This window comes from Litorimonas haliclonae (genome assembly GCF_965138505.1).
Taxonomy (GTDB): domain Bacteria; phylum Pseudomonadota; class Alphaproteobacteria; order Caulobacterales; family Maricaulaceae; genus Litorimonas; species Litorimonas haliclonae.
On record NZ_CBCSCO010000008.1, the window covers coordinates 1 to 57671 of the forward strand.

Below are 57671 nucleotides of genomic sequence, written 5' to 3' on the forward strand. Positions count from 1 at the left end.
CCTCCTCCGCCTCCGCCTCCACCGCCAGCGGGCACAGCTCCGCAGCAAGCGGGCGCCGGGTTTGCAGCGGCCTTTAATCAAGGGCCATTCGACGAGGCTGTTGAGCCAATGCAAGGCGATATTATCCCATTGGATAAAACAGCCGAGCCCATTGTTATAGATAATAGCTGAGGTTCAGGCTAAACCTTAAACCCGAAAGCCGCCCTGATGGGGCGGCTTTTTTATGGCCTGAGTAGGCGGAGGAGGAAGCCTTTAACTACTTCGGGGCCGAGGCATCCGTCTCAACAATCGAGAGCGCGTTGATCCTCCAGCCTCCTCCTTCATTCGTATATATAAGGTCAAAGCGAACAGACTTTAGACGATAGTCAAACCCGCCCCGCAAGCGCAGGCTTCCGTCTGACAGAATGGCGGGAGGGATATAGTAGGTCGGGGGTGATAAAATAGTTCGGCCTAAATCAACCCGGTTCTGACGTAAGGATGAGAAATTTTGCATTAATTGTGCGGGAGGGTTTCTTTGTTTAAACCTGAGAGAGCCAAGCGAATAAAGGACGGAATAGTTTTCTGTCCTATTGGCATTGTCCAGGGCAATCATGGTCGACCAAACGAGCCGAGACAAAGTATTTTCGTCCGGCACTGATGCAGGTGACCTGACAGATGAAGGTTGTGGAGTTGATTGCGCGAGAGCCTCGCCAGGGGAAACTGACGCGAGCAGCGTCGAGAAAGCGAGAGCCGGAACTAATAATTTCAACATGCCGTCTTTCTCCTTATTTGTAACATTTGTTTCTTTACTCCCCCATTTAAAATGCTTGGGCGTGAAAACCCTATTCGAAATGCGGCCCATTAAAAAGGCAAACCGACATGAAAAAGCCCCAGCAAACTGCCGAGGCTTTAACTTTATAATGAACGCTCCCGGAGAGGCGCGCTCTATTGGTAAGACTACCAGCTGGCTTGAAAACCAGCGCGGGCGCCTGTTGATCCATTATCTACACCTGTCGTGACGGCACCGCTGAACTGGAAGTTCTGGTTCATACGGTAAGCGACACTCCCGGCGAAAGCTGTCTCGTCGTCATAATAGCCAAAACCGCCTGAAACAGCATAGGTCTGTGTCAGAGGTACATAAGCATTGTCGAGCGCAAGAGCGGCCGCAATACCTGCCCGGTTATCTAGGATGCTATCAATGTTCCGGCTAATTTGTGCGGAGTTTGAATCGATAGCTGCTGTATTCAAAGCCACGGCGGCGTTAGTCGACGCCAGAACAGCATTGGTTGAATCAATGGCTGCCGCGTTCGAATTAATCGCCATGGAGTTTGTCGTAATACCAGCGGCGTTGTTTTGAATGGCGACGCTATTGGCAGCTTGTCCACTTTGCAGCGAGAAGTCAGCGGCAATATTGCCGTCCCGGTCAGTTGTGACAAGTCCTATGTCGCCTGTTTGCGCAGCCGTACTCGTCGCGGATGTTAGGCCGGCAAACGTATAAGTGTTGACGGCGGTCCCGACAGCAACTTGGTTGTTGCGCGTTGTTGTCGCGCCGTTGCCGATAGCGGTTGAGTTACCGAAACTGGCATTGGCGCCATTACCGATTGCAGTTGCCGTATCGGCACCTGCGACGGCGCCTTCACCGACGGCTAGAGATCGAACCCCAGTGGCTTGAGCCAAGTGTCCGAAGGCATGAGCCCGCTCAGCCGTTGCCGTAGCTTGCCAACCAATAGCTGTCGCGGCCAGTCCGTCTGCATTACTTTCTCCGCCAATTGCGGTTGTAGAGTTCCCATTGGCATTTGCCATGGTACCAAATGAAGTTGCGTCAACCCCTGTTGCAGAGGAGGCATTACCAACCGCTGTGGCTTCCTGGCCAACGGCGTTCGAGGCTTCGCCGACGGCGAGTGTGAAATCGCCTTCTGCGTTAGCAATATGGCCTAGGGCGTGAGCGCGTTCCCCAACGGCATTTGACTGCCACCCAAAGGCTGTTGCCGCTAGGCCATCTGCATTGGCTTGCCCGCCGACCGCTGTCGTAGAGTTACCATTGGCATTTGATCTTGATCCTATTGCGTTAGCTTCAACTCCAACGGCATTTGCCGCTTCGCCGACGGCGAGTGTGAAATCGCCTTCCGCGTTCGCAATGTGTCCGAGGGCGTGAGCGCGTTCTCCAACGGCATTTGACTGCCACCCAAAGGCTGTTGCCGCTAGGCCGTCTGCATTGGCTTGTCCGCCGACTGCTGTGGTAGAGTTACCATTCGCATTTGATCTTGATCCTAGGGCGTTGGCTTCAACACCGACGGCGTTTGCTTCCTCGCCGACGGCGAGTGTGAAGTCACCTTCAGCATTGGCGATGTGGCCAATAGCGTGAGCGCGCTCGCCTACGGCGTTTGCTTGCCAACCAAAGGCTGTCGCCGCTAGGCCGTCCGCATTGCTTTCTCCGCCGACCGCTGTCGTAGAGTTACCATTGGCATTGGCCATAGTACCGAATGAAGTTGCATCAACACCCGTTGCCGAGGCTTGGTTACCGACTGCTGTGGCCTCTGTTCCTACGGCATTAGCATCTTCGCCAACGGCCAAAGTTCTTACGCCTTGCGCATTTGCAAGGTGTCCAATGGCATGAGCGCGTTCGCCCTCGGCATTAGCCTGCCAACCTACGGCGGTGGCGGCTGTTCCGTCAGCATTACTTTCGCCGCCAATAGCTGTCGTTGAAGTGCCAACTGAACTGGCTTCATCCCCGATAGCCAAAGCATCAGCCCCGTTTGCGACGCTGAGATTGCCGATCGCCGTGGAGTTAGCAGTTTGGGCTTGTGAATCCTCACCAATAGCGAGAGACAGATCGCCTGTTGCTGTGGCCTGGTGACCAAAGGCTTGCGCTTGGGCTCCCGTTGCAGATGCTTGCCAACCAATTGCGGTTGCGCCAGCCCCTACAGCGTTACTTTCCCCGCCAACGGCGCTGGTGGAATTGCCTTCGGCGTTGGAATCAGTCCCGACAGCAAGAGCGTCAATGCCGTCAGCATTTGAATCAACACCACACTCAAGTGAGGTAGCGTCCATGTCGCCTGCATTACAGTCAGGGGTTCCGTCGGCAAAAGCCGGGGCCGCCCCCATCAGAGATATAGCGAGTGCGCCTGCCGATATAGTTCCCGTTAGAAATCTTCTCATTATTTTGTCCTCTCAGTGATAATGCAATTAGAACTTGCCTAAAAGATACGAAGAGGTTTTGAGTTTGGGTGCGCCTTTACTAAAATTTATTAATTATTCTTTGCGAACCGACCGGAGAGGTGCGGGTTGGGCCTTACGCTGCGATAAGACGGTCCACCTCGGCCACTAATTGCCGTAAGTGGACGGGTTTGGACAAAACTGTGGTCTCTGAGGCTTTTGCATCACTCATGGCGACAGCGGCAAAACCTGTGATGAACATAATTTTTATTCCGGGAGAGAGGACTTCTGCCTGTTTAGCCAGTTCAATACCGTCCAGACCGGGCATCATAATGTCGGTCAAGAGCATATCGAACGCCCCGTCTGCAAATTTGAGCGCGCGTAATGCCCGCTCTCCGTCAGAGCAGGAAATCACTTGGTGGCCAGCTTTTTCCAACGCTTTTTCGAAAAACTTGCGCATCGCATCATCGTCTTCGGCATATAAAATGGTCGCCATAAATTTTCCTGTTGCGTTAAATGTCTTATTTTAGGTCTTTAATGGGTGCCTGACTGAATTTCTATGCAGGATTTCGGCCACTTGTCCCAAAATATCCATAATTAAGGTGCTAAGTGGGTTATCTTAAGACTTTCTATAACGCCTGCGTGATTTTTGCGGTATAAGGAGTATATGATGAAGTCGGCTTATGAGCTTGAGCAAGACAGTCTGGAGGTTTTAACTCCGGCTTGTGAGCTCCTGCGTCCGTCTCAATGGCGGGCAGGTGTTGTGTTTGCCTCTCCTCATTCCGGTAATATCTATCCGCAGAGCTTTATTGAACGCTCTATGCTCAGTATCGCCCAACTCCGTAAAAACGAAGATATCTTCGTGGATAAATTGTTCGGGCCCTGTGTGGCCGCAGGAGCGCCCTTACTCTCGGCCCGGTTTCCGCGATGTTTTGTCGACGTGAATCGCAGCGAAGATGAGGTGCCGCCCGGCTGGTGCGACAAGCCAAAAAAATGCAGCGTCAGGGCTCAGGCCGGGCTTGGAGTCATTCCGACGCATATTAATGAGACGAGCTCGATTTATCGACGTGCCCCTGACGCAGATATTATGCCCCTCAGGCTCAATAAGCTGTATCGCCCCTATCATAACGCCTTGCAGGGTTTGATAGAGGAGTGCGTTAAAAGGTTTGGCCAGGCCCTTTTGATTGATTGTCATTCTATGCCGGGGTTTTCTCCGATGGGAGCCAGACGACCGGATATTATCCTTGGCGACCGCTTCGGAAAGTCTTGCCATCCGGATACGCTTGCCCGTGTTCAGGGAATTTTTCGCGCAGCAGGCTATTCGGTTTCAACAAATTATCCCTATGCGGGAGGTTATGTAACGTCGCATTATGGACGTCCCGAAAACGGTGTCGAGGCGGTTCAAATCGAAATAAACCGCGATTTATACCTCAATCCTGTCACTTTGGCGCCGAAAAAAGGCTATGACAACTTGGCAGAGGATCTCGCACAGATCACGCGGAGTCTTATACAGGCCTTTATTCCGAACAGTCGCGCGGCCCAATAACCACGGCTGAAGATTTCAAAATGTCCCAATATGAGACAGGCTCCGGTGATAATTCAAACAGGACGAGAAAAATGTGTCAGCCTTTCGGCCATGTGTGAGGAGAAAAGGGAAAAACTCCCCCTTTTTTAAGGCGAACAACCGGCAGGGGAATTTTAAAAGGTAGATTTCACCACTTTGGCACAGCGTTTGCTCTGGTAAGGGCGTAACAAAAACAGGGTGAACTGAATGACCAATGATATTGACCTCCACGTGGGCAAACGCCTCCGCCGCCGCCGCCGCCTTTTGGGACTGACGCAACAAAGTCTGGCTGAGCAGGTCGGCATACGGTTTCAGCAAATTCAAAAATATGAATGCGGAGCAAATCGAGTGTCTGCTGCTCGTCTATTTGAACTTTCAGAAGCGCTTTCCGTGCCGATTCAGTATTTTTATGAAGGCCTCTCTTCGAATGATCCCCTATATAATGCGCCTGACCCGGATGTAATTGCGCCTGATGTCTTGTCGAAAAAAGAGACGATGGACTTGGTTCGGGCTTATTACTCTATGGGCGAGACGCCGCGGAAACATTTATTGGACTTGGCAAAATCTCTCGAAGCTACAACTAAGCCCAATCTTAGATTAGTCGCGCAATAAGCTTTCGGCAATTAAACGGGTTGTTCCGTTGGGCGGTCATGCTAGCCTGTGTGCATGACCGTAAAAGCTAAAATTGATACCCGACTCGCCTTTCTTCCTGAACTGGCAGAGGCGGCTCGTGCCATTACCTTACCACTGTTTTTAAACCCAGAGGGGATAGAAAATAAGGCTAAGGGAACGGATTACGATCCCGTGACAAAAGCGGATAAGGACGCGGAAAAGGTTCTACGCGACCTTATTTTAAAAGCCTTCCCGGATGACAGTGTTGAAGGGGAAGAGTTTGCTGACCACACCGGCACAAATGAATTTTCCTGGACGCTTGATCCTATTGATGGAACGCGCGGATTCATTGCCGGAGTTCCGGTCTGGAGCACACTTATTGCTCTGTCCTATGAAGATGAACCAATTCTGGGGCTGATAGATGTTGCGGCGCTGGACAAGCAATATTTCGGACGACTTTACAATAATAAAAAAGAAGCCTGGCTTCTTGAAAAAGGGGTGTCCACTCCATTGAAAGTGGCAGATTGCGCGGTACTTCAGGATGCCGTTTTGGGATGTACAGAACCTTTAGCCATGTTCAAGCCCGGAGAACTCGCAGCCTATAATATCATCCGCCGCGGCGTAAGGTTTTCGCGCCTCGGGTTAGACGCTCTGGGGTACGGACTTCTCTCCGAAGGGCGTATGAATATTATCATTGAGGCCCTGATGAAACCGTGTGACGTCCGCGCTCTCATGCCAATTGTTGAAGGGGCCGGAGGTCGCTTGACTAATTGGGAGGGCGGATCTGCGGTGAATGGCGGTCGTGTGGTGGCCGTCAGTGATCCGGCATTACTGCCCGAGCTTTATACTTATTTAGGCCGGGCTATGGACCCGTCCTGAAAAAGTAGGATATTTAATCTATAGTCCCTGTTCGTCCAGAAAATCATCAATCATTGTAAAAAATTTTGTTCTGTATAAGTCGCGCTCCAGAAAGAGCTCATGTAGTGCGCCGGGAATAACATCGTAATTAATTTCGGCGTTCTTGGCGAATTCCTCTATAGAACTAGGGTCCACTATGGGGTCGGCTCCGGCCGCTACGATTAATCCCGGCACTCTAAGGTTCTCTGCATTGCGGTTTACATAGGACATGGAAGATAGCGCCGCACTGATCCAGCCAAATGTGGGTTGGCCCACGCGAAGGCGCGGAACACTTTGGAAGTAGCTGGCCCAGATTTTGTAACGCTCTTTATCTGTTGTAAGTTTATTGGCGCTGAAAGAGACGGGCATCCCGTTGCGTTGCGTCTGGAAGGGAAGGTTTTTCTCCGCCAGTCCAAGTTTTGATAAAGCCGAAATCGTCCACCGCATAAATGTTGTCTCAAGGTCGAACAGGCCGAGCATGGGGGCACTACAAATAACGGCTGAAGGGGAGAGAGCGCCGCTTAGTATAGCGTGCAGCACCACGGTGCCGCCCATGGAGTGTCCCATAGCAATGTGCGGGCGCGGTAGAGCCGAGTCAAATTGAGCCGTGATTTCTGCAAGGTCGTCAGCATAGGTCTGGAAGCTATCGATATAACTTCTTAGTTTATCCGGTAGAATGCGATCCGATAGGCCTTGACCGCGGGGATCCATCATAAGGACGCAAAACCCCCGCGAGGTAAGATCCGAAACGCTTTCCCAGTACTTTTCGATGAATTCTGTGCGGCCGGGGCAAAAAAGAATTGTGCCGCGAGGCGCATGGGTTTCGGGTAAAGCGAGAAGGACGCGAAGTCTGATGCCATCCTTTCCTTTCGCGAAATAAGTTTTCGCGCGTGTTTCCAATCCGGGCGGCAAAGCGCGGCCGCCCGGCTGAATAATCTCGGCAGTTTCAAATGGCAGAGAGTCGTGTCGCATAAAAAGCCCAGGCCTCGGACGAGACCTAGTGAGACATAATTACATATTCGAGAATATGCTTTGTAAGCCCATGGCAACAGACATGTCGCCAGTGACTTTTAATTTACCGGACATAAACGCCATCATCGGATCCATTTCGCCTTTGGCCAATGAGATGAAATCGGATTTGTCCACGCTAATGACGCAATCGGCGTCTTTATCGGACACTTCCGCCGATGTGCCTTGTGCCCAAACGGCGCCATCGCCTTCAAAGTCAAACTTAACAGATTTGTCGATGCCGCCCGCCTTTTCCAGCGCGTCGGTCATCTTTGTGGCGATTTCAGAATTTTCCATAATATCATCCTCCCGGGGTCATGTGTGTGTGTCTAGTTATGCGCAAATAAAAGGGCGGCGCGAGTCCTTTTTGCCCTTAGATTTGCATGGTGACTATAAAGGTTTGCGGAATTTGAGAGTGGCGCGATCACTTTCGCCGATGTTTTTGTAAAGCTCCGCATCGAAATCGACAGCTTCTTCAGAGCCTTCTTCCGGCAAGCGGGAGCTCGGTTGAAGTGTCCAAACGCCCATTGGGTGATCTGCCGTATCTTTAGGGTTAGCATTGACTTCGCTTGCGGCGACAAATTCAAAACCGGCGCGCGCAGCCATATCCTTGATATAGCTTTCCTGAACATAGCCACTGCTACCGCGAGGGTCTTGAGACGCGGTTTCGGGCAGGCGGTGTTCTACCACGCCTAACAGTCCGCCGGGTTTGAGAGCCGCGTAGAATTCTTCAAATGCCTGATCCGCATATCCGCCGCCCATCCAGTTGTGAACATTACGGAATGTCAAAATTGTATCGACTGACTCAGCCGGTAAAATCGGCCCGGAATCTTTCATAAAGGCACCATATTCGATGTCTCCGTAAACAGACGCATCCGAATAAGTATCCTTATAGGCCTGCACTCTGGCATCCAGACGCTCATTTACGCCGGTCGGGTATTGCACCGCAATATAAGTTCCGTCATTGGCCGCCAGATAAGGGGCGAGAACATTTGTATACCAACCCGGCCAAATTTCGGCGACGCGTTGGTTTGGCCCAACTTCAAAAAACTCAAGTGTTTCTTGCGGGTTACGAAACTGGTCGCGGGCGCTTTCCTCTGCCCGTCGAGGGTCCGCGATAACTTCTGAAAGGCTTAACGAGGCTTCCGCTGTCTCTGGGGTTTCAACCGTCTCGGTTTCCGCTGCTCCGGTTTCGGTTGTCGTAGGATTGGCAGGCTCGTCATTGCCGCCGCAGGCCACAAGCGCCAAGCCTGCCGCAGAAAGAAGTGCCCATTTAGTAACTTTGAGTGTCATCATTGTATTGTCCCTATCGAAATCTCACATTGAACGTCCGTAGCATTTCACTGGCCTAAATTAAATGTCAGCACAATGATAATTTTTGCAGTTGGTAAACTTGCGAGCCCAAAATCCGTCCCCATTTTTAGTGATGCAAGCCGCCATAATGGGGTTTGTAAATTGAATCAGGACGGCCCGCAAAGGGCGTCCAAATTAACATTGCTTTAAAAAAGGATGATACCATGAGAACTTATGATTTCTCCCCCCTCTACCGCAACTTTGTCGGATTTGACCGCATGGCAAACTTGATTGATGCGGCTTCTCAAGCCAGCGCCAATACTGCAAGTTACCCCCCCTACAATGTCGCGCGTCTAAGCGAAGACAGCTACCGTATCGAATTGGCCGTCGCAGGCTTTTCCGAAGACACGCTTGAGCTTGAAACTCATGAAAATGTGCTGACGATTTCTGGATCGAATGCGACTGAAACTGCGAATGATGATGTAGAATATTTGCATCGCGGAATTGCCGAACGCGGTTTTGAACGTCGTTTCCAACTGGCTGACCATGTTAAAGTGACGGCAGCCGAATTGAGAAACGGTCTGTTGACAATCTCGCTGAAACGCGATGTGCCAGAAGCCTTGAAACCGCGTAAAATCGCGATTGAAAATTCTGACCAAAAGTTAATTACACCTCAGCCTAGCGGTAAGGAAAAAGCTGCTTAAATAGAGGTAACGCGATTGCGACAGTTTCTTCCCCTGAAAACTGGTTCGTAGCGTGACAGTTGCGGCGCCATGCGATACCCCCCCCTCCCAATTCGCATGGCGTCGCTATTTTTTCACAAGCTTTAGTATTTCCGTCCCTGAAAGTTTCGGAGACATGCCTTTTTCAAAGGCTGTGTTTATAGCGTCCAAAACATTTGAATTGGCGTAGGTCTCAACCCCTAAAATTTTGCCCTGACGGACAATTTCTCCTTGCAAATACTCTATTTCAGACTTCCGGCCGATCTCCAAATCATCGAGCATCGAAGATCGGGCTTTGGCATCTATCTTCACAATGTGATCCATAAGGATGCGATACAAAACATTTGGAAGTTTGAGCAGTTTAATGACTGCTTTCGGAGAGTGGCCGTTAAACCGTCCTACCTCAATGTCCTTCGTCTTGGCGACATCTAATCCCTCTTGAATAACGCATGCGAAAGCGCGCCTATAGTCTTTTTGAGAGAAACTTTCCCTCAGAGTGCCGCCGCTTAGCGTATTTAATGCATTGTTTAAATTCACCAAAAGTTTAGCCCACTGGTCGCCTTCAAAATTACCGCCATATTGAGTGGCCTGACCGGCTTTGTTGAACGCCAGACAGACATCATCCGGCAGGTTATGCTCAAAATGTAGCGTCCCTCCGGTTCCGCAGTGGTACGACGCGGATCCATTTGGCGTCACATTAAAAGGGACGATTGCTCCCGAAACTTTGAAGGCAGTGCCTAGCTCTTCTTTCAGAACGGCTACATTTCGTATGCCGTTCTGACAGCTTATTACATGCGCGCCTGGTTTGGCATGCTTTAAGATGTCTTGCGCCGCGAGGGCCGTGTCTTGGGATTTTGTGCAGAGTAGAATCAGATCGCAGTCGCTTAGGGCCGAAGACGAAGTTTTAATAGTCACTTTTTCGGCACCAAGATGAATGGGAGCGTTCTGAAAATGGGTTAGCGTAAGGCCATTTTGTTTAACCGCGTGTTGCAATCGGCTGCGACCAATAAAGACAAGGTCTGCGTCTTGTGACTTTAACAATCCACCCAAATAACACCCAATAGACCCAGCGCCAAAAACAGCGATTTTCGTTGTAGGACTATTCATGAAAGACTCTGGTTTTCTTTGGTATGATTTGTGAGAGTCTAGTCTGTAGATTTTCCTAAAGATAGTGAGCGAAAAGGAAAGATTGGCTATGTCAGATTTCGGATTCAAAGATATTGCAGACGCAATGACGCAAACAGCTGAGGGGCTGCAAGCTCAAATTTCTGAAAATTGGCGACAGGGGCGAACTGCTTATGGGGGAGTGAGCGCCGCTCTGGCTCTTGCGGCCGTCAATAAATCTCATCTGGACTTGCCGCCGCTTCGCTCAGCAAATGTCAACTTTATCGGCCCCGTCCCCGAAGTCCCTGTTTTCCGGACAGAGGTTTTGCGTCAGGGGCGCAATGTAACTGTTGTTGAAGCAAAAGGATATGACGGCGAAGCGCCAGTGGTAAGTGTCACCTTTTGTTTTGGAGCGAGCCGCGACTCTGATTTAAGCGTTGGCTTTCCTGCGCCCGACGCCCCTTCACCTGAAAAGTGTGAACCCTATACCCCAAAAGAATACGAGGCCTTTGTGCCTGTTTTTTTTCATAAGTTTGATACACGTTTCATCGAAGGAGGACGTCCGGTCACGGCGCAAGATGAAGGCTACATTCGGGTATGGAGCCGCCATCAACATGAAGGCTCTCGCGATGGAACCGAGAGTCTCTTTTGTATTGGAGATGTTTTGCCTCCAGGGGCTCTGCCCATGTTGAAACGTCCCGGGCCTGTCAGCTCCATGACTTGGATATTTAATATTTTGTCTGATAACCCCTCAACCGAAGACGGGTGGTGGCAGATTGAAACGCGATTAACGGCGGCTCATGGGGGCTATTCTTCTCAGGTCATGCGTGTCTGGAACAGCTCAGGTGAGCTAATTGCTGAGGGAATGCAAAGCGTTGCGATTTTTGTCTAGTTCTATAACGAATGAGCTTAAATAAAGTGGCGGATTATAAATTCCCTACTTCTATTTCGGATCCAATTTCATTGTTTACGACTGTCTCGCCTTCCACCCACGCGTAAAGATCTTCATAACCCATCGTTTGCGCTGTTTCGGCCCAAGCCTCGGCTTCATTCGTTTGAATGGGGGTGAGCGTGTTGACGCCGACGACACCGAGAATGACGGCCATTGCAGCAAGGCCAGCCCAGCGTTTCCAACGATTGTCATTTGCGGCTTTAAAGCTCTCGATATTAATTGCCGTTTTGGACGAACGCTGCGCTTTCGCCTGCTGCAAAATACGGGCTTTTAATAAATCGCTCGGTTCGGGCGATTTCACCTGATCAAGTAAATTATTTAAATTGCTCATATTGTCTCTCTTTCAACCCACGGACTTAATGCCGCTTTTAGGTTTTTTCGGGCCCGTGACAGCAGGCTCTCATAGGCTTTTACGCTTTGCCCTAATATTGCGGCTCCCTCTTTCTGTGAGAGATGCTGATAATAGGACAGGGTGATGGCGGCTCTTTGGGTGTCAGGAAGATTAGAAAGGGCGCGTCTGACCGCGTCAATTGTGTCATTTTTTTCTAGCTCCTCCAGAGCTGTTTCAGTCGTATCCGCCTGATCCGGAACCTGGTCGGAATAAATCGGCCCTTTTTTTCTCAATCGATCCAGACAATCATTCGTCGCGACCCGGCGCATCCAAGTCAGTATCGTGGCGCGGCCAGGCTCCCATTTTGGAGCTACTTGCCAGAATTTAAGGAACGTCGTCTGCGCCACATCCTCGGCCAAAGAGGCATCACCCAACATGTAATAGCCAATGGCGGTTACAGTTTTCAAATGCCTGTCCATAAGATGGCCTAGAGCGGATTCTTCTCCTTCCCGAAGACCGGGAAGGAGATCAATATCGGGGTCGGTTTTAGCCATTAGCCGCGATGTTTACGCGAATGTCGTTTGCCTTTGCGGTGTTTCCCTTCGCCTTTCGTCAGAACGCCGTCTCCATTGGCATCCATTCGAGCGAAAAGAGCGTCCGCGCGTGACATGTACTCAGCCTGGCTGATGCGGCCGTCTTGGTCTGTATCCAAACGGGCTTTATGTCCGCGTTTACCTTTATGATCACCCTTTTTGGCTTTCATCATCTCTTTGGCAGCCTGTTTCTCTACCTCTGAAACCGTACCGTCATTATTCGTGTCAAAACGGGCTTTCATTTCGTCGCGGCGTTCTTGACGCTTTGAAGCGCGGGCCGTGTCAGCGGCTTTCATTTCTGCTTCGGTCACGGCGCCGTCACCATTGGCGTCCATTTTATCAAATTTGCGAGACAAATGAGCGTCGCGGCGGTTTTCGCGAAGGGCGGTTTGTTCTGATTTATCTAGATAGCCATCAGAATTTAAATCCGCACTTTGAAACTTTGCCAGAGATTCAGCTGAAAACTCTGCCTGTGTGACTTGTCCGTCTTGATTAGTATCTGCTTTAGGGCCTTGAGCCAAGGCAGGCGACGATGCAAGCGCGATAGCGGCAGCGCTCAGAAGTGTAAGTTTTTTAAAGTGACGCATGAGAGTCTCCTTTTCGTTGCGTTCATAGACACAAACGGTGCAGACTCACAAATCCTTCGTTGAAAAACATTAATTAAATGTCATGCTTTTAAAAACAAAACGATACCTTTCAATTAGGCTGCTGTACTGGCAAGAGTTTTCCGTAATTGACCCAATAGTCGAGTTTCCAAATTTTCATCCATTACGTGCCCGGCATAGGGCGGAGGGGCGCCTAAATAATCGCGTACGCAATCGGATAGCATCAGAGCCGTTTCCACAGCTTCCCCCATATCGCCGCAAGACAATATATAAGGATCAAATTTCGGGGCGCGCCGCCTGATGGCTTCAATCATCCAATAAGCCCGCATGAAATCATCCCGTTTTGTATCATACCCCAATAGGCAAATGTCACCTGCCGCCGCAAGGCGGGTATGGGCGCTAGTGCACCCGGGCTTTGCGACAACAAAAACCCAGTCAAACTCTAGCGAAAGGGCGGCGAGGCTACCCAAAGCTTTATCTAAAGGAATATCGCCTAGCGCAACGGTGTTATAGTGTTCATTGGCTGTGACATAGAGGGCGTCGCGTAATTGCGCCTCTCCAGAGAGTACATCCGCCAAGGTTTTCTGATATATAACTCCGGCCCGGTTCAGGGTTTGCCCCCCATTACAGTCTAGTATGAGGACAGTTTCCCCATAACTGGCGGCTTTCCGCCCTAGCGCAAGGGCTGTATCTATAAGATCAAAATCCACAGGATTGGCGGATAGAACCGGAACGAGGCGTCCGGCAGGCTGATAGGCTGTAACAGAATCTATGGTCTGGGGCTTGAGGGGCGGCATGTTAAACTCCGTATTTTCACCTGACGGCCGTGTTTTCCGGCTCTTTCACTGCCTTCTATCTATCAGGCAGGAGTTTCCGCTTCGCAAAGAGGCGTGGTAAATTTTGATTAAGAGTCCGGGGGGGGGGCGGAAGCTAAATTTTATAAAAATTGCTCCAGCTGGTCTGTAACGGCGCGGCAATAGCAACCCGGCGGCATTAACCGCTTATTAGATGAATAGTGGTATCTGGCTCGAAACGACGAGGTGAATACTAATGAAAAAGTTTGCTCTTATTTCTTCTGCTACTATTTTTTTGCTGGGCCATGCGGGATTTTCTTATGCTGCTGACGCGGGTCCCCAAAGTTCGGCTACTATGGGCGTTACTGTTATTATTCCCCCGTTAGGCGAAGCCGTGAAAGCCCAAAAACAAGGGGCAACGGGTCTTTGGTCTCTAGTAAATGGAAAGCGCGGTTTAATGATAAATGCGCCGATCCAAGCGCCAGGAGCAAAGTCAGCTGAAATTAGTCTATTCGCTCAGAATGCAAATGCCCTTGATGTTTATACGAGCTACGGCTTCGCTCAGACTCAATTAAAATCTAGTGGGAAAGGCCAGAATGGGCTGAAAGAAATTTCGTTTGACCTTTCTCTGGAGGATGCGCAGTCTATTCCCGGCCAGCGTTTTAAAACTTTCACCGTGGCTCCAAAATAAATAAAAACACAGTTAGTTCTCTCCTAGCCGTTGCAGAGTGTTGACTCCAATTTATGGAGTCAGCTAATTTGATGTGGCTGGAATGCCATCAGCTTTTTGGCGATGCGGTTTCAGTTCAATGGGGTGATTTTATGCGTAAACTTTTTTTGACTTCGGCGTTGACGCTGGCGGCTACCATGATGGCCATGGTGCCGACGTCGTCCCATGCGAACTTGTCGATTGATAAGTTATGGGTTGATTTTGAAGCTGGCGAGAGCGGCCGAAGTGATATTGTTATTCGAAATGACAGTGACGATAGATATTATATATCTGTAACTGTTTCTGAGATTTTAAATCCCGGTACTGAAGATGAGGAAAGGGTTCAAGAAGTTGACCCGGAAAAAATTGGCCTATTAGTGACGCCGAACAGAATTGTTCTGGACCCTGGGTCTATTCGTTCCATACGTCTTGTGTCTTTAAATCAGGCTTTGCCGAAAGATCGAGTGTACCGTGTTCTTATATCGCCACAGGTAGGTGCAATCAAAGCTAAGGCAAATGCGGAAGATGAACAGGCTATAGCGATTAAGCTCCTCGCGGCTTATGACGTGTTAGTTGTCGCTCGTCCAAATGGCAGTGCCCCGGAAATTGAATCTGAACGAAGCGCAGAACGCGTCACGTTGAAAAATGTGGGAAATACGAATGTCCTTGTATTGGACGGGTTTGTTTGCCCTGAGGAGGCTGGGGATGAGCCATCGGTAGATACCTGTACCGTATTCCCCACGAAACGTTTATTCTCCGGAGGGGAGATGGAAATTGATCTTAACTCTCCAAGCGACCGGGTCATTCTTCGGACCAAATCGGCTGCCACAAGTTCGGCTAAGTTGAGAAACTTTTAAGGTTTCCACTCGACTTCCGCTTGGGGCTATTGGACCTGTTCTCTCAGAGCAGGGCTGAGCGATGCGGGGGCCATTTTTGCTCCCGCCTATCTCGTGACAATCCTATTTTATAGGGTGGAGACCGCTTTTTAGGGATATGTCTTATCAAATCCGATTGGTGCGAAAACGATAGGCTTCAATATATCTAAAAGAGCTGATTATCTAAGAAGGCTTTGTTCAGCTGAATGGGCCATGATTAATCTCCATGCATATGCCTAATTTTTTATAACATAAGTTAATCTTAACAAACAATATTTCGATTATTAGTTGAAATTTTCCGCTCATTTTTGCGTTTCAAAAGGTGTAACGCAGGTCTGATTTGCTCCTGAAACACTCCTCGAAATTAACCATATCATACCTAGGAATATGCGTAACCCATTGTTTTTATTTAAGTATTCGGCGCAATTTTTTTCGGGCGATTCTCTCTTCAAGGGTAACTGAAAATTTGATTCTCTTAAACAAGAAAGGCGTTTGACTTGGAAATAGGAAGACCTTAATAAAATGTTAAGGAACGGCAATTCCGCGGTTCTGAAAACATGGGGTGTTTCAAATGAAGAAACTTATTACTTTGGCTGTCGCTACGGCAGCTCTTACAGCTGGTATGGCCAATGCGGCTACAGATGGTGCTCTTGACGGCGCCGCCAGTTCCGGGACTCTTGACGTGAACGTAACTGTTGCGCCAATGGTTAAAATCAGTGGTCTGGACGATATCACATTGAATATCGATGCCGCTACAATCAATTCTAACTTCGGTTCTACTCGCGGATTGTCACAATTTTGCGTATTCTCTAACGTAGACGCGCTTGGTTCATACAATGTTGACGTCACAAGCCCGGTTTTCGGCGCAAACGGCAACCCATTCGCTTTGGCTGGTGCAACATCAGGTACAAATTTGAACGTATTTGCTAGCTACTACGACAATGCGGCTCACAACTCTGTTGCGGCAACCTTCCAACAAAATGGCGGAGCTTTAGACGCTATGGAAAATACGCGTGGCGGCCAAGCACGTGCAACAACACTGGATTGTAACGGATCAGACAACTCATCATTGCAAGTTGGCGTTCGTAACTCTGAAGCGCTTGCTGCGCTTGCTGACACTTACTCCAGCACATTGACTGTTACAGTTTCTGTACCATAAGTTTTTGTTAAGGGCGGAGTTTACTCTCCGCCCTTTCTCTATTTTGCATAATGAAAAATTCACGAGGGGCGCGCGATGACGATCAAAGCATTTAAAAACTTGGCAGTATGCGGCTTGGTTGGATTGGCTGGACTGATTTCCGCAGACGCTTATTCCGATAATCAAGGTCAGCTTGCAACTTTGGCCTCAGTAAAAATTTTAACCTCAAACACTACAGATATGCGGTGGCACGGTGTTGGAGAACTGGAGCAAACTACCCTCCTTTGCGTTTCAAGCACAACCGGTCGGTACAGACTCGAAGTCGTTCCTGCTGGGTCTAGCTCCGATACGAAAAACAAGCCGAACTACACTTTAGAATTCCAATCCCAAGAAGGTTTAATAGAGCGCCTTGGGGCAAGCCAGAATAACCTACATATTTTCCAGGCAGAGACGAGCAATTTGGACAACTGTACTGGCGGGTCAAATGCAAAGCTTGTGATCCGATATTCACAACAGGATTTGCTCTCTGCTGTCGCCGGAAGCTATCAAGAGCAGTTTCGAATCAACGCGTTCCCCGGGTAAGATCGCTCGGATACCGGTCTCGTGGCTCGCAAACTCAATTTGTCTTCTTGGTTGCTAAGCGCAGCCTTAGCTGCCCTTGCGGTGAACGCGCCCGCAAATGCTCAAGATGAAAACCCGATAGGCAATGACGATACAGGCGTTGTTACTGAATTCCCCGTTGATGATGGCGGGCCCGAAACGGTTTTTGGCAATGGGGAAACTCTCGAAACGGAAGCGCCGCCCGGGTTTGAAAATCTCGCCGAACCTTTAGATACATTTTTCGACACAATTTACCTAGGCCGGCGGCTAGGCTCTTTTAGGGCTCGAATTAGAGATGGCAAACTCATTTATTCCAACCCCGAGCTTGTGATCGAAGCTTTGAACGGGCAGATCAATGAGGAGGCCGCAAGAGATTTGTTATCTGTGCCTCTCGACACGAATGAACAATATCGATGTTTCAGCGGGCAAACGACGAATTGCGGCGTATTGCCCCCAGGTCAAGCCGGGGCAATTGTAAATGGCGACAGGTTTTCTGTCGAATTATTCTTTCGACCTGAAGATATAATCCTTACGGAAACCGATTATCTAACGCTTGGCGACGCTAGCACAGGTCCGTCTTTAATTCAGGGCGCCCAATTCTCTGTTGCGCATTCCGGAAATTCCAACGGCATTCGTTACGGGGCCACTTTCGATACGGCCGCAAGTGTGGGCCGGACGGCTTTCTTAGCGCAAACGATTTTGGACTCAGATCGCGGTGCCCAGTTACGGGAAGTGACAGGCCAACATGTGTGGGACCAACGTATTGCCCGCGCTGGATTGTTTGAGGACTTCGACACACGCCTTCTGACCTCTTATAGAATGGTCGGTGCAGAGTTGGCGAGCTTCTATCCAACTAAAGCTTACGAATCGAGTATCGCGACCCCTATTCAAATCGTTCTTCCAAGAGGTGCGGATGTCGAATTAAGACGGCAGGGCACATTATTGGCTACGCGGTATTACCCGGCTGGCCTACAGGTAATTGATACGTCAAGATTACCGACTGGTTCATACGAATTGGAAATTACAGCGCGGGCCGAAGGGACCGTCATTTATGAAGAGCAGCGGGCCTTTACACGTGCTCGTGGACTCCCGATAAAAGGGAAAACAGAATTTAATATTCGAGCGGGGTTGCTTGCAGAGAATAATTTCGAATTTAGCACCGACGCCGACAACCAACCCTTTTTCCCTACGGTCGGAAGTGCCCCTGTTTTTAGTGCTGGACTGTCCCGTCGCCTAGGCGGAGCATCAGCCGGCAATATCAACCTTCTCTACATAGACGAGGAATTTTATGGAGAAGTCTCAGCAACAGCGGTTAGCAGGAATCTCCAAGGGTTTCTTTCCGCCGCGGTGGGGGACGATGGATCTTATGGCGCACTTATTTCTGGAACGCTTGATGTCGAGCCAGTGGCCTTTTCACTTACAGCCCGGACAACCGAGTCTAAGCGAGACGATTTGGGATTTATAACAAATTCATCGACGCCCGAATATCGGCCTTTTGTAAGATCAGAAAACAGCATTTTCGGAACCGTGAGTTTTCCCGTTATGGATGGCTCTTTAAGCGTCTCTGGGGGGTACCGTGATCTGGAGGACATCCGAGACGAATATAGTGCGGATTTGCGGTATACAAAACCGGTTTCCATCGCCGGAAACAACACTCTATTCACCTTGTTTGGCCGTTATTCCACACGGGACACACGGATTGGCTTTACTCTGAGCTATCTATTTGGCCTTAACTCTCAAACAACCGCCTCCCTGAGGGCCGGCGCAGAATATGTAGACAAATCCACAAACGCTAACCGCGAAGGCCTTTGGCCCTTACTTGATGCCAATATCTCAAGGCGTTTTGACGCTGGAAGCTCAGACATTCTGGCGCAGGCTGGTGTCTCGACAAGTTCAGATAACGATCGCGCTTATGTTAGCGCCGAGACGCGCACTTCCTACGGAATTTTCGATAGTACGGCCCAATATCAGAAGAGTCGGGGGGGCGGCGACTTCTCCTCGATTTTTGCAAATGGTCGAACTGGTTTTGCTATCGGCGGCGGCAAGATGAAATTCGGCCTCGCAGAACCGGGGCAAGCTGTCATCATGTCAGATATTAATATTGATGAGACCAAATACGAAATAGATTCGTCCGCGGCCGATAGCGGATATCGTATCCGAGTGAATTCGCAGCCATTTGATAAAATTCGTCCAGGGCGAATTTCCGCGGTGGGGGTACAACCTTATCAAGACTATGAAATTGACTTAGAACCCGAAGGGGCGCCGCCTTTTGAAGTCGATACGGCTATTCAAAAAGTAACGCTTTATCCAGGGAATGTTGCCTACTTCCAATATGACGCCACGCAAAGCCTCGCGCTCTTCGGCCAAATGGTGGATGAGTTTGGAGCCCCGATTGCAAATGCACGGGTTCAGGCTGAAAGCGATATTACCTCGACGGATGCACAGGGGTATTTCCTTATAACGGTAACGCCTGAATCGTCATTGACTATGAGAAATACAGAGGGCCTTACCTGCGCTCCAATCGAGGTTGATGCTCTAATTTCCGGTAAAGTGTCAGGTGAATTCTTTAGGGCCGGCGAAGTAACGTGCGAAGTCGACCCGGCAGAGGCGGCCGAATATGAAAACAATAAGACGATTAACGTCACAAGAAACATGCCGCTAAGACCAATCCTGACGCAGGCTCAGATCGCGCCGACCAATGTGACAAGCTTTGGAAGCCCTGATTCTGAAACAAGATCTGATTACCCCTCGACCATATCTGCAAACGAACCATAGGCCTGGGCCGAAGCTCTGGAAAACGCTGGACATCTGCGCTTGTAAATGGGTCTTACTCTAACCGGGCTTACAGAGCTGCCCGGGTCTTTAAATTGCGGTGCAGCTATAAACGGTTCGCCGACTGTGACGAGAGTCTGAAATGTTGTTGTAGTAGGCTATAATCCCAAATTAGGCCTAAATCATGTTTTCGAAAAAATGTGTTCTAGCTTACCAAGTTAAACATTGAAGCTTGGTTGTGCCGAGCATTTGTCGTGGAGGTCGGTTAGTTCGCAAATATCTAACATAGAGAACGGCTCTTTGACCGTTTCCAATTCTCAAAACATAATACACCAAGCAATTTTGGCTTGCTTTAATTCACTGAATTAATTGAAAAAAATGGTGCCCCCACACGGGGCGACTATCGTCCTGAATAACTAATTATTACAATGTTTTAGTTGTCGGCGCAAGATCTTTGTGAGGCAAGAAGTGCGCAATTTGTGAGGCAAGCTTTTTCAATTTGACTCAAATGTCTAGCGCACCAAGGAAGCGTGAATATGTTTATAAAAACACAATATAAAAATATGCTAAATCACAAATATAGAGGTTTTGTTACACAGTTAGTTTCACATTTTGTTTTACGAAGGATATTAACTGTCGTCGTATAACTTAAATGACACAGTTTTATGCGAAACCTTTTTTGCATAGATACCAAAGGATTGCACAGACAGCTTAAAAATCCACAGGATGATTGAACTCTCAATTAGATTGCATAGTTCTCGACTTATTTCTTTAAGTTTTACTTGTTCGGCAGTTGACAAATGTGAATTATTTTCCCCTTTTAAGAGAGTTAATGGGAGATATATGATCAAAGTAGTTGGCGCACTTCTAAGCAATTTTACTTCTATTAAAACTCGGACTCGCCCAAATAAAGGGCCTGGAGAAAAGGCCCGAGTGGGACTTCATTTGCTGATGATGGTGTGTTTACTTACCTTGGTGCCACAAGCGACACAGGCTCAATTTGGGGGTGGTGGAATTGGCGGCGGAAATGATCCAGAGCCGATATTCCCCCATGGCGATATTCAATCTCGATATAATTCCCTTAATCTAGATATTCTGGATGATAAGCTCGTCGGTGATCAAATTGATATAGATACGGGTTCACTATCACTCTCTCAAATGGATGTCTCAATTCCGGGTAACTCGGCCTTGCCTGTACAGTTCGGACGTAAGCTCAGCCGCTCTACGCTTCGCACAGGCATGATTGGGAACTGGGCCCCTGAAATTCCTCACATGAGCCGAAACTATACGACTATTCCGAGCGGTACTCTCGGAAAGAATTCTAATCGATGTTCGGGCCCTCTCTATCCGCCGACTGAAGAAGTTTATATTGGGGGGCAGATTACCTACCTCCGTGCGGAAGCCTATTTTAATGGGTATGAAATTAGTGTGCCCGGACAAAACCCCGGAAAGCTGATACAGGCGCGCGGTAGCAATAATGTTATCTATTCACCGGAATTTTCAACAACGGGGGCGCGTCTCGTAACAACGGAGAATTGGTACGTTGATTGTATATCTTCTATCCCATCTGGCGGGGAGGGGTATCGTGCGCATGCTCCAAATGGAGATGTTTATGAGTTCACGCATGAAGTGAACACACTTGTTAGGCTATTTGACTTCGGGAGTGAAAGCTATCCTGTCACGGCGGAAACACTTTATGCAACAAAGATCACTGACGTACACGGCAATTGGATCCGTTTTCAGTATTCAGGAAAAAATCTAACTCGCATTTGGGCCAATGATGGCCGGGAAATCACATTCACTTACTCTGGTAATAAACTGCGGACTGTCAATGCGAATGGCCGAACGTGGACTTATACATATTCGGGTTCCACGCTTACACGCGTTGATTTGCCGGACGGACGTTATTGGTCCTTCACAGGATTTAATGCGCCATTCTTTGCGTTAGATCCTTATGTCAGCAAAGATCTTTGTGTGCAGCCACCCTTGCCGGATATTTCCATTCGCCACCCGAGCGGCACCGTTGCACAGTTTGAATTCGAGGCAATTCGAAACGGCCGGAAAGACGTTATATTTAGGCAGGAAGTCTATCAGTGGATTAATATGTCACTTAATAGTGGACCGGACTCTGCGCCGCCCTTAACGATATTTGATTGTATTGGGGACGGTGATCGCCGCTCCAAATTACCGTCGTCATTCTGGTCAGCCGCCGTTGTTGAAAAGCGCCTTGTCCTGCCCAACGGCCCGACGCACACTTGGCAAAGAGACTATCAAGAAGATCAAGGCTCTTATGACTATCCAAGCTTTGTCACACCATGGTCTCCTTATGATGCTAACCTAACAGATTATAAAACCCGCACCGTAACAGACCCTGAAGGTCACAAGACCATTATCTATGTAAACCGGACCTTTGGACGACAAGAGGGTCAGATTATGAAGGTTGAGATAGTCCCTTCAGGTCAATCGACACCTATACGCACAACTGAAAATGAATACATAAACGGTAATTATGTAGGGCTCTCCTTAGGTGCGCGAGATCACGGGTATACAGGCGCCGACAGCACGCGTGTTTATAAAGTAGAATCTGTTACAACACAGCACGGTGACACATTCACAACCGAAAGCGTTTTTGAGACCAATCCGGCGAGCGTAAACTTTGCCTATAACAGTCCTTCAACCACGCGGTCGTTTTCAAATGTCTCAACAACACCGCGTGAGACCGTAACAACCTATGAGCATAACAAGCCGAAATGGATATTAAGTCTGCCGAAAACGATAACGCAAAACGGACGTCTGATGTCCGAATATGTCTATAATAGTGATGGCCAGAAAATAGAATATGATCGTTATGGCGCGCTCTATGCAAAATACGGTTATAATAGCAATGGTACGCTGGCTTGGGCGGAAGATGCATTATCACCGCCGCGACGGACGCAAGCTCTGAATTGGCATCGCGGGACGCCACAACGCGTTATTCGTCCAGACGGCTCTGATTATGAACAGACGGTCGATAATAATGGGTGGATAACGTCCATGACCGATCCCATGAACCGCGTTGATAATTACACGCTTGATAATATGGGCCGGGTTACATTGGTTGACCCCCATGGCTCTTGGGCCAATACTTCGGTCAGCTATAGCTTCCCAAGTAGTGGCGGGGCGGTGCAGACTATCACGACAGGACAAGGACGACAGACGATTATTTATGATGGTCTTTACAGGCCCGTCCTAGAACGCTCTCAGGCCCTAGATACGGGTTGGTCATCCTATGTGAATACGAATTATGACGGGCTTGGGCGCGTAAGCTTTAAGTCTCAACCTTCCACCTCCTCAGTCCATAGCCAAGGTACAAACTACACCTATGACGCTTTAGGCCGAATTAAGACAGAAACAGAAACAGCGATTAATGCGGTCACGACCCATAATTATTATAGCAGTCACCGCCACCGCGTGATTGATCCGACAGGGGCTTGGACACAATATTATTCGTATGGCTATGACGGGCCGGACAATACAGATTATCGGGCCATCTATAAATATGGAAACGGCACGTATCAGCAAAAAACGAATATTTATAAGAATGTGCACGGCCAAATGACGCGCCTACGCCAAAGCGGCAACACGAATGGCTTTAACGTCGATAAATCTCATTATTTTTACTATGACTCGCAACAGCGCCTTTGCCGTTATTATACACCCGAAGGCGGCGCCACGAAATATGAGTATAATAATGCAGGAGAGATGATCCGCTATGCCAAGGGGCAGAGTAATTCTGGTTGTACGGTGCCCAATAATAATAGCCGTGTGTCACAAAGCTATGATCTGTTGGGTCGTCCGACGGTCACCAACTTCTCCCATAGCGGTACACCCGATATCACGAGGACCTATGATGATAATGGTAATGTCTTAACCGTTAATCGCGGCAGTGGCGGTAATGCGGTGAACTGGGCTTACAGCTATAACGATGCCGACCTTCTCACCCATGAAACATTGACATTGGACGGACGGACGTTCCCGCTTTCCTATAGCTATAATAGCTCAAAGCATATGACGCGCCGAAATTATCCTAATAGCTTTTATACAGACCTCTCACCTGATGGGTTGGGCCGGGCCCGTATCGCCAAATATGGTTCTACCTATTATGCGAATAATGCGACTTTTCACGCAAACGGATCCGTGGCCACCTTCGCTTATGGGAATGGTCAGAGCTTTACGCAGACCCTGAACAACCGCCTCCTGCCGCAACGCCTCTTGGCGGTGAATGGCGGGACGAAAGCGCTTGATCTGACCTATAGCTATGACAGCCGGGCCAAAGTCACCTCGATCATTGATGGGGCGATGAGCGGGAATAATCGCAGCTATGGCTATGATGCTATGGGGCGTCTCACCTCCGCTTCTGGCCCTTGGGGCAGTGGCAGTGTGGTCTATGACGCGATTGACAACATCCGCTCGCGGACATTGGGCTCTCGGTCAATCACGCTGAATTATGACACCTCAAAGAACCGGGTGAGCCAGAGCATCGATACGGGTGCAACAGGCACACGCACGGTCGCCTATGATGCACGCGGCAATGTCACGACCCTCGGCACACTAGGGATGGTCTATGACTATAGCGATCAGCCCACGGCTGTCTCCGGCACCGCCAATGGTGTAGGCACCGCCAATGGCACTTATCGTTATGACGGTAATCTCAAGCGTGTGAAGTCTGTGGTTAATGGGCGCACGATCTATAACGTCTATGATGCCTCCGGCGCTTTGGCGCATGTACATGAGTTAGCCGCCAGTGGTCAGCCCGAAAAGCGCACGGATTACGTTAAGCTCAATGGCATGGCCATCGCACGCGTGGAGAATAAGACCACGCCAATTTATAGTTTCTCTGATCATCTGGGCTCGCCTGTCGCGGTGTGGAAACAAGGCGGCTCTATTGAGCGCGAGCGCTATATGCCCTTTGGTATTGCGATGGACAATCCCGCCTCACTCAAAGACCAAGCGGGCTTCACGGGGCACATCAAGGACAGCGCCACAGGGCTCAATTACATGCAGGCCCGCTCTTATGATCCGGTATTGGGACGGTTCCTGAGCATTGATCCCGTAACGTTCTTGGATACGGAGGAGCCCGACTACTTCAATCGTTATAGTTACACCGCCAACGACCCAATCAACTATTTTGACCCAAATGGTGAAAAAAAAGTTGGCGTTAGGCTCGGAGGAGAAGGTGCATTTGTAGGAGGTTTAGGCTTAGGCGTGCAGGTCACATATGATACCGACACGGGTCAATTTCAGACGAAAACTAATTTCAAAGTTTTAGGAGGGTTTTCGGGAGGATTTGATGCTCCACTGATTTATTCCGATAGTGATAAATCGCCTGTTGCATCTGGCGTGTCGCGGGTCTCTACTGTAGATGCGAATGCCACTGTTGCATTTATTGCGACAGCAAACGTAAACAAAACATTCGCTACAACCACGGTTGATACGCAAGGAAATGTAAGTCGTGAAGGTGCACAGCCGACTACAGTCTCCGTCTCACAAGGGGTTGTAGATTTTGATAATGGCAGTGATAACAGCTCTAAAGGAAAATCCAAAATACTTGGCGCTTCTCTATCAGCAGGTGTAAATGTTGAACACACACACACTAGTGAAGTAAAGCCTAGAGTAAAAGAATTTGTTGATAAGGTGATTGATGTTTTCGATTAAACCAGCAAATAAAAAATGGTGTTAAAAATGTCACTTTGCGTTCAAGAATTTATCACTTTGGTTCAATTGACTATTTCAATTTTGCTATGCTCAATTTTTCTTAAACTGGGCACAATCGCATATGTCTTCGTGATGATTATATGTCTCATTTATATTTTTTACAGACTCATAAAATGTGGTCAAACAGTATCAGGTATAGAAGAATCTGAAATCAATATTGTTGAGTTATTTAGGCTAATATTTATTGAGAAACGTATTTCTATGATTCTAATGCCGCTTCTTGGATTGCTATTGTTGTTTAGAATAGAGTCCACTAACGTAGCATGCATACTACTCACGATAATTACACTACTGTTATCACTAAGTTATTGGCTGCACATTATTCGATATAGAAAAGCTTTCACGGGCAAAAATATACTTATCTTTTTTATTACTATTGCCCTCTTGCAATACGTTTGCATATTGACAGGTGAAGAGTTTCTTATTTCTCAAGGAATCAATGTAGGATAATTCGAAAAGGGTCAGAAAGTGTGTAGAGCAAGATAAAGCGAAGCGCCCTTTACGGGCCACTTCGACGCTAAAGCTCTGTTTTTACGACTTATTTTATGGCCATAATGCCCGACCCAAAGCCTGCCTCATTTGACATTATCGCTGTGCCGCCTAACGTCGTTTCATGTCCGCCGCGCTTGATATCTCTCACCTTCCGCCTCCTGCGGCGAATGATAATGCGGTTCTGCCCGCTCGCTCGCGCTTGCGGCGCTGCGCTGCAATCGTCACGCTGTGTCGATTACGACCGCTCCGTGCCCATGACGGAAATCTGAAACGGGTTCGGTCTGTCGTTAACGGGAGGACGATTTATAATGTTTACAATATGGCAGGTCAGTTAGTCCATGTTGATGAACGCCCCTATACCGACGCGCAAGCGCAATCCGTCCCCGAAAAGCGCACGGATTACGTTAAGCTCAATGGCATGGCCATCGCACGCGTGGAGAATAAGACCACGCCAATTTATAGCTTCTCTGATCATCTGGGCTCGCCTGTCGCGGTGTGGAAACAAGGCGGCTCTATTGAGCGCGAGCGCTATATGCCCTTTGGTATTGCGATGGACAATCCCGCCTCACTCAAAGACCAAGCGGGCTTCACGGGGCACATCAAGGACAGCGCCACAGGGCTCAATTACATGCAGGCCCGCTCTTATGATCCGGTATTGGGACGGTTCCTGAGCATTGACCCCATGAGCTTTTTGCAAAGTGGGAATCCTGCTCAATTCAATCGATACACGTACGGTAATAATGACCCAGTAAACTTGATTGATCCAGATGGTGCACAAGCCGTTAGGCCGCCAATTCGTCCAACTCCCCGTGGACATAATGGTGGCCCGCCAATGCTCCAGTATTCAACGCCAATTACTCCAATAAGGAATATTAACCCAGATTTTCGCCCTGCCCAAATGGGGTTTGTGCGAGATAACAACTCAATCCCTGATTGGAACAACTATATAAACGATATTGGTCATCAGTATAATATCTTAGGTACGGGGAATTTGGATGGTTCCAGAACTTCAACTATAAATGATACTGGAGGTATGACAGGTGCAAGCATTCAAAATGTCTTGGCTAATTCCACCCTCGATAAAACCCTCAAAGGGAACGGTTTCCAGTTCCAAGGAAGTGGTGGACTTTCTGGGGCAGCAGATGCGTTTAAAAGCATAACGGGCCAAAGTTTAGCCAATGGGAATAATGCAAAAGTCTCTATTGGAGCTACGGACGTAAATGTTAACTTCCATCATTCGAAGACGTCGGGAGCAGCTACAGTTCAAATAAATCTGAGCACCAGTCGACCCGGCTCTAGAATTAAGGCTAGGACAACTGTTAAGATTAGATTTGAAGAACAGAATAAGTGATGGAATATATTATACACCCTCACATTGGAAAAGCTATTGCGCTTAGGAGCGACACCTACAGTTTTAGCTTTTTCCACTCATTGGACTTGATACTTCCGGGAGCCACAGAAGAAATTAATCATGACTGCATTATCCCCGTAAAACTAGAAGTTCTTTGGAACGGCTTTATTGAGGAGAATGGTGAGGTTGTTCCGCAACTAACCTCTTATGATTTTGACGCGTCTCTAAGGCTCTGGAATATGGAGCTTATAGACGGAAAAGACGACATCGAAAAACTCGAATGTGGTGCTGACTATCTACTTCGCGATACAAAATCACGATTTTTTATTTACAAAGATAGAGAGGGCTTGGGGACACTTTTTTATAAAAAAGATTTTTCTAATTATATCAACTTAGCTGCTCTGAAGACGATGCACTCAGAGGCAATGGAAGATTATCATGAGCTTTTTGAAACGCCCTATTATGAGTATAGCGACAAGCTGTTTGAAATAAGAATGGTGTTGGATGAAGAGCAAAAAGGGCCAAAAAGTTGTAGAGCAAGATAAAGCGAAGCACCCTTTACGGCCCACTTCGACGCTAAAGCTCTGTTTTTACGACTTATTTTATGGCCATAATGCCCGACCCAAAGCCTGCCTCATTTGACATTATCGCTGTGCCGCCTAACGTCGTTTCATGTCCGCCGCGCTTGATATCTCTCACCTTCCGCCTCCCGCGGCGAATGATAATGCGGTTCTGCCCGCTCGCTCGCGCTTGCGGCGCTGCGCTGCAATCGTCACGCTGTGTCGATTACGACCGCTCCGTGCCCATGACGGAAATCTGAAACGGGTTCGGTCTGTCGTTAACGGGAGGACGATTTATAATGTTTACAATATGGCAGGTCAGCTAGTCCATGTTGATGAACGCCCCTATACCGACGCGCAAGCGCAATCCGTCCCCGAAAAGCGCACGGATTACGTTAAGCTCAATGGCATGGCCATCGCACGCGTGGAGAATAAGACCACGCCAATTTATAGCTTCTCTGATATCTGGGCTCGCCTGTCGCGGTGTGGAAACAAGGCGGCTCTATTGAGCGCGAGCGCTATATGCCCTTTGGTATTGCGATGGACAATCCCGCCTCACTCAAAGACCAAGCGGGCTTCACGGGGCACATCAAGGACAGCGCCACAGGGCTCAATTACATGCAGGCCCGCTCTTATGATCCGGTATTGGGACGGTTCCTGAGTGTGGATCCGGTGACTTTCTTGGACCAACCGTACCCCGGTCAGTTCAATCGTTACGCTTACACTTGGAATGACCCGATTAACGCAACCGACCCCAATGGTGAGTTCCTTAAACTTGTCAAATCCGTCTATAATGTCGGCAAGCGCACTTATAAAAATGGCGGAAACCTGAAGGGAGCGTTGCAAGACGAAGCGCTAAGTTATGTTGAAAATGGCGCAACTCTTTTAGACTCAAACGCATCATTGGGTGACAAAGCTTTCGCGCTCTTTGACCTCGCGACTGGGTTTGGAGATGAGGCCAAGGGCGCGAAAAAATTGCTGGGCGGTTGCTGTTTCGTTGAAGGAACACTGGTAGAAACCGAAGATGGTCTTCGTCCAATTGAAGATATAAAAGTGGGGGATTTAGTCCTCTCCCGAAACCCCGCAACTGGGGAAACAGCTTACAAAGAGGTTACGGCGTTCATTCCACGACATGACCGCATTATCTGGACGGTCAGCCTGTCAGGAGCGAATGATTCTTCCGAAAGTTTTGAAACTACCGATGAACATCCTTGGTGGGTTATTAGTGAAGCTGGTGTCGGCAGTTGGAAACGGACAGACGAGCTAACCGCAGGAATGGTTGTCACGACTGCTGATAATCAGACCATGACGATAACATCCGCTCTAGAGACCGAACGTTTAGACGGGACATATAATATCACTGTTGCTGATTTTGAGACTTACTTCGTTGGTGAGAATAGGGTTCTAGTACATAATTGTGGACGAACTGGCAAACAAGCTAGGTTAAAGGAATTAGGCGACGACCCCAAACTAGGAAAAGCTGATAGAGGTTGGATTAAGCAAGAACGCAATTCAATAGCGAGAGGACAAAGAAAGAATATTCGGGTACCTCCTGGAAAAGAGATGGCTCATGAACGTGGACGTGAAGCTGCAAAAGGATACGATTACAAACACTCTAATTTGCAAAATAGAGCAGATCATAAGACACAACATAGGTTTGATAATAATGGTCGCAAGAATAAAGAAAGACCAGTCGAGTGATTAGTGCCAAACAAATAGCCGCAGTTTTGAAACTAAACGCACCCGAAAGATACAACCATTTTGTTAAAAAGGTCGTTGACTATGAAGAGGTCTGGGGTCTGTTTTCTGACGGCTGGGCGACCACCCAAGACGATAAGAATAACAAACTTGTACCATTATGGCCTCAACAAGAATATGCGCTTTTAAACGCTACAGGTGACTGGATAGACTTTGAACCTAAGGCTATTTTGCTAGATGAGTTTTTGGATATGTTTGTCTCCGAATTGCAGGCATCTAATTATGGGCTTTCAGTTTTTTATGTTGATGGCGTCGGAGGTGTCGATATTGAAATTTGTCAAATTATTACTGACTTAAAAGCTGAGCTTAGCAAGTATTGAACTAACTCTTATTTCGAAAAAGGGTCAGGTTAGGTGCGAAACAAGATAAAGCGAAGCGGCCATTGTGGCCCACTTCTACGCTAAAGCTCTGTTTTTGTGACTTATTTTATAGTACAAAGTAGCTCCCTTTTTGTTTCACCGTCCAATTCCTCGATTACGCCCCGCATCCCAATCAATACCGCCGCCGCTCAACACGCGGCCTTTGATGCGCTTGCCCCATCTCTGCACGTGTGCGCTTTCCCACGGGACGAGGTAGAAAGCGCGTTGCGTCTCAATCAAAGCATGGGGGCCTTGGGTGAGTTCGTATTTCTGTTTGACGGTGCCTTCGATAAGCCGTCCTGCTTGGGCGGCGATGAACGGCTTGCCTGTGATGCCTTCCAGCTTCTGCGTGGCAGCGCTGAACCCTTCTTGCTCTAAAGCTTTAACATAGCCGCGCTGATAGCTAACAGTTCCATCTGGACGCGCTTGCGCATAGCCTCTCTGCATGAGCCATGATTGTCTTCGCCTGAAAGCAGCATCTAGCTCTTTGGCAAAGGCACTTTGGTTTGAGCACATCTGATCTATCGCGCCTTTGCTCCAACTCACCTGCGAGCGGTCAAGCCACGTTGAGCCTTGGCTGTCGAGCTGGGCTTCCAGGTCTTGAACAGATAACAGCTTCACGCCTGATGCGCGGCCCTGTTTCATGTCGAGTGCAATAGCCCTCTGTTCAAAGTCTTTCGGCACGCGCCATTCATAGGGGTCGCCGTCTTTGTCTTGGCTAACGACTTCTACCACGCCCGCTTCCGCCAGTGTCGCTAGGCGCAACCTATGTGCCCTTATATGGGCTGCGCCTCTGCTGCCTCTGCCGTCTGTCCAGTCATCCGGCCCGCTTGTCGCTATCGCGTAATTGCCGATTAGCCCATCACGCGGCTTGCCGTGATAATCCTTACCTATCGCAAGAGCCTGTATGTTGCGATCAACAGTCCGCAAGCTGGGCGGTGAGACTTCGATAATAGAACCGACCTTGGCGGCTTCGCCCGCTCGCGTGTCCATGCCTGTTTCAACTGTGCTGACATAGCCGTCAGTGCCGTCGATAATGAACCGTACCTTGCCGCCGCCTTTGGCGTCTAGGTTCATGCCTTCGTCTCGGCCAAGCGTCTTTGCAATCACGCGGCCAATGACACGGCGATTGGATAAGCTGCCGTCATAGTCTGTGCGGCCATCATAGACGGACAGGGCGCTTAATGTTTGCCCGCTCCATAGCGGCGTGAATGTCTTTGTTGAGTTGCTCTCGCTGTTCAATCTGTCCAAGGGTCTTGAAGGCGTCTTTGTCTAACTGCCAGCGGCCTTTATCCGTCGGCTGTGCGAGACCCATCTTCTCAAGGTGGTTCATCCTTCCAACAAGGATGTGGCGGTTCATGGATGAGTGCCTGCCAAATGTGCTCGCCGCTGACCCTGCGCGTAGATCAATCACATTGGTCACTTTGTCCATCCCGTCCGCGATATGCCTATCGGCTTTTGTCACGCGCATGGCGCTCGCTTCGCGCTTCATCTCTTGCTGGATTTCTAGCTCGGACTTCCAGCCTAGCTCACGGGTCAATTCTTCCTCTAGCCGTCCGCGAATACCACGTGAGATATACTCGCCTGCAATGTTCAAGCCTTTGCCGTCGTGGGTTACGCCCCGCGCAATGATATGCGTGTGCGGGTGGGCTGTATCGAAGTGATCAACGGCCACCCAATCCAACCGCGTTCCCAAGTCCTCTTCCATCTGAGCCATGAGCGCCCGTGTTGTGTCTTTAAGGTTCGGTGTGCCGTCGCCGTTTACGCGGGCCAGTTCCGCCCCGTCCTCGGGCGAGATCATAATCCGAAACTGGTGCGGGTCTCCGCGTCCGTCAAAGCTCTCTTGTGAGCGGGCGACAAAATCCCGTCCGTCCACCTCAACACCGTCTTCTGGGCCGTAGAGCTGGCCTCTGGTTGGGGTGAGTTCCGCCGAGCCGTCCAATCCCTCGGCTCGCTCCACACCCGCGCCTTCGCGCTGGAGGTAAGCCAAGTGTCCGCGAGAAACAGAAAGCTTAGCATTGCGGAGTTTCACCACGCGCACTTTCACAATGGCGCGGCGGGCGCGGTAGCGGTCTCCTGTGGCGCGATGGATGCGCCAGGCTTGCTTCGGCCCAATGCCGCGCTCCAAGGCTGCTCGTCCTCTGCCGCGTGCGTTGAAGCGTCCTGTGCGGGGTTTGGAGGGTATCGTCATTGTACGCCGCCCAGAGACGGCTTTGCCTCTCACCAATGCAGTTCGAACCCCTTCATGAAAGCCCTTATAGTTTGCTGGAATGTTGACCTCGACAGCTCTGCCGCTGGTCTTGCGGGCTTTGGCTCCTAGGCGAAAATCATCTTCATCTGACATGCCTCATAATCGGGCAAGATGGGTGCTTTTGTCCTGAGGAAAGCCGCCTAGATATTGCAAGGAAACGGGACTTTCCGAGTCTTAGCGGGATAGAGGCATTTTGGAGGCACAGCACATGAGTTGCCAAAAACGTGACACCATCAATAGCGAAGCAAAAACAGAGCTTTAGCGTCGAAGTGCCCCCAAATGGGGGGTTCGCTTTATCTTGCTAAAGCTCTTTTCTTTCTAATCTTTCCCCAAGCTCCAATCCTATCTGATTAATTGCTTTCTCTCAAAATAGTGCCGTCCGACGCGCCTGCCGGAGCCGCCCATCACGAGCGGAGGCAGGGGCGTTGGACTCGCCGCAAGGCGACAGATATTTCGTAATCAAAAAGCTAAACAATTGTTTTGTTTGTAGATGCTTGTAAAGTGAGCAGATGAAATTTCATCTTAAATGGGAACGAAACTTACACTTCGCACTTAACCCCAAATCTGTGATGTTTCATGGAGCTAATATTTACATCACCGAACGTGTTAAGAGGTTGTCTAAAATTGACGCCATTTCTGGTGAAAGCATTTGGTCTAACAAGATAACTGATGGCTACGGCTTGCTTAACTTTGCTAATGGCAAGATATTTTACATGTCTAGTGGTGACGGATTGTGCAGTTTTGTTGAAGAAACTGGAGAGTTGATCTCGCAACGAAAATTCCATTTTCCTTATATGGGATATGTCAAAGTACACGAAAATATAGTACTGACCGGTGGGTGGCGAGGGTATACCGACCTTCGTGCCTATGACCTTAGAACGGGTCAACTACTATGGTTGCATAAGATGAAAACGGGCGAATTACAGAAGTTTTCTGTCCCTTCATTCCTTAGCAAAGACCGCATTGTTACCGTCAATCATTCTACAAATCTTATAAAACTTTTAGATGCAAAATCTGGAAAGTTGCTCAACGAAAGGTCACTACCTGAAGATATTCACCATGTTGATGCAGGTCACTCATATAGGTTTGTTGGTGAGGAAATTACGTTTTTGACTGGTCGAGGCGAGTTGTTAAAATTTAGTTCGAAAGACTTGTCACAAACTGTGGAAAGCATTTCGCCAACGTCAGTTGAAATTAATATACCTTGTTTTTTTGGAGACGAAATAGTCTTTCGTGACACCAAAGATTCTTATTGCCTGTGGAATAGAGCGAAAAAAGAAAGAGTTTGGCAGACCCCAATTGAGCACAATGTTTGGTCTGATGTGATTGCTACAAAACTGGATGATGAGCATTATATCATAGCTGGTGCCCAAGGTGCGGTAAAGCTGGTCTCTACGTCTAACGAAGTAAGTCGTATGAATTCCGAGAAGAGAATTACCACTCCTTTGTATCTCTCAGAGGGGTGCCTTTATTACGGAACGAAGAGTCAGATTAAATGCTATGAATACGAAGCCTAGATTTTGTTGCATCTATATCGCTAACTATTTGACCCACAACACTCAAATTATCTACCTCTTTTCTTCGTAAAAAACGCGGTGATTGCGCTATAATCCCTGCGTGGAAAAAGCCAAAAACATATCGCCAAACGCACCAATAGTCTCGCCGTCTCGCGCTGATATTAAACGCGGTATGACTATCGCGGCGCAACTTGTTCAGCGATACGGCCCAAAATATTGGCCCGTTCTTGAACGGCTAAAACAAGAATATGACGCACTGGACGACCGCGAGGCGTTGCTGGCCACGCTCTTATCTGACGTAGATAAAGCCGCGTAAATCGGTAAAACTTAGCCCTTGAAAGGATAGCTTTGTAGTAGCTCTGCGCTCACTGGATGTGCTATCTTTAACAGCTCGTCTCGGCGGTAAGCGAGTGACCCTCCATCCCCATATTCAGGGCGTGGGTTGCGGTGTCCCATCAACGTGCAACGCAATCCAAAGTCCAATCCAGCCTCTAACATGCGGTTCTCAAAGCTATGCCGAAAGCTATAAATGCGGTGTTGTTTGGTCGGGAATAAGTCTCTCGCTTTGAACGCTTTGGTGAGTGATGCGCTCAATAGGTAGCTGCGGTCTCGGTAGTGCGGAAAACCGCTCGGAGCATGACGCATGGCTTCCAAAGCGACCCCGACCAGCGGAATATCTTGGACGGATGCGCCTGATTTTAGCTCTCTGTCTTTGGTTTGACGGATACGGATATGCGGAACCTCGGCTTCCAGCCGTATGTTCTCTGGCCTGATATTGGCCAGTTCACTTGGTCTGCATCCCGTCTCAATCAATGCCATACAGAGCAGAGCGCCTTCACGATTTAGGCCCTCAAACACATCGGGCGAGAGGATGCGTGACCGAACCCAATCATCCTTAAATGGCATGACCTTCGTTAGAATTTTGTCTTTGAACCGCATGTTGCGGAACGGGTTTTCACGTTCTTCTTCGCCTATATGCTCGAAATATCGGCGGTATAATTTACGCAGACTGCCCAAGTCTTTGTTCCCGCTACTCCCGCTCATAGGCTTGGAGCCGTCCTTAGGATGGATGCGCTCATGCCAGAATTTGCGCACGGCGTGGGCATGTTCACGCGTAATATCCCGCATGTCTATATCGCCGTTAATAGAAACGAAGTTTGCCACGGCGCGACGTTTGATTTTGGAAAAGTTCTTCACTTGCTCCGGTGATTTACCTGCGAGTTCGTCAGCCACGATCTCGGAGAGGTAAAGCTCCATGGCTTCGCTGATGGTTGCGGTAGGCGTTTTAGCGACACCGAGTAGAGCATCGACGTCCTGTTCTTCTCTTTGTTCTGGAGCCTCTTTTAGTGGCCCTAAAGCCTGCAAGCGTTGCAGTAAGTCCGTTACCGTATCGCGCGAGATCAAGCTGTCCATTGGCTCGTAATTGAAGCCTAAGGCGCGGGCATGATGGCTGACGTCGCGATAGGCGACCTCTCGTGGCGTCACTTTGAAACGGCTCGGCGTGGCCTCACTCCAGCGGAGTTCGTCTTCATAGGCGAATATGTCTCGCCGTTGGCGGGCGACCTTGCGGCTGTCTGTTTCGAGCGAACGGTATATCAATGTGCGGTCATCAATATGGCTGACGGCCTTGGGTACGCGCCGCACATAATGCCATATGTCACCGCGCAAACGTAAGTATTGGTCGGGGCGTCTAATCGCTTTCATCCTGCCATCTCCTGTGTATGCCTTTTGTAAGGCAAGAAGTGAGGCAAATCGCGCGAGTTACCGTGTGGAAAGTACAGGAAAGAGGGATTTCCCGAGACTTTTCAAGGTCTTACGCAATTCGCAATGTCAGGAAAATGGTGCCCCCACACGGAAGAAATCATTTTGATTTTTACTATATAAAACAATTAGTTAGAGTGGTCAAGAGTCCACAATGTAGCCCGCCCAATGGGTCATTTTGTGCCCCATTTTTGTCGGTTGCTGATGAACATTTATAGCTCTTGCAAAATGTATCATGAAGTGATACATATATTCAGTGATACAGAGTGTAAGAGGCAAATTAGCGGAACGCGCTATGGCGGGTTCATTTGGGAAAGGTTTCCCGTCTGACTTGGTGAAGCGCACGAAAGCCATGCTAACCGCGTTAGATGCGGCTGTTGAATTGGAAGACTTACGCTTTCCGCCGGGCAACCATTTGGAAGCCTTGAAAGGCGACAGGGCCGGGCAACACTCTGTAAGAATTAATCGGCAATGGCGAATTTGTTTTCGCTGGACGCCAAACGGCCCTGAAGATGTCGAGATCGTCGACTACCACTAGAGGAGATGGAAATGAGCTTGTTACAAAACCCGATGCACCCTGGCGAAGTGCTCAAGGAACTCTATCTCACCCCGCTTGAGATGAGCGCAATCGCGCTTGCCAAACGCCTAGGTGTTCCGCGCACGCGCATAGAGCGACTTGTGAAATGCGAGACACGGATGACGCCTGATACGGCTTTACGTCTGTCCAAAGCTTTTGGCACAACGCCAGCCTATTGGATGAACATGCAGGTCAATCACGATCTCGTTGCAGTAAAGGCAACAACGGATGTCTCTGGGATTGAGCCTCTGGTAGCGGCTTGATTCATTAAACGCAGAACGAACTGAGCGAATATGACTTCCAAACATGGCTACATTTACGTCCTAATCAATCCTTCGATGCCCAATTTAGTGAAAATCGGGATGACGACGCGATCGGTTGATGACCGGATTAGAGAATTAAGTCTGCCAACTGGCATAGCAACCCCGTTCATGAATGTGTTTAGTGAAAAGGTAACTGACCCTTCCTATGCGGAGAGTTTAATTCACTCAGAATTACAGAGCACTGGCGTACGCCTCCGAAATAATCGAGAGTTCTTTCAGGTGCCAGTCAACACGGTTGTTAAGGTGATCAATCGAGTTCTGCAAGAGAACCCTGATCTGACAAATTTTGAACCTAATCCGTTAGAAAGCAAGAGTAAGAAGCGAACAGACTCTCCCGTTGAGAAAGCGCTTAAAGATATTGAAAACAGCTTGATCGAAGCGAACAACCAGTACCTTTCAGCAAGAGATAATTACAGAGATACCCTGTATTATTTAGCAATACTTCCTAAAGATGAGGAATCGACTTCGCTATTTGGATTGAATGTCGGAGGCAAAAATTTTTATGCAGCAGTTGGGAAAGCTAGAAACAAACTCTCAATGTTTATCGAGGATGGGAACGCATTTGCGGCTTATATCCTTACTCCCATTCTGTTCTACGATCGTGACTGCGAGGGTCTCAATAGAGCAATTTCCTTAATACAAACAAGCGTTTCTGATACAGGTCACAACCAATTTTTAATCCAGGTCATCGGAGAGTATTTGCTTGCCCCGAGTAAGTTTTGTGCCGAGATTGACGTCAATAGTTGGATCGAAAAATACGCAGACGCTCTGCTTCCTTGGTTGATTGAAAGAGCGAAACATCGCTCCAATGATCTACTGAAAAGAGAGGGAGAGACTCTGGAAAAAATCTTTGACTGGATGATTGCTGGGAACGTTTTTGACTATGGATTTAGTTCTGATCTGGATGAGCTCTTACCATATATAGATCTGTTGATGGCCTACAAAATCACCAAGGTGGTTATTGCAAAAGGCTCTAAATCGTATCTTGCCGAGGAAAGAAGCTCAGATCAAAAAACTGCTATAGCCTGTGCTGAATTCGTAGTCGGTCTATTTGATATAAGAAACGCAGTTGTAGAGTATCACAATATCTCAAGTTCGAGGTCGTCGTACTTTAGTTCGGCTTGGCCAGAGCAAGACACTTCCAATGATGAGGTTGAGTCCGGTATTAAGGCGGCGGAAGATGCTCTGTCGTATGTCGTCCAAGGCTTCCTGAATACGTATAAGCGTGATTGGATTCTTTATGGAATCGATGCGTTCGACGGACATCAAAATAATGCTATGAGTAACGTTTAACCGAGTATTTCGCCGCTTTGCGGCGAGTCTGGCGCGCCTGCCTCCGCTCGTGTGGGCGGCTCCGTCAGGCCCGCCAGACGACATAGACGCGATGGCGGCAATTAAATAGAAAAGTAGGTATTGGGTAGACGATAGTGAGGGCAAGATAAAACAGGTCGGCCTACCTAAGGGTTAGTCCTTTGTCTGCACATCTTTTTTGGTGGAGCTTTTGCGGGAAGCCTTAGGCCCACCATTTATTATTTTTCCCTTTAAGCCTTGAAACTTACGGTAGGCCCACCCCTAATTAGACTGTCTGAACCCTTAAATGAGCAGACAGATGAGCCAAGACAGAGAAAATGATTTTCGCGTTCAAATGGGACGGCGTGGGGCCTCAACTGAGAGGCGCGTTCGTCCTAAACGTCCACAAAGTTTTCTAGACTCGCTAACACCGCGTCGAGACAGAAGGTCGAGAAGTTATCGCAGCCGCCCAGGCCGAACCGTCCAAAGGCATTTTCATCGCCGCGTTATTGTTCAGGCCTCTATCAAACGCATGGCAGGCACAGGCGCGGCAAAGCTCAAAGACCATCTCTCTTATCTTGAGCGAGACGCGACGCAAAAGGACGCCAGCCCCGGCAAGCTTTACGGCTCGCTTATCCATGACGTAGACGCGGATAGTTTTCGAGATCGCTGCAAAGGCGACCGCCATCATTTTCGCTTTGTGGTTTCACCAGAAGATGCGGAGCGGATGGCGGACCTGAAAGGCTACACAAGAGAACTTGTCTCGCGGATGGAAAGCGATCTTGAAACGAAGCTGGATTGGGTCGCGATAGATCATTACGATACGGCCCAGCCGCATACACATCTACTCGTGCGCGGCGTTCGCGATGACGGAAAAGATTTGGTTATCCCACGCCAGTACATGTCCCACGGCATGAAAGAGCGGGCGCAGGAGATTGCGAGCCTCGAGCTTGGGCCGCAGAGCGGGCTGGAAAAACGTGCCAAGCTCGCGCGCACAATCGACGCGCAACACAAGACAGATTTAGACAAGATGATTGACCGTGCACGCGACGGCGAAACCCTCGATTTGCGAAAGCCTGTGAGACCCAACCAGCCCTGGCGCAAACAACTTATGGCGCGCCGCATTAAGACGCTTCAGCGGATGGGTTTGGCGGAATATGAAGGGCGCGGGCAATGGCGCATCAAACCAGACTTCACCCAGACGCTAACAAGGATGGGCGAGCAGAACGACATCATCAAAACCTTGCACCGTACTTTTGGAGAGCGGAGCGCTGAGTTGAGATTGGGTGCAGATGCCATCTTTGACCCCGCTGCATCGAATGCGCAGTCACAGGCTGGGATTGTGAAGCGCTTCGGACGTCCGGATGATACCCGCGAAGGCGGCTTTGTGGTGATCGAGACTTTGCGCGGCCAGCCGCTCTACGCCAAGGTTGAGGAAGATGATCTCTTTAGCTCGCTGAAAGTCGGACAAGCTGTCACGGTTCAAGCTTTTGATCCTGAACCTATACAAGCAGACAGAAACATCCTTGCTCATGCCAAGCGACATGACGGCGTCTTCTCGCCCGTCCATGTCCATCTCGTGGAGAATAACTCCGAGGAATATACCAGAGCCCATGAGCGGCGGTTGGAGGCTTTGGGCCGCGCCAATGTTGTCAGCAAGACTAAGAGTGGCGCTTGGGATATCCCTGATGATTTTTTGGATCGCGTGAGAGAGTATCACGAACAACTCGCCAAGCGACTGCCAGTCCCGCTCGTTCGGGATAATGTTCTGACTCTTAGCCAAATGGAAACAGCGCGCGGGGCAACATGGCTGGACGAACAATTAAAACGGGGAAGCCTTGAGGATGATCGGACCAGCAGAGAGCTATTAGCCGCCGCTGCCCAGCGCCGCGCTGCGTTAAGGCAAATGGGCTTTGCGATTGGAGATAAGGATCGTCTACTCCAGCGCTCTATCAACCAGCTGAAAGCGATGGACTTTAAGGAGACAGGAGAGGCCTTAGAGAACCACATGGGCAAGCCGTATGCCTCCTCATCAGGCGCGTCCCACATCGAAGGTGTTTTTAAAGGCACGATTGAACAACCAAGCGGTAAGTTCGCCGTCATAGAAAAATCACGAGAGTTCACGCTGGTTCCATGGCGGCCTATTATGGAACGCCGCCGGGGTCTGAGCATCATAGGCCGTGCGAGCAGAGGGGGTGGCATCAGTTGGGATGTCAGGGACAGACAACGGGATCGAGGCTTGTCGATTTAGCGAAACTCCCGGAAACCCCTATATTCTCTCGCAAATGGTAAATTTCCTGAAATTACTACCCTAGCTGAAAATCGGTTTTAGGCTCATTTTACGATCTTCAATAGGAGACGACCATGACCACATCCAAACCGCGCGTGCGCGCCTGTGTCGATCACGACACATACGCCAAGCTTAAATTTGCGACGACCCGCCCGCATGTGTCGATTTCGGACACGGTGAATAATGCGCTGAAGGTCTATCTCTCGGAAGACTATAATCTCGAACATAACAGCGCAATAATCAGGCGGCTTGATCGTATGACCCGAGAGAGCGAACAAATTAATCAGAAGCTCGCTATTCAGTCAGAAGCCATGGCCGCTTTCATGCTCTACACGATGCGCGTCACGCCGCAGCTGCCAGAAGCCGAGAAGGCCGCCGCTATCGCGCGCGGCGATAAACTCTTTGATGATCTTGTCGAGAATTTGAAGGCGCGGCTCCAACGGACATCGGAGAGCCTCTTTGGGACCTTTGAGGATGTCTATGCTGACGAGAGCGCCTTCTTTACGGCAGAGGAGTTAAAGCTATTGCATAGGCCTGCGCCTGGTGAGCGTGAGGACGGCGGAGAGGTTGAGGCGGAAGCAACGCTAGATGAGTAAGCCTGTCAGTGTTGAGGATTTGGAATATGGACCTGGTGTCCTTGCGCGGATCATTGACACACAGGGCGATGCGGTTTGGCCATTATTTGAGAGGCTGGAGCGGGAGCTAGCAGATGTGCAGAGCAGGCGTGATCGAGTGGCAAGATATCTACCAACGACATTGAATGGAGTTGATGACTTCGGTTAAGGGGGCAAAGCTGACCTCAGCTCATACCTTTGTCCGGCAAACGGTGGTTTGATGGACAAGAGCCATTTTAGGTGCACAGCTTCGAGGCTGCTTTGGCGGATACAGGGCCAATCACTAAGACCATGCTGGGTACGAGCACTGCTGTGAGGATGAATGTTTGGGCAGGTAGAACTAAGCTGACACCCAATGCGGCGAAACCCACAAGCGTTAGCGTAACGACCAAGTAAACCACCATCCACGAAAACAGCACAGTCAAGGCCGTCTTCATTGCGCAACCTCATCACTGGTATCGGATTTAACTTCTACGCTATGACTGTCGGGTTTCATATGTTGTTGAATGATCTCGAAATATCCTGGCAGCACAAGCGCCAGTTTCGACTTCCCTGTTTCTGTGACCTTGAGCCTTTGCGACCGAGCGTCTAAATCGTCGGCTGCTTCGGAAACGAGCCCTGCGTTGACCAGGGCTCGCACCGAACGGCTTAGTACAGGCTTGCTGACATCCATGCGAGCGGACACGTCCGCATGTCGCATACCGTGAGGCGTGTCTTCACGGTCGATCACGACCAACACGAGAAACTTGAGTTGCGACAGGGCATGAAAAGCAAAGTGCTTTTCGATTTCACGGATGAGCTGGCTCGCGCTGTGCATCATGGCAAGGGCTTGGATCACCGTGTCAGCCTCGCCAGTCCCCGTTCTGCCGACGTAGCGCTTTACCATGGCGCGTGTTGGGAGTGCCTTGAGGAAGAACACGCTTATGCCCCTGTTGACTGCGCAGCCGGGACAAGCTCCAATAATTCTGGCGGCTTGGCGAGCCACTCCTCATAGGACTTAAACACAGCAACTGTGTAGGGCTGTGCATGATGGAAGGCGAGAGCATCAGCGTTTGCCCACTCTTCATCGAGATAGAGCGTCGAGCGATCGGGAGACGTGAACAGGTCAAATCTGTGACAGCCTGTCTCTGCGCGTGTAGCACTAAGTATGTCGATGACTGCATCGATGGCTTGGTCGGAAAATTCGGGTTTTGGGGTGATCTTGGCGAAGATACGCATGCTAAGTTCCTTTGTGTTACCATGCTAACTAATAGAAACTTGTTAGCATGGCAACAGGTTTGACCACTTCAGTCTTTATCGTCATTAGGTTGTTGGTTATTTACCTACGACAGAGCCATTTTAGCTAGCCATCAAACCTCCGTTAAGCGAACTGCACATTAGTTGTCTTGAAAGCTGGAGGCAAAGATGAGTTTTCGGGCAAGTTGGTTGCTGGACGGGTTTTTGAACAAGAAATTCAACTCTGAAGCGTGAGGGTGCTTAGATAAATGATAGCAAATTACCGATCGCACAAACCAACTGAGGGTTTAGGCTAAGGTCTGTATTGGGGATATAAGCCACCAATGGTAAAGTACGATTTTATAAAGAATCTTATAGCGGATTTATTATACTTACCGTACCCACCGAGAGTGAATTGCTGTGAAGTTTAGAGTTGTTTTTGGCGAATTTGCGTTTGAAGGATGTATTATAGCTAGGACACGCCTCATCCCTGAACTACTGAAATCAGGGCCTATGCCCTAGGTTTTCTATTCACATATAAATTATTTATTCCTCACGCCGATTAGACAATTAATTACCATTAAAACTGTATCATAACCTGAGCTTACGGACTAATTTTGACGAATATGACTATTATATGAGTATTGTACCTCTGCGAGTCGTGGGACATTCGCTATAAAGTCTCCAAATCTAGCAAACATGTTACGACTTGCAGCTAGGGCGGCCACCCAATCTCTGATTTCATCATATTACTATGTCAATGAAGAGGTGGTATGGACCGGTTGTCTTAGCAATCAACCTTGAAGGAGCAGGAAAATTAGTGGAATCAGGCCCTCACTTGAAGACTATTTACTGGAGACGGCTTTTCCTTTGTAATTTCCGGAAATCGAAATTATGCGACCATCTTTTGGGGGGTGATAATTACTGTCGTTATTCGCAGAGCCTGTCCGGATCATTTCGACGACTTCCGGAGCGTTGAATGAAAAGCTCAACTCGCCGGTCGCTTCATCATAGCTCAACTCACCAATCTGTCCGTTTGTCCTGCTGTTGGAGTTTGCGAAGAACATGGAATCCTTTGTAAACCATTCAAATGTTAATTCGTCGGCTGTATCGCCTGTATAAGGTCCTATATTAGCTGAGAAACGGGGATAGGCTGGATTTCCATCGTCCCCAAGCTCCGAGGCTCGAAAGCTAATCATTTTCATGGTAGGGAGATTTGTGATCTGGATATTGTCTCGGGATTTTTCCGTATCGAAATAAGTGTGGAGTGTATGACTCTGGCCATTAATTTCCAGCGTCAACGTGCCCGTTTCCTCAAACCTTGATGACCCCTGTCCACAGGCGGAGGTCGCGATCAACGTAGTTGCCAAAAAGGCAGTCGTCATTAAATGTCTCATATTGCCCCCAGAGAAAACCGAAAGGATTTAAGTGTTGGATACCAGAATTAGTTGAATTTTGTGTATCAAACGGTCTGCGAAAGACCAATCGGGCGGATGCCCTATTCAAAAATCTTTCTTTCTACGGCCTTTAACCATCTCAAGCTTGCACCCGTCTCAAGCCATTGATACCCTAAAATTGGGCAAAATTTTCAACGCTGAAATATATCAGAAAGGAGCTTGGTGTATGACGTTGCCCGATGAGATAAACATATCTGAGATTGCAACGATCCAACGTAAGTTTTTTGACTTGGCGAATTCGCCGACCCAAGGTGGCGTGCGCGACTGTCTTGTCAATATACGCAAGCTAATCAGGGCTGAAGGGTCGTTCGCTTTTTATTTTCATAGAGGGTCCCCGGTCATCATCAGCGATAATATCGGGGAACAGGTTTCCGACTATATCTTCGCCCAATGGACAGGATTTGACCGTGACGGTAATTTTCTATTTGCGGATAAGGAACTTGAAACCATTAACCGAATGCGTCGTAGTTTAGGATCCGGCGTGCATCATGAACGGAAAATAGGGTCGCGCGACGTTATTCAGCAAACAGATTATTTTAATAAAGCCTTCAAACCGGCCGGTATGCACCATGTTATCGGGATGAGCGCCCGTTTGCCGATCGGCGAGGCAGTGTTCGCATTCGGCTTTTCAGGCTCAAATGCGCCGGGTTTCAAAAATTCGCAAACGGAGAATCTTCTTGAGCTTATCCTTCCGGTTTTTGAACACACATTCAATCTTTTGGATGTCGATAGTCCGAGCGTGGGGGATATGGCTGAAAAAATTGACAGTCTTCCTTGCCCGGCAGCACTCGTGGATGAAGCAGGCCAAGTCATCTTCGCCAATGAGGATTACCGAGAGAGGTCCGAAGACGTTCCCTCTTCGAGCCACATCCATAAAGTTGCGGGGCCTGTTCTTGATGACTGTCGACCCAGTGAACTTGTACTTATTCTATCTCAATCCCGTCAGGCATTTGATTTATCCGCGACGGCAAAGCAAGCGGGCCTGAGTCCGCGTCAGGTCGAGATTGCGCGTCTATTGGCGCAGGGGGCAATGAATGGCGAAATCGCGGAACGGTTTGACATAAGCATTCACACGGTTCGAAGCCATGTTGAGAAAGTCATGGATTGTTTGGGGGTTACATCGCGCGCAGCGGTGCTTCCGGCTTTGATGCATCGGGCCTCAATTGTCATTCATTGAACCTGTGGAACCAAGGGGATAGGCCGTTTGCCCTATTTCAGGCGTTATTTGACTGTGGTAACCATCCATAAGTGAATTAAATGGTTTGTCTTAAGGCAGATAGCTTCAACGTGGGCGCGGTCGAACCTTCAGGAGTAAAAGAATGAAACATAAATATCTGGCTTTGTTCGGTTGTTTCATTCTGGCCTCCTGCGGGGGAGATGAAGGTATTCTTCAGCAGACAAATGTGACAGGGGCTGAAGTTGTTTCAGGTAAAGACAAGTATGATTTTGTCTATGACTTTACTTTGTATCCCGGCGCAGAAGTACAGTCACATATGACAGTGGCAGGTCAGACCATGGCTCTGTTCAAGTCGAAGGAAAGTGCAGACACACTGATAGAGTTTTATCGGGACCAGGCTCTGGCGCAGGGATTCAGTATTACCCTCGACAGGACGGCGGATGAAGATCCCTTCTTCAATGCCCGTCGTGATGATGGTGCCCGAACCGATGTAACGGTGACCGATGAGGGAGATCACAGATTGGTTGACCTAGTCATAGGCTCATAAACCTTCGACAGGAAATTTCTCTATTTAATTTTTAGAGATCAGGGGGCAGTGAATGGTAAGAATACATACGCGTACAGGATTGTTTCTCATTGCTCTAGTCTTCGTTCTTCTCCATCCGGTAACCTTATTGGCGGCGAACAAAACCTATATTGCTCCGGCAGCAGAACGGCAAAAAGCGCAACAACTGACGCAGTCTTATGAAGCGCTTGAGGCGCAAGTTCCAAAACATTTTTATGATGTGGATGCGCTCGCCGAGAGGCTTGATTATGAGGTGAAGGCTGCAGCGGATTTTGTCCGAGATGACATACAGTATGACCCTTATCTGGGTGTGATGCGCGGACCGCAAGGCACGATTTCCGCCAGGGCAGGATCAAGTTGGGATCAAGCTGTTTTACTAGCCGCTTTGATCAATTCGATGGTGGGGGAGGCACTGATCGTTAAGGGAACTCTGGGGCCGGAAGATGTTGACCGATTATTGCTAGGAAGTTTCGGACAGCGAGCCACTCCCGAAGACCCTTTATCAATTAACACAGTATCAGAGACCTTGGGTCCATTTTTGCCAGCCTCCCGAATGGAAGCTCTGAAGGCGGAGGCGCTGGAAATCAATAGTGATGAATATAATTCCAGTACGGAAATCAAATCTCTGGCAGACCGTTTAGAAAAAGCCCTGAATGACGCTGGTGTGACCCTCGAAGGCGATCCTTCCGAACGCCTGGATAAATTACGCGAAAATCTTAGCGAAGAATACGTCTGGGTGCGATATCGAGATACACCGAATGATCCGTGGACAGATATTCATCCCGCTTTCGGATCAGCGATCCCACCTGAGATAGAGCCTGAAAAATTTATAGCGGATACCGTTCCGAAAGACCGGTTGCATGAAATTGAAATTCGCTTGAGTATTGAACGTAAAGCCAATGGGCGTTTCGAGCGCATAGATGTCATGACGCCCTATCGACGTCCTGCGGCCAATTTGGCAGCAACGCAAATCAATCTTGCTATAGCGCCGAGTTCAGATGTCACAAGCGAAGGGGATGTCGGTTATTTCACGCCGATTCTGAATAACGCCAAGGCTCCGGGAGCGAAGGTGTTTTCCATGCTCGGATTGACGGCCTCCGCCGATGACGCGGCGGCGGGGCCTGATATTTTCAGACTCCTCGGTGAAAAAGCTGCAAAAGGTCTGGGGGCCTTAAATAGCGCTACGGGTGATGAAGACAGCACTCCACGCCTCACCGGAGTCATTTTGGAGATAATCCACATTTCGCCGGGGGGAACCGAGACCAAAGAATCGCGCCGCCTTGTTGATTTTCGCGAAAGCGTTCCTGAAAATCCAGCAGCCCAAATTACCTTCATGGGAGTTCTGGATACGAATGTTGGTCCGGAAAATATTGCCCGCGCGCTTGAAACGCTGTTTGCGTCCGAGGCGATACGGGCGAAATCGTTGCCCTATATCGGGGCGTATTTGAACGGCAGAATGACGGCGGAAGAAGCAGTTTCTCATCCGGCTTTTTCATCCGAGAACTTGCCCAAAATCTGGACTGAGATGCTGCTCATGGGAGAGGCTTTTAACGGCGATGTTCAGGATAATGAGAGGGTCGTCCGCACGGCACCGATGGTCTCCATGACGCGGATCAAGAGACAGACCCATGAAAACGGCCTCTTTGTTCAGGTTGTTGATATTTTGCGAGATGAAACCCTTGCTCTGCGCCGGGACGGCGATCAGGTCTTATATGACACAAGAGCAAATCTGGAGCAGGGTTTGCGTTTCACTCTGGCAGAACAGGCTCTAGCGCCCGGTACAAAGTCCTTGGCCTGGACGGATATGCCGATACAGAAGGTTCTTACCGATCCCGAAACAGTATTGAAGTGGGTTGACGACATCGGCGCATCAGACTGGCTGAGCGACAGAATGCTGGCGGATTTGGAAATGGGTAACGCCCTCGTTCAGGTCAAAAACACGACTGATTCGCGGTGGTGGCGTGTTAACATGCAAACTGGTCAGGTTTTGGGGATGGGACTTGAGGGTGGTGTAGAACTCACTGAATATTCGAAGATAGATTTCGCTCTTGGCGTATATACTTTGGTCATGCTGAAAAAAGGGGACATGGATTGTATAGATACCTATCCCCGCAACATTGCAATGCAGAACTGCTGCCGTATCGGAAACGTCATGATGACGGCTGCGACAGCAGGCGCAGGAAGAGCCGTATCTTCTCAAGCGGCTGCTCTGGTCGATGACGCGTATCAGGCTGCATTGGGATATCTGACTCTCATGACTATTTGGGAGGCGCAGACGACAACTATTACTCAAGTGGCGTCTAACTTCGGTACCGATCCGATCTGTACAGCCATAGTGGAATAAGCCCGTATGGAAAAGCCGTTTTCTACTCGTGATTTTGCATAAGAGACTATTATTATCGTTTATCTCAAACACATCTTTTATATCTGTCTTTTCGCGTTAATCGCAGAAATAGTTTTCGTATCCGCGAGGGCACAAACTCCGGACGCCTCCGAGTTGACCAGTACGTCTGACGTCGCCCCTGTCGAATTTACCCGACTTCAATTCCAGGACAATGTCGCGGAGGTAACTTTTGAACTGTCCAGCAACAGCACTGTCTATAGTTTTGATGTCGAAAACCCGATAGATATATATCGAATATCTGCAACGGCGCATGAGCCCGTTAGCATTTTTTTAAACGCCAATCATATTGAGCTGAATGAGAAGAACCAGGCCACAAGTCGCACGCGGCTTACGTATGATCATTCCCAAGGTCTGGGCGATAGAACCGCTGTGTTACCTGACACACTATTTACGCCGGGCCGGATTTTTCTGGGGCTTGCATCTATAGACCCGGTCAAAGTTACATTGCGTGTTGAACGCATACCTCCCATTGCAACCCTCGATAATCTTGGCAACAGTAAAGAAAAGGCCACCCGCACCAGAAACGACGTTGCTGCAATTTCCTCCGGCGAAACAACGTCTTGTTTGAAACCGGCAAGACTGATTGAGGGCGACATCGTCGATTTGAACCTCCTCACAGCGCCTAAATCCAAGACAAAACTTTATGTCTATGATAATGAAGGCAGGTCTATCGCCTATAATGTCGCGCATCTGACGAGCGGTCTTAGATTGCCTGGCGGGGCGGTCTGCGTCGTCACCCCGAAATCTGAGAAACCGATTGGGTGGCGCCTTTTGACCAAAACCAGCGAATATTCGGAGGTTCCGTGGGAACCTAACCGCGACCTGAATGACGTTACCAGTGGCCCCAGGCTTTCCCTTGGAGAGCCTTTTGTCATGCCGCTGGATTCTCCTGATATTGATACGTTTAATTTAGCGCATCTTGCCGAGAAAACGCCGGTTAGCCTTAAGGTTAGAAGTGCGGTGCCGGTCAAAATGTGTTTGCGACAAGGGGAAGGAGTAAATGAATGTCTAGAAGGTCAGAGGTTACAACTCTCGCCTTTTTCCATCACCCAAGAGACACACATATCTGTAGAGAATAAATTCGACAGGAGCGCTGCATATGAACTTACACTCGAGTCGGTTGACGCAAACCCGTCCGAGGCTGTGTTCGAACCCAACCGGGATGTGGATTACCAGCCTTTGATAGACGGGGCTTTTCGCAAAATCGGCCAACTCAATGCCGATGATGATGTCGATACTATTGGTTTTGATACTGGTAACGAGTCCCAGCTCTGGCGGATTCGGGTTTTGGGGGAATCGGTGAACAGCCTCTATGTGAGAAACGCGCGCGGAAACATTGCCGAAGTGAGACGGCAGCATAAAGGCCGGAGCCTAACGACTCCCGACTTTTACCTTGAGCCCGGCCCTGCCTATATCCGGCTTTCAGGTGTTGCAGGGGAATATAAGGTTATAGCCAAACCGCTCGGTCAACCTCGCCAGGATTCGGAACGGGAGCCCAATGATGATCTGCCGCGACGTGTTATTTTTGGGAAACCCGTCACAGGAGTTTTGTCTGAGGGAGAGAAGGACAAATTTTCACTTTTTCTACCGAAAGAGGCAGAGCTCGAGATTTCGGTCGATGCGCCGGCAGGCTCAAGATATAATATGGGCCTGTGGGCGGCCTCTAAACAGTCTTCAAAAGGTTTGGAACGCACAACGGTAGAACCGGGCGGCTGGAAAAGATCCATTCGCGTCCCGGCAGGGGAGCATATGCTGGAACTTTGGCCGCAGGCTGCCAGCCCGGCTGAGTATTCGGTGTCCGTAGATTATGCAAATCCGTTTAAAATCAAGGATCCGGGTAAAATCGATATGCGCGTGCGTGATGTCCCGCATATTCGGGCATATTCCCAGTTCCGACAGCGGCTTAACGTTGTTTTGGATATAACTAATACCTCCAACTCTGATATATCGGGCACAATAGAGAGCTGGTTCGCGCGAGACGGCGTAGAGGTTTCACCGTCTCGTGTTTCTGTAAAGTCTGGAGAAACTACGGCAGTCGCCGTGAACCTCATTCTCCCGGACGATGTTTACGATGGGGAGCTACCATTTTTTACGGCTCTTGTATCTCCTCAAGAAAATATTCTCGGTTCTGTAAAAGGTGCTGTGGCCGCTACGTCAGACGCACAGCCATTAGATCGCCTACCGGCCATTCCCGTGCCGACAAAACTTTTGGGCGGCATCAATGTGGCGCATGCCGGATTGGGGGCAAAGTGGGTTGCGACAGAGGGCATCTCGATTGATGAAGACGGAGATTACACGCGCGGCAATCCGGCCGGTGCGGATAATCTCCCAGCATTGATTGATGGATATATTAGTCAGGGCGATAAAGGGTTTCTATCAAGAAACGGAAACAAGCCTTTACCTCCGGTTCTCGACTTACCGGGCGAAGCTCCCATCCCGATTGCCGGGGTCGGAATCAATACGCGCCTGGTTGAACCTTGGGGCTTGAGTCGCTTCGCCATAGATGTGTCGGCGAATGGGAATAGTTGGCAGGAAGTTTTGAACACGACACATCATATCTGGGGAAAGACGGCCTATTATGTATTTCCGAAGAGGCCTGTTGAGGCGAAATTTGTGCGTCTCCGTGCTATTGTAAACGGGGTGGAAAACACCGCGCCCATTGCGCTTAACGGGCTTGAAGTAATTGCAGAGCCTGGTCACTCGGGATTGCAGAACCTCAATGTGGCCACCGTTAAACTCGGGGCTCTGGTCACGGGGCAGAAACGAATGCAGCCGAGGCGATACTTACAGATTGATGAAACCAAAAAAGACCTGATCAAATTGTCCGGACGGGAAGGTAATCCGAGCGAGTTCAATAACGCCATTACATTTCGCAATCAGCTCGAAGCCGAGATCGAAGCCATAGAATTGACCTATCCATCAGATATTTCCGAGGGCGGTCTGGATTATGAATGGGCGAAAACCGCTATCTTGTTCGCTTCGCCCAAAGGATCCGCCGGTCCGTTTCGCGAAATCGGTCGAATAGATCTGCCAAAAACCCCTCAGCCGGGTCAAGTTGTACGGTTTGACCTACCGGAATGGACGCCTGCCAAGGCGGTAAAGGTCGAATATGAACACGACGAAGACTATTATTTTTATCCGCCTCAAGGGGTACGGATCATGGAAAGGCCGGAAAGCGATTCTTACAAATCCGTCTTGGGAACATGGGGTGAGCGAGCGACGACAAGAGCTTTGCCCGGAAACTATCAAGCACTACAACCTGCCGAAAATAAATCTTCCTTATTGAGCTTTCTAGAAGATGGAGGCCAGACATTCTTACGAAATCTATCGAAGGATATCTTCAACATCTTGGCAGTGATCGGCACCGAGCAGAGTGGTGCTGTACCCAAGCTGTTATTGCCGGATCAGAACTTTCAGGAAGGTTTAGTTGAGTTTAATACCCGAACAGAAACCTGGCGCGTTGAAGCCAAAGGAGACACCAATACGATTATTATTAAGACGCGCGGCAGTGAAGGATTTGACCCTGCAGTTATAGCGCGTGACCCTGACAGAAAAATTGTGGAACCGATTGAAAAAACTTCCTCAGATTACTCTGAAGTCGAAAAATATACTTTCCCGGTAGATCCTGGAGAGTTCCTGGATTTTGAAATTTCCGAGTCACAGAGGTCAACTGTCTTTCTGTTTGATCAGAGTCCGTCCGTGATTGGCTTTATCCCGAAAATCAGACGGGCTATTGTTGATTTCGCCGATAGTATTGTCTCGGGACGTGACGCCATACAGTTCAAGGCATTCGGCGGTGACTGGGCTGATGAAGACTGGTTTACGGATACCGAAGTTCTGAGGTCCGCCCTGGCCAACTATGTCGGCTCTGACAGGAGTGACGGGGAAGGGGCGCTTGTCGATGCGGCAAAACTTCTGATGGAACGTGAAGGGTCTCGCGCTATTGTCATCATTACGGATGGCGATGTCGGTACAGCAGAAGACCTGATGATGACTTTACATCAATCGCGCGCCAGAGTTTTTGTCGTGAAAATACCTTCCTCGATTGACGGGTTTTCAAACCCGGCCTATTCCCAGCCTGTGACAGCGCTCTGGGCCGGACAAACGGGCGGCGAGCTCGCTTATGTTTTACAAAGCGAGGATATTTCGGTGGCCTATGCACGCGCGGCCGCGAGATTGTTGGGGCCCAAGCCCTATGCCATCCAAGCGGAAACAGATACTCGGGTCCTAAAACCCGGCTTTTTGACCGTGAGGCACTCCGACGAAAATTCTGAGGATGAGGCCAATTTCGCTCGGGCTTTGCGTCAGCTTATTATTCTTGATGCCTCGGGCAGTATGCTGAAACGGTTGGATGAGGGACGTCGAATCCATATTGCCAAAACGGCCCTTAATACATTTCTTGCAGATCAGAAGGCACGGTCCGATAAAGGCGCAAATATATATCTGGGTTTGCGTATCTTTGGGGGAGAACCGCAATCCTGTGAGACGGATTTGATTGAGCCGGTTTCAAGTTTTAATTTTGAAACACTTAAATCAGCTATAGAGAATGTTCGGCCTCAGAATAATGCCAAAACGGCTATAGGTGCAGCCCTTAGTGCAGCGGGTAAAGACTTGGAGGACATCAAGCAACCGTCTTCCATTCTACTGATAACGGATGGTGAAGAGACCTGCGGTGGTAATCCAATGGAGGCCATTCGCGCATTGCAGGAGAAAGGTATCGATTCGCGGATCGATGTTGTCAGTTTTGCGCTTGATCCGGAAGTTGATCGACGATCATTTAAGGCTTGGGCAAAAGCAGGCGGAGGTGTGTTTGTCGACGCAAAAACGGGCGAAGACCTTGTGAAAGCTTTAAGGCGCTCAACCCAAATCCGTTATAGTGTTTTTCAGGGCGACAGGCTAGTGGCGAGCGGGGTTAGCGGAGATGAAAAAATTAAGCTTGCGGCGGGCTCCTATGATCTACGTGTAGACGGGCAGGCATCGCAAGTCTTTTCCATAAGACCTGCTGAAACGACTGAAGTGACGTTGACGCAAAACTGACTTTCTTGGGTTTTAGAATGAGGAGGGTTGGCTGGTAGATACGATGTCGATCGTCATATTTAGCCTACCTTCAACCCTACCTATCTTTTTAGTTCGTTCTCTAATTTTTCGGATATAGCCATAATCTAACAATCCCAAGTCATATCTGAAATGCGTTTATTGACAGGGCATTCTCTATTCTAAACCTAGGGAGGTAACGTTCATTGCCGTTCAGCATTATTAGTCTTAGGGTAGTTCACTATTCAATGGCATTTTAGGTGAAATAGCTTCATTGGAATTATGTAACATAGTGTGTAAAAACTAATCTTGTTTTGACCTGCAGGCTACTGTTTTGATCGTATAAAAATGTTAGTTTGACGCCTCCCCAGTGCCCATCTTAAGTCTGCCGTCACATAGTATAATGCAGCGATGAAAAATCAGTGGTCTAAGGTCTGCAATGGGGATAATATACCCTTTCAGAAAATGGCTTTGCTTAGTGTGAATTTAGACATCTGATCTCGCCTATATTCTAAAGACCCTCCATCGCCATAACTTGGCCGCGTGTTATGATGCCCCATGAGAATACAGCGTAGCCCGTAGTCTATATCCGCTTCGAGAATCCGTTTTTCAAAAGCATGGCGAAAGGAGTAGATGCGGTGATCCAGTGTTTCGAACAGGCCTTGTGCTTTAAATCGATTCATGAGCGTTTGGGATAGAATTGAGCCTTTGTCCCGATAGCGTGGGAACCCATTTGGTCTTTTCGTCATGGCTTCCAGTGATACGCCGAGCGGAGGGATGTCACGGCGCGCTGATTTGGATTTGAGCTTACGGTTGGCTGTAGGCCTGATTTTCAAATGCGGCACGTCATGGTCGAGAATGATGTGTTCTTTGCGTAAGTTCGCGATTTCACTCGGGCGGCAACCCGTTTCTATCATGGCGTAAATTATGAACCGAGCATCTTCATTCAGAGAGTCGAGCGCTCCCTTCGCCAATATCCTATTTTGCAACCAATTCACCGAGAATGGCGGGATGTCCTTATAGACCACATTCTTGAATCGCAAATCATCAAAGGGGTTGTCGCGTTTGGGTTCGCCTTCATAGGACCAGTAGGATCGAAACAGGATACGCAGGTTCGTCAGGTCTTTATTGACGCTATTGCCACTTCTTGGCCGAGAGCCGTCTTTCGGATCAACTTTCGCGCCCCACCATTCGAAGAAGGCTTGCCCATCAATGCGATCAATCTCGGCCATGGGTTTATCTCCGCGTAGGCGGATGAAGTTTTTCACGGCGCGGGCTTTGACCTTGCGCCAGTTTCGTCTCTGGTCAGGTGATTTGCCTTTTTGGTCTGCAATGCTGATCTTGTTGCAATAAAGCTCGAAGGCTTCACTGATGGGGGTGGAGGCTTTTGGAGCCGTGCCAAGCAGAGCGTCCGTTTCAGGCACAGCTTGTCGTGTCCCCAGACTACTTTCCAAGGCACGTAAGCGGTCAATGACTTCCGACATATCGTTTTGCGCGGAAAGCTCTTCCACAGGGGTATAGATGTAACCCCGTGCGAATGCTCTTGCCTTCGCCACGCGGTATCTTGCGACAGCGGATGAGGTCGATGCTCTGGCCTGTGAAGAAGCAAGTGATGACCAGTAAAGATCATCGGCTTCCGCCAGCGCATCACGCCTCGCTCTGGCGACTTCTCGCGACGAAGTTTTAAGTGCGCTCTTGATTAGCCGCCGTTTATCCACTTCGGCATAGCGCAGCGGCACGCGGCGCACGTAATACCAGCGGCCTTTGCGCTGTTTTAGATATTGGTCGAGGTGTCTCATCTCGCTCATAATGTAGCCCATTTTGTGTCCCATTGTGTGGCCCAAAATGACAGTATCTTTGAGGAGATTGCAGGTTTTCTCAGGAAAATATAAGCCTAATCAATGACTTACGAGGTTTCGACTTTGAAAAAATGGTGCCCCCACACGGACTCGAACCGCGGACCCCCTGATTACAAATCAGGTGCTCTACCAGCTGAGCTATAGGGGCACTGGAAGATGCGCGCGGCTAATAGCTTTGTCCTGCCGGTCTTGCAAGTCGAATATTGGCTCTTGGCTAAAAAATCTCAGTTCTCTTTTTGACGTGGAAGATTTCACACTAACGACGTCTAAGATATATTTGACATGTGCCGTAAAGGATTTGGGCTTGCGCGAATTGGGTGCCGCGCTAGAAGGCCCAGATTATGGCTCGTATACTCATTACCTCCGCTCTGCCCTATATAAACGGCGTCAAACATCTCGGCAATCTGGCCGGGTCCATGTTGCCCGCTGACATCTATGCCCGGGCCATGCGCCTGATGGGACACGAGGTCCTTTATATTTGCGCCACCGATGAACACGGCACGCCAGCGGAGTTGGCCGCTCAAGCCGCAGAGATGGGCGTCGCAGAATATTGCGATAAAATGCACGAGGCGCAAAAGCAGGCCGGCGCACAGTTTGGACTGTCTTATGATTATTTCGGGCGTTCTTCGGCTCCGTCTACCGCCAGACTGACCCAGCATTTTGCGCAAGTGTTGGAGAAAAACGGCCTTATAGAAGAACGCGTCTCAAAGCAGGTCTATTCCAACGCAGACGGTCGATATTTGCCGGATCGTTATGTCGAGGGAACCTGTCCAAATTGCGGATTCGAGAAAGCCCGGGGCGATCAATGCGATAGTTGCGGCAAGCTTCTCGACCCGGTCGATTTGATTGATCCCTATTCGGCGGTTTCAGGAAGTCACGACGTAGAAGTGCGAGACACCAACCACCTCTATCTTTTACAGTCGAAAATGAGCGACCGTTTGCGGGAATGGGTGAACGACTCCACGGGTTGGCCGCCCTTGGCGAGCTCCATCGCGCTGAAATGGCTAGATGAAGGCCTGCGAGACCGCTCGATTACACGCGATCTCGACTGGGGCATTCCCGTAACCGACGCGGCCGGCAATGTGCGGGATGGGTTTGACGGTAAAGTTTTTTATGTCTGGTTTGATGCCCCCATTGCTTATATCGGTGCGACACAAGACTGGGCGACAGAAAATGACGGCGATTGGGAGAGCTGGTGGCGCACGGATAAGGGCGCGGATGACGTGCAATATGTCCAGTTCATGGGCAAGGACAATGTCGCTTTCCATACGCTCTCCTTCCCTACGACCATTATGGGCAGCGACGAGCCATGGAAGCTCGTAGATCAACTGAAAGCCTTTAACTGGGTCACTTGGTATGGCGGGAAGTTTTCGACCTCTCAGGGCCGAGGCGTCTTTATGGATCAGGCCATAGAAATTGCGCCGTCAGATTATTGGCGTTGGTACCTCATGGCGAATGCGCCGGAAGGCTCTGACGCCGCTTTTACATGGGAAGATTTCCAATCTTCGGTTAATTCCGATTTGGCCAATGTATTGGGGAATTTCGTCAATCGAATTACAAAATATTGCGTCGGTAAATTTGACGGCGTTGTGCCGAGCGGCGGAGAGGCGGGCGAGGCGGAAGCTTGGCTGGAAAATGAACTCACTGACCGATTGCCAAAACTGATAAAATTTTATGAGGCCCGAGACTTCCGTAAAGCGATGGCCGAGACCCGCGCCATTTGGGCGGCGGGGAATGAATATCTGACTCAGGCCGCCCCGTGGACGCATTACAAAACGGATGTGGAACAAGCGGCCATTGGCGTGCGCCGCGGACTTAATCTTGTGGCCCTGTTCGGAATTATCGCCCAGCCCGTGATTCCAGAGGCAGCGGCTAAAATTCTTGACGCAATTGGCGTGCCGGAAGATCGGCGCAGCTGGAATTTTGGTAAGGTGAAAGATCTCCTCGACGCCTTGCCTGTTGGCCACACTGTGGCCGCGCCTGAGCTCTTATTTTCAAAAATTGAAGATGATAGCGTAGCGAACTGGACCGAGCGCTTTGGCGGGGGCGATTCCTAAATGAATATGTTAGAGGCCGTCGGGTCATGTTTTCGGAAATATTTTAAATTTAGCGGCCGCGCCCGTCGATCCGAGTTTTGGTATTGGGTTTTATTTACAATAATTGCGGGCATAGTCTTCGGCATTTTGGATTCTTTGTTCTTCGGATGGGAAAGTTCAGATGTTGAACCTCTCGGTATTTTGTTCAGTCTTGCCACATTGTTTCCGGGTCTCGCAGTTTCTTGGCGAAGATTACATGACACAGGCCGTTCCGGCTGGTGGATTGGCGGAGCCTATTTAACCGCTATTGCGGTGAGCTTCGTGGTTGGCGTTATGTTTGTAAGCCTAGGCCTTACAAGTGAATTAGAAAACATTGGGATTGGGCTTGGACTTGTCGCTGCTTTATTGGTTCTGATGGGGCTAGCTTACTGGATACTGTTGATAGTCTTTTTCTGCCAAGACAGTCATTTTGGCCCGAATAAATACGGTCCCAACCCTAAGGATGAAGGCAACGTTTCGGTGTTTGACTAAGCTTTGTAATCCAACGCGTCACTTTCCGGTTTAAAGGCTGCTAGCCCAATAATCAAGAGCGCGCCGGCCAAAGCCAAGCCGCCAATGAATATCGAGTTTTGGGTGACGAAAACCTGTTTAATAAACAGAAAGCTCAATCCCCAAATTATCGGAAATGCATAGGCTCTGTTCGCGCCGCTTTTGCGAACAACAAAACCCGCCCAAATAAGAGCCGCAATCAGCATAACGGCATTCGGGACCAGTATAGGAATCTGATTTCCTGAGAGTTCAATCGCAATTGGGGTCCAATTCAAAAACACGGCCAGAGATGTCCATCCTGCAATTAGACTAATAGGCAGCCAGATACAGACCATCTCAGTCTTGTCCAAATCCTGACGACCCCGCGTAAGAATCAACATAGCTTTCACCAGGCAAATCATTGCCGGTATGAAAACGATTGCAGTGCCAAGTTGCGCCCAGGATTTAGGAGCATAAGCGGAAATAAGAGACCAAACGCAAATCAGAGTGAACCCAGATCCTGCCCACCACCCTGACGTTCGAAAAATGGCCCGCGTCCGATTTGTGCCCAAGGCTTGCAAAACGCCATAAGAAATACAGCCAACGAAAATCGGAAACCAAATTGAAAAGGCAAACCCGAGTGGCACCAATAAGCTTTGATTAATATCGGAAAGCCCTTCCGGGCTCCTCGCATTTGAGTCGAAGAAAGAGAGACTTGATAAAACCCACATCAACGGCGCAGTTATCAGAACGAATATTTGTCGAGCGTAGTCAGAGGCACTGGCTTTATCTTGC

At 49.2% G+C, this 57671-nt stretch carries 48 protein-coding genes and 1 tRNA gene (1 of these 49 running past the window's edge); 29 read left to right on the forward strand and 20 right to left on the reverse strand.

Translation table 11 applies throughout. The annotated features are described in order from the left end of the window. Window positions 1-256: 256 nt before the first annotated feature. From ACNA05_RS13480 to ACNA05_RS13490, 3 genes are all read right to left on the reverse strand, one after another. Window positions 257-751: a hypothetical protein gene (locus ACNA05_RS13480; RefSeq protein WP_415812035.1), complete on the reverse strand. Its 495-nt coding sequence runs from the start codon at window positions 749-751 to the stop codon at window positions 257-259. Window positions 752-936: 185 nt separating this feature from the next. Further along, window positions 937-3138, reverse strand: a complete 2202-nt coding sequence (locus ACNA05_RS13485) for a YadA-like family protein (RefSeq protein WP_415812036.1) — start codon at window positions 3136-3138, stop codon at window positions 937-939. A gap of 133 nt (window positions 3139-3271) precedes the next feature. Beyond that, window positions 3272-3631: a response regulator gene (locus ACNA05_RS13490; RefSeq protein WP_415812037.1), complete on the reverse strand. Its 360-nt coding sequence runs from the start codon at window positions 3629-3631 to the stop codon at window positions 3272-3274. A 171-nt stretch (window positions 3632-3802) separates the two neighbouring features. On the opposite strand from ACNA05_RS13490, the gene ACNA05_RS13495 reads away from it, so the two are divergent. The 3 genes from ACNA05_RS13495 to ACNA05_RS13505 all read left to right on the forward strand — a co-directional run bounded on the left by ACNA05_RS13495 (window position 3803) and on the right by ACNA05_RS13505 (window position 6190). Continuing rightward, complete coding sequence (locus ACNA05_RS13495; protein ID WP_415812038.1) at window positions 3803-4681, forward strand: N-formylglutamate amidohydrolase; 879 nt, start codon at window positions 3803-3805, stop codon at window positions 4679-4681. A 225-nt stretch (window positions 4682-4906) separates the two neighbouring features. After that, window positions 4907-5311 carry a helix-turn-helix domain-containing protein gene (locus ACNA05_RS13500; protein ID WP_415812039.1) on the forward strand — a complete coding sequence of 135 codons (405 nt, stop codon included), beginning with the start codon at window positions 4907-4909 and terminating at the stop codon, window positions 5309-5311. Window positions 5312-5365: 54 nt separating this feature from the next. After that, window positions 5366-6190 carry an inositol monophosphatase family protein gene (locus ACNA05_RS13505; RefSeq protein WP_415812040.1) on the forward strand — a complete coding sequence of 275 codons (825 nt, stop codon included), beginning with the start codon at window positions 5366-5368 and terminating at the stop codon, window positions 6188-6190. 18 nt (window positions 6191-6208) lie between these two features. Here ACNA05_RS13505 and ACNA05_RS13510 read toward each other — a convergent pair whose 3' ends face one another. The 3 genes from ACNA05_RS13510 to ACNA05_RS13520 form a co-directional block, all read right to left on the reverse strand. After that, window positions 6209-7180 (reverse strand): alpha/beta fold hydrolase, encoded by a 972-nt coding sequence (locus tag ACNA05_RS13510; RefSeq protein WP_415812041.1) that lies wholly within the window; start codon window positions 7178-7180, stop codon window positions 6209-6211. A gap of 39 nt (window positions 7181-7219) precedes the next feature. Continuing rightward, a complete protein-coding gene (locus ACNA05_RS13515) occupies window positions 7220-7513 on the reverse strand; it encodes an SCP2 sterol-binding domain-containing protein (RefSeq protein ID WP_415812042.1) in 294 nt (97 codons plus the stop codon). Between the two features lie 93 nt (window positions 7514-7606). After that, window positions 7607-8512: a class I SAM-dependent methyltransferase gene (locus ACNA05_RS13520; protein WP_415812043.1), complete on the reverse strand. Its 906-nt coding sequence runs from the start codon at window positions 8510-8512 to the stop codon at window positions 7607-7609. 221 nt (window positions 8513-8733) lie between these two features. Here ACNA05_RS13520 and ACNA05_RS13525 point away from each other — a divergent pair, with 221 nt between their 5' ends. Then, entirely contained in the window at window positions 8734-9213 is a 480-nt protein-coding gene (locus ACNA05_RS13525; protein ID WP_415812044.1) for an Hsp20 family protein, read from the forward strand. Window positions 9214-9318: 105 nt separating this feature from the next. Here the strand turns inward: ACNA05_RS13525 and ACNA05_RS13530 are convergent, their stop codons facing one another. Beyond that, entirely contained in the window at window positions 9319-10338 is a 1020-nt protein-coding gene (locus tag ACNA05_RS13530; RefSeq protein ID WP_415812045.1) for a 2-dehydropantoate 2-reductase, read from the reverse strand. An 88-nt stretch (window positions 10339-10426) separates the two neighbouring features. On the opposite strand from ACNA05_RS13530, the gene ACNA05_RS13535 reads away from it, so the two are divergent. Then, the gene (locus ACNA05_RS13535; protein WP_415812047.1) at window positions 10427-11227 is read left to right on the forward strand and encodes an acyl-CoA thioesterase; all 801 of its coding nucleotides are present in this window, start codon (window positions 10427-10429) and stop codon (window positions 11225-11227) included. Between the two features lie 34 nt (window positions 11228-11261). On the opposite strand, the gene ACNA05_RS13540 is transcribed toward ACNA05_RS13535, so the two are convergent. The 4 genes from ACNA05_RS13540 to ACNA05_RS13555 form a co-directional block, all read right to left on the reverse strand. After that, on the reverse strand, window positions 11262-11618 hold the full coding sequence (locus ACNA05_RS13540) for a hypothetical protein (RefSeq protein WP_415812048.1): 357 nt from the start codon (window positions 11616-11618) through the stop codon (window positions 11262-11264). Then, on the reverse strand, window positions 11615-12172 hold the full coding sequence (locus ACNA05_RS13545) for a sigma-70 family RNA polymerase sigma factor (RefSeq protein ID WP_415812049.1): 558 nt from the start codon (window positions 12170-12172) through the stop codon (window positions 11615-11617). The genes ACNA05_RS13540 and ACNA05_RS13545 overlap by 4 nt, the downstream gene beginning before the upstream one ends. After that, window positions 12172-12798: an EF-hand domain-containing protein gene (locus ACNA05_RS13550; protein WP_415812050.1), complete on the reverse strand. Its 627-nt coding sequence runs from the start codon at window positions 12796-12798 to the stop codon at window positions 12172-12174. The genes ACNA05_RS13545 and ACNA05_RS13550 overlap by 1 nt, the downstream gene beginning before the upstream one ends. A gap of 113 nt (window positions 12799-12911) precedes the next feature. Continuing rightward, complete coding sequence (locus tag ACNA05_RS13555) at window positions 12912-13613, reverse strand: MinD/ParA family ATP-binding protein (protein WP_415812052.1); 702 nt, start codon at window positions 13611-13613, stop codon at window positions 12912-12914. Between the two features lie 253 nt (window positions 13614-13866). On the opposite strand from ACNA05_RS13555, the gene ACNA05_RS13560 reads away from it, so the two are divergent. The 10 genes from ACNA05_RS13560 to ACNA05_RS13605 all read left to right on the forward strand — a co-directional run bounded on the left by ACNA05_RS13560 (window position 13867) and on the right by ACNA05_RS13605 (window position 29939). After that, window positions 13867-14301: a hypothetical protein gene (locus ACNA05_RS13560; RefSeq protein ID WP_415812054.1), complete on the forward strand. Its 435-nt coding sequence runs from the start codon at window positions 13867-13869 to the stop codon at window positions 14299-14301. A 131-nt stretch (window positions 14302-14432) separates the two neighbouring features. After that, the gene (locus tag ACNA05_RS13565; protein ID WP_415812055.1) at window positions 14433-15176 is read left to right on the forward strand and encodes a fimbrial biogenesis chaperone; all 744 of its coding nucleotides are present in this window, start codon (window positions 14433-14435) and stop codon (window positions 15174-15176) included. A 607-nt stretch (window positions 15177-15783) separates the two neighbouring features. Continuing rightward, the gene (locus ACNA05_RS13570) at window positions 15784-16353 is read left to right on the forward strand and encodes a hypothetical protein (protein WP_415812056.1); all 570 of its coding nucleotides are present in this window, start codon (window positions 15784-15786) and stop codon (window positions 16351-16353) included. A 75-nt stretch (window positions 16354-16428) separates the two neighbouring features. Continuing rightward, the gene (locus tag ACNA05_RS13575; RefSeq protein WP_415812058.1) at window positions 16429-16914 is read left to right on the forward strand and encodes a hypothetical protein; all 486 of its coding nucleotides are present in this window, start codon (window positions 16429-16431) and stop codon (window positions 16912-16914) included. 21 nt (window positions 16915-16935) lie between these two features. Continuing rightward, a complete protein-coding gene (locus ACNA05_RS13580) occupies window positions 16936-19707 on the forward strand; it encodes a TcfC E-set like domain-containing protein (protein ID WP_415812059.1) in 2772 nt (923 codons plus the stop codon). A 930-nt stretch (window positions 19708-20637) separates the two neighbouring features. Beyond that, window positions 20638-25398: an RHS repeat domain-containing protein gene (locus ACNA05_RS13585; protein ID WP_415812060.1), complete on the forward strand. Its 4761-nt coding sequence runs from the start codon at window positions 20638-20640 to the stop codon at window positions 25396-25398. Between the two features lie 673 nt (window positions 25399-26071). Then, entirely contained in the window at window positions 26072-27301 is a 1230-nt protein-coding gene (locus ACNA05_RS13590; RefSeq protein ID WP_415812061.1) for an RHS repeat-associated core domain-containing protein, read from the forward strand. After that, a complete protein-coding gene (locus ACNA05_RS13595; RefSeq protein ID WP_415812062.1) occupies window positions 27301-27846 on the forward strand; it encodes a hypothetical protein in 546 nt (181 codons plus the stop codon). Before ACNA05_RS13590 ends, ACNA05_RS13595 begins: the two co-directional genes overlap by 1 nt. 537 nt (window positions 27847-28383) lie before the next feature. Beyond that, entirely contained in the window at window positions 28384-29562 is a 1179-nt protein-coding gene (locus ACNA05_RS13600; protein WP_415812063.1) for an RHS repeat-associated core domain-containing protein, read from the forward strand. Then, on the forward strand, window positions 29559-29939 hold the full coding sequence (locus ACNA05_RS13605; protein ID WP_415812064.1) for a DUF2750 domain-containing protein: 381 nt from the start codon (window positions 29559-29561) through the stop codon (window positions 29937-29939). The genes ACNA05_RS13600 and ACNA05_RS13605 overlap by 4 nt, the downstream gene beginning before the upstream one ends. A gap of 135 nt (window positions 29940-30074) precedes the next feature. Here ACNA05_RS13605 and ACNA05_RS13610 read toward each other — a convergent pair whose 3' ends face one another. Continuing rightward, on the reverse strand, window positions 30075-31220 hold the full coding sequence (locus ACNA05_RS13610; RefSeq protein WP_415812066.1) for a DUF3363 domain-containing protein: 1146 nt from the start codon (window positions 31218-31220) through the stop codon (window positions 30075-30077). Continuing rightward, entirely contained in the window at window positions 31141-32322 is a 1182-nt protein-coding gene (locus ACNA05_RS13615; RefSeq protein WP_415812068.1) for a DUF3363 domain-containing protein, read from the reverse strand. The genes ACNA05_RS13610 and ACNA05_RS13615 overlap by 80 nt, the downstream gene beginning before the upstream one ends. A gap of 416 nt (window positions 32323-32738) precedes the next feature. Here ACNA05_RS13615 and ACNA05_RS13620 point away from each other — a divergent pair, with 416 nt between their 5' ends. Next, window positions 32739-33746, forward strand: coding sequence for an outer membrane protein assembly factor BamB family protein (locus ACNA05_RS13620; RefSeq protein WP_415812069.1), 1008 nt, complete (start codon window positions 32739-32741; stop codon window positions 33744-33746). Window positions 33747-33846: 100 nt separating this feature from the next. Continuing rightward, window positions 33847-34062 (forward strand): hypothetical protein, encoded by a 216-nt coding sequence (locus tag ACNA05_RS13625; RefSeq protein WP_415812070.1) that lies wholly within the window; start codon window positions 33847-33849, stop codon window positions 34060-34062. 11 nt (window positions 34063-34073) lie between these two features. On the opposite strand, the gene ACNA05_RS13630 is transcribed toward ACNA05_RS13625, so the two are convergent. Next, window positions 34074-35450: a DUF6538 domain-containing protein gene (locus tag ACNA05_RS13630; RefSeq protein WP_415812071.1), complete on the reverse strand. Its 1377-nt coding sequence runs from the start codon at window positions 35448-35450 to the stop codon at window positions 34074-34076. A 313-nt stretch (window positions 35451-35763) separates the two neighbouring features. On the opposite strand from ACNA05_RS13630, the gene ACNA05_RS13635 reads away from it, so the two are divergent. The 6 genes from ACNA05_RS13635 (at window position 35764) to ACNA05_RS13660 (ending at window position 40770) form a co-directional block, all read left to right on the forward strand. Beyond that, window positions 35764-36045: a type II toxin-antitoxin system RelE/ParE family toxin gene (locus ACNA05_RS13635; RefSeq protein WP_415812072.1), complete on the forward strand. Its 282-nt coding sequence runs from the start codon at window positions 35764-35766 to the stop codon at window positions 36043-36045. Between the two features lie 11 nt (window positions 36046-36056). Next, window positions 36057-36347 (forward strand): HigA family addiction module antitoxin, encoded by a 291-nt coding sequence (locus tag ACNA05_RS13640; RefSeq protein WP_026942729.1) that lies wholly within the window; start codon window positions 36057-36059, stop codon window positions 36345-36347. A gap of 30 nt (window positions 36348-36377) precedes the next feature. Further along, window positions 36378-37700 (forward strand): GIY-YIG nuclease family protein, encoded by a 1323-nt coding sequence (locus tag ACNA05_RS13645; RefSeq protein ID WP_415812073.1) that lies wholly within the window; start codon window positions 36378-36380, stop codon window positions 37698-37700. 316 nt (window positions 37701-38016) lie between these two features. Then, a complete protein-coding gene (locus ACNA05_RS13650; protein WP_415812074.1) occupies window positions 38017-39948 on the forward strand; it encodes a DUF3363 domain-containing protein in 1932 nt (643 codons plus the stop codon). A gap of 113 nt (window positions 39949-40061) precedes the next feature. Beyond that, window positions 40062-40583, forward strand: coding sequence for a hypothetical protein (locus ACNA05_RS13655; RefSeq protein WP_415812075.1), 522 nt, complete (start codon window positions 40062-40064; stop codon window positions 40581-40583). Beyond that, on the forward strand, window positions 40576-40770 hold the full coding sequence (locus tag ACNA05_RS13660) for a hypothetical protein (RefSeq protein WP_415812076.1): 195 nt from the start codon (window positions 40576-40578) through the stop codon (window positions 40768-40770). Before ACNA05_RS13655 ends, ACNA05_RS13660 begins: the two co-directional genes overlap by 8 nt. Window positions 40771-41034: 264 nt before the next feature. Here the strand turns inward: ACNA05_RS13660 and ACNA05_RS13665 are convergent, their stop codons facing one another. From ACNA05_RS13665 to ACNA05_RS13675, 3 genes are all read right to left on the reverse strand, one after another. Beyond that, complete coding sequence (locus ACNA05_RS13665) at window positions 41035-41520, reverse strand: MarR family winged helix-turn-helix transcriptional regulator (RefSeq protein WP_415812077.1); 486 nt, start codon at window positions 41518-41520, stop codon at window positions 41035-41037. A 2-nt stretch (window positions 41521-41522) separates the two neighbouring features. Next, window positions 41523-41819 carry a putative quinol monooxygenase gene (locus tag ACNA05_RS13670; protein ID WP_415812078.1) on the reverse strand — a complete coding sequence of 99 codons (297 nt, stop codon included), beginning with the start codon at window positions 41817-41819 and terminating at the stop codon, window positions 41523-41525. An 842-nt stretch (window positions 41820-42661) separates the two neighbouring features. Continuing rightward, entirely contained in the window at window positions 42662-43201 is a 540-nt protein-coding gene (locus tag ACNA05_RS13675) for a hypothetical protein (protein WP_415812080.1), read from the reverse strand. Window positions 43202-43439: 238 nt separating this feature from the next. On the opposite strand from ACNA05_RS13675, the gene ACNA05_RS13680 reads away from it, so the two are divergent. The 4 genes from ACNA05_RS13680 to ACNA05_RS13695 all read left to right on the forward strand — a co-directional run bounded on the left by ACNA05_RS13680 (window position 43440) and on the right by ACNA05_RS13695 (window position 52456). Next, the gene (locus ACNA05_RS13680) at window positions 43440-44450 is read left to right on the forward strand and encodes a helix-turn-helix domain-containing protein (protein ID WP_415812081.1); all 1011 of its coding nucleotides are present in this window, start codon (window positions 43440-43442) and stop codon (window positions 44448-44450) included. Between the two features lie 142 nt (window positions 44451-44592). After that, complete coding sequence (locus tag ACNA05_RS13685) at window positions 44593-44997, forward strand: hypothetical protein (protein WP_415812082.1); 405 nt, start codon at window positions 44593-44595, stop codon at window positions 44995-44997. 52 nt (window positions 44998-45049) lie between these two features. Beyond that, complete coding sequence (locus ACNA05_RS13690; protein ID WP_415812083.1) at window positions 45050-47359, forward strand: hypothetical protein; 2310 nt, start codon at window positions 45050-45052, stop codon at window positions 47357-47359. Between the two features lie 153 nt (window positions 47360-47512). Beyond that, a complete protein-coding gene (locus ACNA05_RS13695; RefSeq protein ID WP_415812084.1) occupies window positions 47513-52456 on the forward strand; it encodes a VWA domain-containing protein in 4944 nt (1647 codons plus the stop codon). Between the two features lie 455 nt (window positions 52457-52911). On the opposite strand, the gene ACNA05_RS13700 is transcribed toward ACNA05_RS13695, so the two are convergent. Then, window positions 52912-54261 (reverse strand): DUF6538 domain-containing protein, encoded by a 1350-nt coding sequence (locus tag ACNA05_RS13700; RefSeq protein ID WP_415812085.1) that lies wholly within the window; start codon window positions 54259-54261, stop codon window positions 52912-52914. Window positions 54262-54384: 123 nt separating this feature from the next. Continuing rightward, window positions 54385-54460 (reverse strand) — tRNA-Thr (locus ACNA05_RS13705). Between the two features lie 193 nt (window positions 54461-54653). Between ACNA05_RS13705 and metG the strand changes: the two genes are divergently transcribed. Together metG and ACNA05_RS13715 are read left to right on the forward strand one after the other, a co-directional pair. Then, on the forward strand, window positions 54654-56369 hold the full coding sequence (gene metG, locus ACNA05_RS13710; RefSeq protein WP_415812086.1) for a methionine--tRNA ligase: 1716 nt from the start codon (window positions 54654-54656) through the stop codon (window positions 56367-56369). Then, a complete protein-coding gene (locus ACNA05_RS13715; protein ID WP_415812087.1) occupies window positions 56370-56879 on the forward strand; it encodes a DUF805 domain-containing protein in 510 nt (169 codons plus the stop codon). On the opposite strand, the gene ACNA05_RS13720 is transcribed toward ACNA05_RS13715, so the two are convergent. Beyond that, window positions 56876-57671: the 3' portion of a hypothetical protein gene (locus ACNA05_RS13720; RefSeq protein WP_415812088.1), read on the reverse strand. The gene runs 44 nt beyond the window's last position; 796 of the gene's 840 nt are visible here — the last part of the coding sequence; its start codon lies off the right edge, out of view — the gene reads right to left on this strand; the stop codon is at window positions 56876-56878. The genes ACNA05_RS13715 and ACNA05_RS13720 overlap by 4 nt on opposite strands.

Excerpts from the sequence above, each read along its gene's own strand:
- ACNA05_RS13480 (WP_415812035.1), bottom strand. The coding sequence starts at position 751 with ATGTTGAAATTATTAGTTCCGGCTCTCGCTTTCTCGACGCTGCTCGCG.
- ACNA05_RS13690 (WP_415812083.1), top strand. The coding sequence starts at position 45,050 with ATGGTAAGAATACATACGCGTACAGGATTGTTTCTCATTGCTCTAGTC.
- ACNA05_RS13535 (WP_415812047.1), top strand. The coding sequence starts at position 10,427 with ATGTCAGATTTCGGATTCAAAGATATTGCAGACGCAATGACGCAAACA.
- ACNA05_RS13515 (WP_415812042.1), bottom strand. The coding sequence starts at position 7,513 with ATGGAAAATTCTGAAATCGCCACAAAGATGACCGACGCGCTGGAAAAG.
- ACNA05_RS13560 (WP_415812054.1), top strand. The coding sequence starts at position 13,867 with ATGAAAAAGTTTGCTCTTATTTCTTCTGCTACTATTTTTTTGCTGGGC.
- ACNA05_RS13520 (WP_415812043.1), bottom strand. The coding sequence starts at position 8,512 with ATGATGACACTCAAAGTTACTAAATGGGCACTTCTTTCTGCGGCAGGC.
- ACNA05_RS13540 (WP_415812048.1), bottom strand. The coding sequence starts at position 11,618 with ATGAGCAATTTAAATAATTTACTTGATCAGGTGAAATCGCCCGAACCG.
- ACNA05_RS13680 (WP_415812081.1), top strand. The coding sequence starts at position 43,440 with ATGACGTTGCCCGATGAGATAAACATATCTGAGATTGCAACGATCCAA.
- ACNA05_RS13495 (WP_415812038.1), top strand. The coding sequence starts at position 3,803 with ATGATGAAGTCGGCTTATGAGCTTGAGCAAGACAGTCTGGAGGTTTTA.
- ACNA05_RS13620 (WP_415812069.1), top strand. The coding sequence starts at position 32,739 with ATGAAATTTCATCTTAAATGGGAACGAAACTTACACTTCGCACTTAAC.
- ACNA05_RS13510 (WP_415812041.1), bottom strand. The coding sequence starts at position 7,180 with ATGCGACACGACTCTCTGCCATTTGAAACTGCCGAGATTATTCAGCCG.
- ACNA05_RS13675 (WP_415812080.1), bottom strand. The coding sequence starts at position 43,201 with ATGACGACTGCCTTTTTGGCAACTACGTTGATCGCGACCTCCGCCTGT.
- ACNA05_RS13645 (WP_415812073.1), top strand. The coding sequence starts at position 36,378 with ATGACTTCCAAACATGGCTACATTTACGTCCTAATCAATCCTTCGATG.
- ACNA05_RS13575 (WP_415812058.1), top strand. The coding sequence starts at position 16,429 with ATGACGATCAAAGCATTTAAAAACTTGGCAGTATGCGGCTTGGTTGGA.
- ACNA05_RS13555 (WP_415812052.1), bottom strand. The coding sequence starts at position 13,613 with ATGCCGCCCCTCAAGCCCCAGACCATAGATTCTGTTACAGCCTATCAG.
- ACNA05_RS13530 (WP_415812045.1), bottom strand. The coding sequence starts at position 10,338 with ATGAATAGTCCTACAACGAAAATCGCTGTTTTTGGCGCTGGGTCTATT.
- ACNA05_RS13500 (WP_415812039.1), top strand. The coding sequence starts at position 4,907 with ATGACCAATGATATTGACCTCCACGTGGGCAAACGCCTCCGCCGCCGC.
- ACNA05_RS13550 (WP_415812050.1), bottom strand. The coding sequence starts at position 12,798 with ATGCGTCACTTTAAAAAACTTACACTTCTGAGCGCTGCCGCTATCGCG.
- ACNA05_RS13655 (WP_415812075.1), top strand. The coding sequence starts at position 40,062 with ATGACCACATCCAAACCGCGCGTGCGCGCCTGTGTCGATCACGACACA.
- ACNA05_RS13485 (WP_415812036.1), bottom strand. The coding sequence starts at position 3,138 with ATGAGAAGATTTCTAACGGGAACTATATCGGCAGGCGCACTCGCTATA.
- ACNA05_RS13670 (WP_415812078.1), bottom strand. The coding sequence starts at position 41,819 with ATGCGTATCTTCGCCAAGATCACCCCAAAACCCGAATTTTCCGACCAA.
- ACNA05_RS13615 (WP_415812068.1), bottom strand. The coding sequence starts at position 32,322 with ATGTCAGATGAAGATGATTTTCGCCTAGGAGCCAAAGCCCGCAAGACC.
- ACNA05_RS13565 (WP_415812055.1), top strand. The coding sequence starts at position 14,433 with ATGCGTAAACTTTTTTTGACTTCGGCGTTGACGCTGGCGGCTACCATG.
- ACNA05_RS13715 (WP_415812087.1), top strand. The coding sequence starts at position 56,370 with ATGAATATGTTAGAGGCCGTCGGGTCATGTTTTCGGAAATATTTTAAA.
- ACNA05_RS13685 (WP_415812082.1), top strand. The coding sequence starts at position 44,593 with ATGAAACATAAATATCTGGCTTTGTTCGGTTGTTTCATTCTGGCCTCC.
- ACNA05_RS13545 (WP_415812049.1), bottom strand. The coding sequence starts at position 12,172 with ATGGCTAAAACCGACCCCGATATTGATCTCCTTCCCGGTCTTCGGGAA.
- ACNA05_RS13590 (WP_415812061.1), top strand. The coding sequence starts at position 26,072 with ATGTCCGCCGCGCTTGATATCTCTCACCTTCCGCCTCCTGCGGCGAAT.
- ACNA05_RS13505 (WP_415812040.1), top strand. The coding sequence starts at position 5,366 with ATGACCGTAAAAGCTAAAATTGATACCCGACTCGCCTTTCTTCCTGAA.
- ACNA05_RS13640 (WP_026942729.1), top strand. The coding sequence starts at position 36,057 with ATGAGCTTGTTACAAAACCCGATGCACCCTGGCGAAGTGCTCAAGGAA.
- ACNA05_RS13700 (WP_415812085.1), bottom strand. The coding sequence starts at position 54,261 with ATGAGCGAGATGAGACACCTCGACCAATATCTAAAACAGCGCAAAGGC.
- ACNA05_RS13660 (WP_415812076.1), top strand. The coding sequence starts at position 40,576 with ATGAGTAAGCCTGTCAGTGTTGAGGATTTGGAATATGGACCTGGTGTC.
- ACNA05_RS13600 (WP_415812063.1), top strand. The coding sequence starts at position 28,384 with ATGCCCTTTGGTATTGCGATGGACAATCCCGCCTCACTCAAAGACCAA.
- ACNA05_RS13490 (WP_415812037.1), bottom strand. The coding sequence starts at position 3,631 with ATGGCGACCATTTTATATGCCGAAGACGATGATGCGATGCGCAAGTTT.
- ACNA05_RS13650 (WP_415812074.1), top strand. The coding sequence starts at position 38,017 with ATGAGCCAAGACAGAGAAAATGATTTTCGCGTTCAAATGGGACGGCGT.
- ACNA05_RS13630 (WP_415812071.1), bottom strand. The coding sequence starts at position 35,450 with ATGAAAGCGATTAGACGCCCCGACCAATACTTACGTTTGCGCGGTGAC.
- ACNA05_RS13595 (WP_415812062.1), top strand. The coding sequence starts at position 27,301 with ATGGAATATATTATACACCCTCACATTGGAAAAGCTATTGCGCTTAGG.
- metG (WP_415812086.1), top strand. The coding sequence starts at position 54,654 with ATGGCTCGTATACTCATTACCTCCGCTCTGCCCTATATAAACGGCGTC.
- ACNA05_RS13525 (WP_415812044.1), top strand. The coding sequence starts at position 8,734 with ATGAGAACTTATGATTTCTCCCCCCTCTACCGCAACTTTGTCGGATTT.